This is a genomic window from Streptomyces sp. NPDC005141 (assembly GCF_053599975.1).
Genome location: NZ_JBSFYW010000030.1, coordinates 1 through 57,671 on the forward strand (window position 1 = coordinate 1; position 57,671 = coordinate 57,671).

Below are 57,671 nucleotides of genomic sequence, written 5' to 3' on the forward strand. Positions count from 1 at the left end.
GGCGGCCACCACTGCGGCGGTTCTCACTGAGCGACTGGCGGGTCGCGGGCTGGCCGTCGGGGCGCGCAAAGTGCTCGGGGAAACGTGCCGGACGCCCCTTTTCCGTCGCGCGGCCGCCTCAGTCGCGGCGCAGCAGCCTCTTGAACCCGAAGACCACGGCGAAGAGGGCGGCGACCGCGATGGCGCCGATCTTCAGCCCGCCGCTCATGGTGCCGCCGCTTCCGCCCGCCGCGCCCGAACCACCGTCCTTGGAGGGCGACTTGGAGTCCGAGCCGCCGGCCCCGGGCGCGCTCTCCGGCTCCACCGTGCTGTCCGCGCCCTCACTGCCGTACATGAGCTTCGACCCGTCGGTGGTGTAGGTGACGGACTCGCCCTGGCCCTGGAGGGGGACGTTCAGGCGGCCCTGCCGTTTGATCCGGCCGCCGTTCCAGTCGTAGGCGATGCCGCCGAAATATCCGCGTACGGCGAGCTGCCGGCCGTCGGGGGAGAAGGCGCCGTCGGTGACCCACAGGTCGATGGTGGCGACGGGCTTGAACGTGTTCGTGCCGCCGGCGGAGAGCTGGGCCGGGCCCTCGTACAGGTGGCCGCCGTCCTCGTCCTTGTCGGCGATGTAGACGCGCCCCGTCTTGGGATGCACCATCAGCGCCTCCGCGTTGCGGGGGCCGTCGGAGTACTTCACGACGTACTGGGTGGCACGGATCGTCTGGTCCTTGAGCACCTTGGGCTCGGGGAGCTTGTAGATCCACACGTGGTTCCACGTGCCGCCGAGGTTGTCGCCGATGTCGCCGACATAGAGATCACCGTCGGGTCCGAGGGAGATCGCCTCGACGTCCCGGGGCGCGCCGACCCCGCTCATGGTGATCGTCGCGACGGTCCGGCCGGTCCTGCTGTCGACGGCGTACAGATAGGCCCCGTCGTCGCTGTCGTTGTGGGTCCAGTAGATGCCGGGGTGGACGCGCGAGGCGGCGAGGCCGCTGGACTCGGTGATCCGGGGGTCCTTGATGGTGAATCCCCCGTCCCCGTCGTCGGCGAGGGCGGGCGCCGCCAGGGCGACGACAAGGGCGGCTCCGGCAACGGCTCCGGCGGCGGCTCCGGGGAGGAACGAGGGCGATCGGCGCATGGCCCAAGCCTGCCATCCCACCGGCCCGTTCACGTCGGGGGTACCTCTCGGCTCGCCGCTCCGGGGCGTGTCCAGCCTCACACGCCCGCGGGTCGGGAGGCCCCCGCTGATCATCCATGATGAGCGGATGCTCAGGTTCATGCCCGTCGGCGACTCCATGACGATCGGTAGCGCGGGCGAACACACATGGCGTTACCGAATGTGGCAGCACCTGCGCGCGACGTACAGGGACCCGTTCAAGATCGTCGGCCCTCGCGAGACGCTCTACGACAAGGCGACGGACTCCCCCGACTCCTACGCGTACGCGGACCCGGAGTTCCCCCGCGCCCACCTGGCCGGCTGGGGCGAGGGCTGGCTGCACATGGCGCCGCTGATCCGCGAGACGGTCCGCGCGCAACGCGCCGACATCCTGCTGGTCTCCCTCGGCCTCATCGACCTCGGCTTCTACACGAACGCCGTCCAGACCGCCGCGAACGCCCGCACCTTCGTCGGGGAGGCCCGCGCCGCGAACCCGCGCGTCCGCATGGTCCTGCTCCCGGTGATACCGAACGTCCGCGCCGACTCCGACGCCCCCTTCGCCGCCGAGGTCACCGCCTTCAACGAGCTGCTCGCCAAGACGGTCGCCGACCTCGACGAACCGCGCTCCCCGCTGCTGCTCGCCTCCCCGCCCCCCTCGTACGACATCACCTTCGACACGTACGACGGCACCCACCCGAACGCGAGCGGCGAGCACAAGATCGCGGAAGGTTTCGCGGAGGCGATGTACCAGGCCTGGGACCTGGGCGAGCCCTACACGGCCGCGACCGGCTGACCGGTTCCGGGCGCTGCCCGGTCACCGCGCGCGTCGTCGTCCGGGGTCAGGGGCCGAGCGGCCTGCGGGCGCTGAGCAGGGCGAAGGACAGGAAGGCGCCCGCGTCGGCGGTGAGCATGTCGATGACCGGCTGCTGGGCGGCGCGGCCGTCCGGCCGGTGCTCGGCGCAGGCGCGGGTCCAGAGCAGCCAGTCGCGCCAGGCGTCCTCCTGGAGGCGCGCCGACGTCACCGTCACGAGTTCGGTGATCTCCCACTGGAACCGCCACCAGTCGGGCGTGTGCCACGCCATGGCCTCCCAGCCGACCACGTCCTTGATGTGCGCCGGGATCGACCCGAGTTCCCGGACCTCCCGGGTCAACGCAGGCGTGGCCACGCCCAGTTGGCCGCCGGGTCGCAGGAATCTCACCAGGTACGGCAGATAGCTGTCCGCGGTGCCGAAGTACTCGAACGCGTCGACGCTCACGATCGCGTCGAAACTCCCCTCGTCGAAGGGCAGTTGATGGGCCTCGGCCCGGACGGCCGTCACCTTCCCGGCGACTCCCGCCGCCGCGAGGACCGGTTCGACCTCCTCCGGCGCCACCCACCAGTCGGCCGCGACGACCCGCACCCCGTACTCCCGCGCGAGGAACACCGAGGTCGCCCCCCTGCCCGACCCCAGGTCGAGCACGCGCATGCCCGGCCGGAGGTCCAGATCCCGCGCGAGATCCTCCAGCAGCCACAGCGGGTTCGGCCCCATGTCGAGGCCGAGCAGCCAGGCGGGGTCGTAGGCGGAGGAGCGGGGGTAGCGGTCCGGGCGGACGAGCGCGGCGAGCGCGGCGGGTCGGGTCACGGGCGACGAGCCAAGCGGATCGGCGGGAGCGGGGCAACTGGATTTCCCCGAAGGGAGGTTCAGCCGCCCCGCGCCCGGCGCCGGCCCCGGTGGGCGGGCCTCAGCCCAGGTGGACCGGGGCCGCTCCCTCGCCTTGGTGCTGCTTGCCCGCGGTGATCGCGAGGCCCGTGACGACAAGGCCTGCCAGGAACAGGACGGCGGCTGCGGCGAAGGCCGTCGTGTAGCCGTGGGTCAGGGCGTCACCGGCTTGGGCGACCAGGGCGGAGTCATGGGTGGCGAGACCCCGGTAAAGCGCCCCGGCGGCACCGGGCAGCCGGTCGTCGGCCGCCGACGCGGACACCGTCGACAGGACGGCGAGGCCGAGCGCGCCGCCGATCTGCTGGGCGGTGTTGAGCAGCGCGGAGGCGATCCCGGTGTCCTCGTGAGAGACGCCGCTCACCGCGCCGAGGGTCATCGGCACGAAGCTCATGCCGAGGCCGAGCGCGGTGACGAACATGGCGGGCATCAGATGCCCGGCGTACGAGGAGTCCGGGGCGAGCGTCGCGAACCAGCACATGCCCACGGCCGCGACCAGCAGACCCGGCCCGGCGATCAGTCGGGGAGCGACATGGGTGACCAGCTTCGAGCTGATCCCCGCCGCGACGGCCATGCCGAAACTGAACGGCAGAAACGCGAAGCCGGTCCTGATCGGGCTGTAGCCCAGGATCAGCTGGGTGTACAGGGTCAGGAAGTAGAAGGTGGCGAACATGCCCGCGCCGATGAACAGCATCGTGGCGTAACTGCCCGACCGGCTGCGGTCCTTGAGCAGGCGCAGCGGCATCATCGGGGAGGCGGTCCGCGCCTGGAGCAGGAGGAAGCCGGCCAGCAGCACGGCCGCCGCCACGAACGACGCCAGGGTGAGCCCGTCGGTCCATCCGTGCTCACCGCCCCGCGTGATCCCGTGGACGAGGGCGATCAGCCCGCCGGTACCGGTGACGGCACCGGGCACGTCCAGCCGTCCGGGGTGCCGCTCCGCCTCGACGAGGGTGCGGGTCCCGGCCAGCACGGCGAGCCCGATGGGAATGTTGACGAAGAACACCCACCGCCAGTCCAGTACGTCCGTCAGGGCACCGCCCAGCAGCAGCCCGACCGTCGCGCCGAGGCCGCCCATCGCCGCGTACACGCCCATGGCCGTGTTGCGCGGCCTGCCCCCGGGAAAGGTCGTGGTGATCAGCGCGAGTGCGTTGGGCGCGGCCAGCGCGGCCCCTGCGCCCTGGAGGATGCGGGCGGCGATGAGCAGCCCCTCGTTCGGAGCGAGCCCGCCGAGCAGCGAGGCGAGCGTGAAGACGCCGATGCCCGCCTGGAACATCAGGCGCCGTCCGAACAGGTCCCCGGCCTTGCCGCCGAGGAGCAGCAGACCGCCGAAGGCGAGGGCGTAGGCGTTCACGACCCACGCCAGATCGGCGTCCGAGACGCCCAGGTCGGTCTGGATGGCGGGCAGCGCGATGTTGGTGATCGTGGCGTCGAGGACGACCATCAGCTGGGCGGCGGCGATGACGACGAGGGCGAGACCGAGATGGCGTCCCCGGGGCGCCGGGACGGAGCCGGACCCGGTTCCGGAGGTGCCCGACCCGGCGGGGGCGACGGCAGACGTACTGCCGGCAGACGCAGACATGGAAATACTCCAAAAGGTGGGCTGGAAACATTTCCCCGGAGAGCGAGAACGACCCGAGAAGTCAATTCGCATTCCGAGCGGAAAGCCGGGGCGAACGGAATCCGGGAAATCATCCGAAACGGAACGCCCACGCACATGCAATCCGGAGCGAGGTGCCTGCACGGCACAACCCGGCCCCGGGACGAGCCTTCACCCTAACAGCCGCGACACCCGTCCGGCGGCCGGGAAATCCGCCGCACCCATGTGGTGATTCTCGCGCTTGACGAATGCCCGGAGGATGTGGACACAGCGCTTTCCGCACCACGAAAAAATACCCCCGGAAATGGGTCCACACTTTCCGAGTAAAGGCAAATCCGGAGGCGGGTGATCGTTCGTACGGGAGCCCGTCCTCGCACCCCGCCGAGCGACCCGCTCTTGCCTAGAGCGCACTCCACCCCGTTGGCTGGTGAGTCATGAAGTACACACAGCTCGGACGCACGGGGCTCAAGGTCAGCCGGCTCGTCCTCGGCACCATGAACTTCGGACCGCAGACCGACGAGGCCGACAGCCACGCCATCATGGACGCGGCGCTCGACTCGGGGATCAACTACTTCGACACCGCGAACGTGTACGGCTGGGGTGAGAACAAGGGCCGTACGGAATCGATCATCGGGAACTGGTTCGCCCAGGGCGGCGACCGCCGCGACCGGACGGTCCTCGCCACCAAGGTGTACGGGAACATGGGCGCCGAGGGCGACCCGTGGCCCAACCACGACAAGCTCTCCGCCCTGAACATCCGGCGGGCGGTCGAGGCGAGCCTCAAGCGGCTCCAGACCGACTACATCGACGTCTACCAGTTCCACCACGTCGACCGGTCCACTCCCTTCGAGGAGATCTGGCAGGCCGTCGACGTCCTGGTGCAGCAGGGAAAGATCCTCTACGTGGGGTCCAGCAACTTCCCCGGCTACAAGATCGCCCAGGCCAACGAGATCGCCGCCCGCCGCCAGGGCACCATCGGCCTGGTCAGTGAGCAGTGCCTCTACAACCTCGCCGAGCGGCGCGCCGAGATGGAGGTCATCCCGGCCGCGCGGGAGTACGGGCTCGGTGTCATCCCCTGGTCCCCGCTGCACGGCGGGCTGCTGGGCGGTGTGATCAAGAAGGAGGTCGAGGGCGGCCGCCGGGCGAGCGGCCGGTCCGCCGACGCCCTCGCGAACACGGCCGTACGCACACAGATCCAGGCGTACGAGGACCTGCTCGAGAAGCACGGTCTGGAGCCCGGCGAGACCGCGCTGGCCTGGCTGCTGACCCGTCCCGGTGTCACCGGCCCGATCGTCGGCCCGCGCACGGCGGAGCAGCTGGAGTCGGCGCTGCGCGCCGTGGAGCTGGAGCTGTCGGAGGACGTCCTGGAGGGTCTCGACGAGATCTTCCCGGGGCCGGGGCCGTCCCCCGAGGCGTTCGCCTGGTAGCCGGGCCGCGCGCCCGGCGTCCGGCGGTGGCGGTCGCTACCGGACCGCCGCCGCCAGCGCCACGACGACGAACATCAGCACGAGCACACCGGCCATGATCCGGTTACGGGTCTTCGGGTTCACGTCACCGAGGTTAACCGGCTGCCCGGCCGGTCCCGTCGCCCGCCCCCAGCGGCATGCTCACCAGGGTCTCGTAACGTGGCTGCTCACCGGGGACTCCCGAGGTCGGCAGGTTGCTGCGGACGAGACACAGCTCACCCACCGTCCAGGGCGTCCCGGCGAACGGGTCCAGAGCGGCGACGTACGGCTTGAAGTCCGTGGAGTCGCGGCTGCGGGCCACCGTCAGATGGGGCCGGTAGCGGCGGTGCTCCTCCATCTCGACGCCCGCCTTGCGGCCCGCCGCCTCCGCCCGGTCGGCCAGCAGCCGCATGGTGTCCGTGTCCCCCGCCGCCCCCGCCCACAGGGCGCGCCCGCCGAAGTGCCCGCCGCCGCGCAGGGACAGCGGGAACGGGCCGGTGCGACGGGCGGCCCGGGTCAGCCGCTCCGTGAGGTCCTCGGCGGTGTCCTCGGCCACCTCTCCGTAGAACGCGAGGGTGAAGTGCCAGCCGGGGCGGCCCGTCCAGCGCAGCGCGTCCGCGCCCGGCATCCGCCGCAACGCGTCCACCTCCGGGGCGAGTTCACGCACCGCATCGGCCGGGGGCAGTACCGCCGCGAAGAGTCTCATGCGGCCAGCCTTCCAGGGAACGGCGATCAGCACACGGGAGCGGGCGAGGCGGCCGGCGGCCCGGCGGGCCGGATACGCGTGAGGCGGCCGGCCGCGCGAGCGGACCGACCGCCTCCAGGGCGTCTCTCACACCGCGGTGGCCAGCCGCTCCTCGCTCCGCGCACGCGGGACGAAGCGGACCCGAGGGTGGCCGCGGTGCCAGCCCAGGGAGACCCGCAGGCCGCCGAGGCGGGCCAGCACCAGGCCGATCGTCGTCGCCGCGGTCATCGAGACCAGTCCGCCGAGCGCGAAGCCCACCCGGGGACCGTAGGCGTCGGTGACCCAGCCGACCAGCGGCGCGCCCAGGGGCGAGCCGCCCATGAAGACCATCATGAACAGCGCCATGACGCGGCCGCGCATGGCCGGGTCGGTGGCCATCTGGACCGAGGTGTTCGCGGTGACGTTCACCGTGAGGCCGAAGACACCGATCGGCACCATCAGGAGCGCGAACAGCCAGAGCGAGGGTGCCGTGGCCGCCACCACCTCGAGCGCGCCGAAGGCCACCGCCGCCGCGATCAGCACGCGCAGCCGTGCCGTGCCGCGCCGGGCGGCGAGCAGCGCGCCGGCCAGCGAACCGACCGCCATCAGGGTGTTGAAGAGGCTGTAGGCCCCCGCGCCCGCGTGGAAGGTGTCGTCCGCGTACGCCGACAGCCAGACGGGGAAGTTGAAGCCGAAGGTGCCGATGAAGCCGACGAGGACGATCGGCCAGATCAGTTCGGGGCGGCCGGCGACGTACTGGAGGCCTTCACGGAGCTGGCCCTTGGCGCGCGGCGCCCGCTCGACGACGTGCAGTTCGCGGGCACGCATCAGCAGCAGGCCCGCGATGGGGGCCACGAACGACAGGCCGTTCAGGAGGAAGGCCCAGCCGGTGCCGACGCCGGTGATCAGCAGGCCGGCGACGGCGGGGCCGACCAGGCGCGCGGACTGGAAGTTGGCGGAGTTCAGGCTGACCGCGTTCTGCAGCTGGCCGGGGCCGACCATCTCGGAGACGAAGGACTGGCGTGCCGGGTTGTCGACGACGGTGGCCAGACCGACGGCGAAGGCGGCGAGGTAGACGTGCCAGACCTGGACGTGGCCGGAGAGGGTGAGGAGGGCGAGCGCGAGGCCGGTGAGGGCCATCGCCGTCTGGGTCACCAGCAGCGTGGGGCGCTTGGGCAGGCGGTCGACGAGGACACCGCCGTAGAGCCCGAAGAGCAGCATCGGCAGGAACTGGAGCGCGGTGGTGATGCCGACGGCGGCGGAGGAGCCGGTCAGGCTCAGGACCAGCCAGTCCTGGGCGATGCGCTGCATCCAGGTGCCGGTGTTGGAGACGACCTGGCCGAGGAAGAACAGGCGGTAGTTCCGGATCTTCAGCGAGCTGAACATCGAGGACGAACGGGGGGAGTCGCGGGCGGCTGTGGAGTCGTGGGTGGCTGGTGCGGGGGTGGAGTGTGCTCCGGGTCCCGTACTCAAAAGGGCTCGCCTCCAGGGCAGTCGTGGACGTCGGCGTCATGGGGGCGTCGGCGCTTGCGGGGAAGGGGGGGCCTCGCGGATCGGGGGTCGACCGAGGGCCGCCGGTGGTCAGATGTGGGCGAGCTTCTCCAGAACGGGGGCGGCTTCGCGGAGCTTGGCCCATTCGTCCTCGTCGAGAACCTCGACCAGTCCGGCCAGGAACGCGTTCCGTTTGCGGCGGCTCTCTTCGAGCATGGCCTCCGCCTTGTCGGTCTGCGTCACGACCTTCTGGCGCCGGTCCTCGGGGTGCGGCTCCAGCCTGACGAGGCCCTTGGCCTCGAGCAGCGCGACGATGCGGGTCATCGACGGCGGCTGCACGTGTTCCTTGCGGGCGAGCTCGCCCGGCGTGGCCGTGCCGCATCGGGCGAGGGTGCCGAGCACCGACATCTCGGTGGGGCTCAGCGACTCGTCGACCCGCTGGTGCTTGAGTCGACGGGACAACCGCATCACTGCGGAGCGCAAGGCGTTCACGGCGGCCTCGTCGTCGCCATGGGTGAGGTCAGGCATGTTCTTTAGCGTAACTCATTACTCTCGCTAAAGACCAACGGGATGCCCGTGAAGCGGGCAACCGAACCCCCGGGATCACTCATATGAGTGAGATCGCTCCGGAAAGTGACCCGGATCCGGTCGGGAAGCGGCGACCCTCGACTCCATGGGGACCAGCGTGCTCAGCCTGCGGATGGACGGGGAGCTGCTCGACCGGCTCCGACAACATGCCGCCAAACGCGGAATGAGCGTCCAGGACTATGTGGTCCGGACGCTCATTCGCGACGACTTCGACGAGCGGTTCCAGACCGCGGTCGAGGAGACGGAGAAGTTCTACGGGGTCACGTGAGACCCCGTACGGCCGCCGCCCCTCAGGTCAGACCGAGGGCCGGCATCAGGTAGTAGAACGTGAACACCGCCGACACCACATACATGGCGACCGGGATGTCACGGCCGCGGCCCGCTGCCAGGCGCAGCACGACGAAGGTGATGAAGCCCATCCCGATGCCGTTCGTGATCGAGTAGGTGAACGGCATCATCATCATGGTCACGAAGGCCGGGATGGCGATCGTGTAGTCCGCCCAGTCGATCTCCTTGATCGAGTGGGACATGATCAGGAAGCCGACCGCGATCAGCGCGGGCGTGGCGGCCTGGGACGGGACCATCGTGGCGACGGGGGTCAGGAAGAGGGCCACGGCGAAGAGCGCGCCGGTGACCACGTTCGCGAAGCCCGTGCGGGCACCCTCACCGACCCCGGCCGTGGACTCCACGAAGCACGTGGTGGCCGAGGAGGAGGTGGCGCCGCCCGCGGCGACGGCGATGCCGTCGACGAAGAGGACCTTGTTGATGCCGGGCATGTTGCCCTGCGCGTCCGTCAGCTTGGCCTCGTCGCTGATGCCCATGATCGTGCCCATCGCGTCGAAGAAGCACGACAGCAGCACGGTGAAGACGAAGAGGATGCCGGTCAGCACGCCGACCTTGCCGAAGCCGCCGAAGAGGCTGACCTGGCCGACGAGCCCGAAGTCCGGGCTGGCGACCGGGTTGCCGGGCCACTTCGGGGTGGTCAGACCCCAGGACGGGATGGTGGCGACGGCATTGATGACCACCGCGGCGACCGTCATGGTGACGATCGAGATGAGGATCGCGCCGGGCACCTTGCGCACGATCAGCGCGAGGGTGAGCAGGGTGCCGAGGATGAAGACCAGGACGGGCCAGCCGGTGAGGTGACCGTCGGTGCCGAGCTGGAGGGGGACGGTCGTCTGGGCGACGTCCGGGATGCGCGTGACGAAGCCGGAGTCGACCAGGCCGATCAGCATGATGAACAGGCCGATGCCGATGGCGATGCCCTTGCGCAGGCCCAGCGGCACCGCGTTCATGACGCGCTCACGCAGACCGGTGGCGACCAGGAGCATCACGATGAAGCCCGCGAGGACCACCATGCCCATGGCGTCCGGCCAGGACATCCGGGGCGCGAGCTGGAGAGCGACGACCGTGTTCACGCCGAGGCCCGCCGCGAGCGCGATCGGCACATTGCCGATGACGCCCATGAGGAGCGTGGTGAAGGCCGCGGTCAGCGCGGTCGCGGTGACCAGCTGCCCGTTGTCCAGGTGGTGCCCGTACATGTCCTTCGCGCTGCCCAGGATGATCGGGTTCAGCACGATGATGTACGCCATCGCGAAGAAGGTGGCGAAACCGCCGCGGATCTCGCGCGGGAGGCTGGAGCCCCGCTCGGAGATCTTGAAGTAGCGGTCGAGAGCGCTCTGCGCGGGCCGGGACTCCGGCTCCTGCGGGGCGGGGGCCTTGGTGGCGGCCGAGGTGGACATGCGGGTCCTCAAACGTGCGGGGGGACGGTGAACATGATCGAGCCTGGTCAGCGGTCGATCACCAACAGGTTTCCCCCAGGTCGCTGTTGGTGATTCATACGAATACAACTGGCCAGACTCGGACGGTTTCAGTATGAACATATGAGTCGAAAATCGCTATCTCCGCGCGTAGACCCTTGCCGCACAAGGGGAGTGAGGGGGTGAGTGATGCCGACCGCCGACCCTCGTAAGCTGTGCACATGGCGAAGTGGACCCCCAAGCACGAGGCGCCGGAGCCCCTGGAGGGCCCCGTCGTCGCCACCATCACGGGCGGCACGATCCTCTGGTTCGTCCTCTTCCTGGTGCAGCTGCCGTTCTACGGCTGGTTCGACGACCACGGACACCTGTGGTGGCTCTGGACCTGCCTGGCCGGCGCCGGTCTCGGACTGATCGGCATCTGGTACGTCCGCAAGCGCGATGCCGCGATCAAGCGCGCCGAGGCCGCCGGTCCTTCCCCGGCCCCCGCGACGGAGTAACAGGGCTTCCCCCTACACCCACGGCAGCATTCCCCGCCGCTCCCGTCCTTCCCAGGTCGGATCTTTGGCGCACTCGGCGGGTGAAGCCGCATATCCGCACGTACCGTCGTTTGCATGACCCACATCGACGCGGGCGCCGAACTCGATCCCGTTCACCCCGTGCCCATACCCGCCGCCCGGCGGTCGGAGGGGCTGTCCGCCGCCGAGGTGGCCGAGCGGGTCGCGCGCGGCGAGGTGAATGACGTCCCGGTGCGCAGCAGCCGCTCCGTGGGCGAGATCGTCCGGGCGAACGTCTTCACCCGGTTCAACGCGATCATCGGTGTGCTCTGGCTGATCATGCTGTTCGTGGCGCCGTTCCAGGACAGCCTGTTCGGCTACGTGATCATCGCCAACACCGGGATCGGCATCATCCAGGAGTGGCGGGCCAAGAAGACCCTGGACTCGCTCGCGGTGATCGGCGAGGCGAAACCGACCGTACGCAGGGACGGCGTCGCCGCCGAGGTCAGTACGTCGGAGATCGTGCTCGGGGATCTCATCGAGATCGGGCCGGGCGACAAGGTCGTCGTCGACGGCACCTGCGCCGAGGCCGACGGGCTGGAGATCGACGAGTCGCTGCTCACCGGTGAGGCCGATCCCGTCGTCAAGCACCCCGGCGACCCGGTGATGTCGGGCAGCTTCGTGGTCGCGGGTTCCGGCGCCTTCACGACGACGAAGGTGGGCCGGGAGGCGTACGCGGCACAACTGGCGGAGGAGGCCTCACGGTTCACGCTGGTCCACTCCGAGCTGCGCAGCGGTATCTCCACGATCCTCAAGTACGTGACGTGGATGATGATCCCGACCGCGATCGGCCTGGTCATCAGCCAGCTCGTCGTCAAGCAGCACGGATTCAAGGACTCCATCGCGCGGACCGTCGGCGGGATCGTGCCGATGGTCCCCGAGGGGCTGGTCCTGCTCACCTCCGTCGCCTTCGCGATCGGCGTCATCCGACTTGGCCGAAAACAGTGCCTCGTGCAGGAGCTCCCCGCCATCGAGGGCCTCGCCCGGATCGACACCGTCTGCCTCGACAAGACCGGCACCCTCACCGAGGGAGGCCTGAACGTCACCGAGCTGCGGCCCCTGCAGGGCAGCGACGAGTCGTACCTGCGCAAGGTCCTCGGCGCGCTCGGCGAGGCTGATCCACGGCCGAACGCCTCCCTCCAGGCGATCATCGCCGCCTACCCGGACAGCGAGGAGTGGCGCTGCACCCAGTCGCTGCCCTTCTCCTCCGCCCGCAAGTACAGCGGGGCCGGCTTCAGCGAGGGCAACGGCGAGTCGAGCACCTGGCTGCTCGGCGCTCCCGACGTGCTGCTGCCCACCGGGGACGCGGCGCTCGCCGACACCGAGCGGCTGAACGAGGCGGGGCTGCGGGTGCTGCTGCTCGCGCAGACCACCAAGGATCTCGACGACCCCGGCGTCGCGGAGGCCGCGCGGCCCGCCGCGCTGGTCGTCCTGGAGCAGCGGCTGCGGCCCGACGCGGCCGACACGCTGCGCTACTTCGCCGACCAGGACGTCAAGGCCAAGGTCATCTCCGGCGACAACGCGGTGTCGGTGGGCGCGGTCGCCGGCAAGCTCGGGCTCACCGGCGAGGTCGTGGACGCGCGCCGGCTGCCGGACGAGCGCGAGGAGATGGCGAAGTCCCTGGAGAAGGGCACGGTCTTCGGGCGGGTCACCCCGCAGCAGAAGCGGGACATGGTCGCCGCCCTGCAGTCGCGCGGGCACACGGTGGCGATGACCGGCGACGGCGTGAACGACGTCCTCGCCCTGAAGGACGCCGACATCGGCGTGAGCATGGGCTCGGGATCCGAGGCGACCCGCGCGGTGGCCCAGATCGTGCTGCTCAACAACAGCTTCTCGACGCTGCCCTCGGTGGTCGGGGAGGGCCGCCGGGTCATCGGGAACATCACCCGGGTCGCGACACTCTTCCTGGTGAAGACGGTCTACTCGGTGCTGCTGGCCGTCCTGGTGGTGTGCTGGCAGGTCGAGTACCCCTTCCTGCCACGCCACCTGACCCTGCTGTCCACCCTGACGATCGGTGTCCCGGCGTTCTTCCTCGCCCTCGCCCCCAACAAGGAGCGCGCCCAGCCCCACTTCGTGCGGCGGGTGATGCGGTATTCGATCCCGGGCGGGGTCGTCGCGGGGGTGGCCACCTTCGTGACGTATCTGATCGCGCGCCACCACTACACGGGGGAGGGTTCGCTGGACGCGGAGACGAGCGCCGCGACGCTGACGCTCTTCCTGATCTCGATGTGGGTGCTGGCGATCATCGCCCGGCCGTACACCTGGTGGCGGATCTGCCTCGTCGCCACGATGGGCGGGGCGTTCCTGCTGGTGCTCGTCGTGCCGAAGCTGCAGCACTTCTTCGCGCTCAAGCTGGTAGGCGCGACGATGCCGTGGATCGCGGTGCTGATCTCGGTGGTGGCGGCGGCCGTCCTGGAACTCCTGTGGAGGTGGGTCGACCGCCGCGTTCCCGCGTAGGGGCTACTTCAAGGGTTACTGCACGTCGACGTAGTCACCCGTGGCCTTGACGGCCGGGGTGGTCGAGGTGCCCGCGAAGTTGTAGCGGAAGTAACCGTCGACGGTGGCCGTCGTGGTGGTCTTCAGGTTGCCCTTCGAGTCCGACTTGACCGTCTTGAGGGTGGTGTACGTGTCGCTGGTCTTCTTACGGAACTGGAGCTGCACCGACTGGACGGTGTAGCCCGCGTACTTGCCGGTGTCCCAGTTCGCGCGGGTCAGCGCGCCGGTGACCGTGACGGTCTTGCCCTTCTTGACGGGCTCCGGCGAGGCGTTGACCGTCAGCTTCGAGAGTCGCTGGACCTGGAAGCTCTTGGCGTTGTCCTTCTGTGTGTAGTCGGCGTCATTGCCTGCGGCGATCGCCCAGACCTTCCAGCCGCCGGCCACCGAGTTGATCAGGTTGGCGCCCGGCTCCAGGTCGAAGGTCGACTTGCAGGTCGACGTCGTGGCGCTGACCACGGTGCAGGTGGCACGGCCGTCGCTGCCGTTGGCCACGGCACCGCTGTCGGACGTCTCGATGTTCGTACCGTGGTACAGGATCGCCTGCGCCCAGTCGACGCCCGAGGCGTCCTTGACGGTGAAACTGACCGTGATGGTCTTCGTGGCGGTCGCGCCGACGACGACCGGCTTGCCGCCGTTCACCACGACGCTCGAGATCGTGGTGTCTCCCTGGACATCGTCGGCCTGCGCAGCAGGCACGGCGAGAGCGGAGAGGGCCAGGGCGCCGGTGACAACGCCGAGGGTGGCACGCATGCGCATGTATTCCCCAGGTCGAGAAGGGGCCCCGACGCTCCTCGTTACGGCTCGCGGTCACGTACGGGGCCAAATGATCGTGGAGTCTGTTGACTCCCGTGCTCAGATCCGTGACAGGAGCGAATGGTTGTACGACTGAGAAAACCTTTATGCAGGAATGACCAAGATCACAGCGCGGGCCCTCCCAAGGGGTCGCTCACCCTCAGCGTGCACGACCCCGGGGGGCTGGGCCCCCACCTCAGTCGAACCAGCGGTCCCGGGCCAACTCCTCGGTGCGGGACGGGTCTTCGAGTAGGGCGGCGACCTCGAAGCGGCGTGGCCACTGGCCCGCCGACCAGGCGAGTCCGGCGGCGACACCCTCCAGCGTGGCGGCGTGCAGCACCCCGTCCCGGGTGCGGCGCCAGTCGAGTTCGGTGCCGTCGACCACGAGCTCCTCGTGCTCGACGTACGTGGCGGGGGTCGCGGGGCCCAGCAGGACCCGTACGGACTCCGGTACGTCGTGCTCGGCGCCCTCGGAGGTCACCTCGCCGGTGACGGACTCACTCAGCCGCCGCACCTGGAACAGCTCGGCGAGCCCGGCGGCCCGCGACGGCGGCACCGGCAGCAGCGGCACCCCATCGGTGAAGGCCAGCAGATCCGGCGAGTCCACGACCACCGCGTCGGCGGCGTCCACGACCCGCACCTCGCCGTCCACGACGGCCCGCAGCTCGTCCGGCAGCGTCACCCGCTCCGGGTCGAGATCGGCCAACGCGCCGTAGAGAGCGTGCAGTTGCGTGCCGGACACCTCTCGGTCCGGGTCGGCGAGCCGGTCGAGCAGCTCGGCGGCACCGCCGGGCTCGTCGAGTAGGGCGGCCACGGACGTACGGACGCCGAGCGCCCGCAGGACCTGTTCGTCGTCGAAGCCGGTCGCGTCGGCCTCGTCGTACAGGCCGCGCAGCAGCGGATCACCGCCGGCGGCCCGCAGACCGGCCGGACGGCGCCCGTCGAGCACCGGATGCCCGCGCAGCCACCAGGCCGTGTACGGCCGGACGATCTCGTGCGTGCCGTCCGGCAGCAGAACGCGCACCTGCTGGGTGATCGCGTCCCTCAGCGGCGGCTGGGCGAGCAGGGCGAGGGCCTGCGGCCACCGGTCGTCGTCCACCAGGTCCAGATCCCGTACGGCGACGATCTCGGTCGCGACGGGCGGCACCGGCGAGTCGGGCAGCCGGTCCAGGACGTCCTCGCACCACACGTCCACCGCGTCCAGCAGGCCCGCGTCGTCGGGTTCGGCGAAGTCCGCGTCGCGCGGCTCCAGTTCGTCCGGATCGAGGACCACGTCGGTGGCCCGCACCAGGGCGAAGCCCGCGAGCACGCCACAGGCGGCGAGCGGCTGCTCGCCCCAGCGGTCGGCCAGCTCGGAGTCGACGAAGGCGAGTTCGTCCTCGCGCATGATCCGGGCGAACGGGCTGCCGGGCAGCACGAGTTCACCGGCGGGCACGAGCTCGCCCTCGTCGTCCGGCAGGGCGAGGGCGCCGAGCCAGGGCTCGTCGCCGGGTTCGAGGGCCGCGTCACGGACCAGCGCGAGGACGGTGTCCGCCAGCTCCTCCGCGTCCGGGGTGTCCTCGTCCCACGCTCCGCCCTCGTCATCGAGCGAGGCGGCCACGGCGGCCCGCACCTGCGGGGTGGTGAGCACCGCGCGGGGTGTGGCCGGGAGGGCCCCCAGCTTCTCCAGGAGCGGGTGGGCGGCGTCCGGGTGCGCGACCTTGAGGCCGAGGCGGGCGAGCGTGTCGGGGGCCGCCGGCGACGCCTCGGCGGTGGGCAGCAGGATCTGGCGGGGCCCGATCGTCGTACGGCCGTCGGCCAGCGGCACGGGCAGTCCGGAGAGCCGGTCCGGGTCGACCCCGGCGAGGCTGTCGTACAGGCGGTGCCACCAGTCCGGGTCCTTCTCCAGACCGGCCAGCCGGTCCACGGCCTCGGTGAGCGGGACCCGGGCCACGCCCAGCGTGCGCAGTTCCACGCGCCTTTCCAGCCCGGCGGGCAGCAGGCTGGGCAGCACCTCGGCGAGCACCTGGACGGTCTCGGCGCCCGCGCCCTCCACCACTTCGGCGTCACGCGGCCGCAGGACGGTGGGGTTCTCCGCGGGGCTGCTCTCGGGCCAGTCGGCAGGGGTGTCGGCGGCCGGGATCCGATCGGGCGGGGCGGCGGGCGGCAGGAACGCGGTGCGCGGCAGCCGGTCCAGGATCGCCTGGCGCAGGGCGCCGTCCAGCTCGCCCTTGCCGAGCGGGCCGGGCACCAGGTCGATGATCCCGGTGCCCACCGGCCGCCAGGCGGCGAGGAGTTCGGCGTAGGCGTCCGCCGCGCGCTCCACCAGGAAGTCGGTGAGCGGGCCGGGGGCCGCGTGCCGCCGGGTGGTGTCGAGCGGGAGGGAGGCGATGAGGAGCGCCGGCACCCCGAGGGCTTCGTCGCTCGGCGTCGGCGCGTGCACGACGGGGCTCGTCCGCGGGCGGGCCGGGGCTCCGTCGGCGTCGACCGGGACGGCCCAGGTGACCGACCAGTGCGGGCGCAGCCGCTCCTCGACCGGGCGGTCGGCGAGCAGGGCGGGGTCGAGGGGACCGTTGTGGGCGACGGTGCGGTAGCGGGTCGTGCCGTCGCGGGAGTCGTCGATGACGGCACCGTGCTCGGCGCTGCCGCGGCGCAGGGTGCGGACCTCCCCGTCTCCGATCTCGACGACGACTTCCTCCAGGCCGGGCAGGGCCAGCAGGAGGGCGTCGTCGATGTTCCGCAGGAGACGCTCGGTGAGGTCCTCGGCGGCGGCGTCGCGCAGCGGCAGGATCACAGCGGTGTCGTACGGGTCCGGGGCGGTGCCCTCGGCCGCGAACGGCAGCCGCAGCAGCGGGACATGGCCGTCCCGGCGGCGGATCTCGTCACCGAGGCCGGGGCTGTTCCCGGCGGTGCCGGCGGCGAGATCGCGTGCCTCGGCGAGCGCCCAGCGGACGCCGCCGTGCCGCCCGACGACGGCGGGCTCGTCCGTGACGGCGAGGACCGCGGCGAAACCGACACCGAAACGGCCCACGGCCGTGTCGTGCGCGTCCCGCTTCGCGGAGGCGCGGAGGGTGGCGAGCGACTCGACGCCGACCGCGTCGAGGGGGGCGCCGGTGTTGGCCGCCACCAGGACGCCGTCGCGGAGGGTGAGGCGCAGGCGGCCAGGGGTGCCCGCGCGGGCGGACGCGTCGGCGGCGTTCTGGGCCAGCTCCACGACGAGCCGGTCGCGGTACCCGCCCAGGACGAGGTCCTCCTCGGCGTTGGCGTCCTCGCGGAACCGGGCCGGGCTGGTCGCCCAGGCGTCCAGCACACCGCGGCGCAGACGCGCCGTGCCGAACGGGTCCGCGCCCTCGGCAGCCGGCCGCACGAACTTACTCACGGGTTCACTCTCCCTCTCGCCTGGCGCGACCGCGAATGCAGCGCCGGGTCGCGGCATGAAGGTACCGCGCGCTCTCTCTTGCTTCCGCCGGGCCGGGTGGCTTCGCGGGCGGGGGCCTCGGCGGTTCTCGGGTGCTGGTCCGGTGGGTGGGTCGGGGCCGTGCCGGTACATCCCGGTCCGTCACCGCTGGATCAGACGTGGGTCCAGGAGGGAACCGCTGCTCGATCCGGACGTAAGCGACGGACATTGGGATGTACCGGCACGGCCCCTCCCGTGCGCTGCCCCCTGCGGGTGCGCTGTGGTGAATTTCAGCCCCTGGCCCCGGGGAAGATTCCAGCCCCTCCGGCGTTTGAGGAGCGGGGGCTGGGGCGGAGTCCCAGGTACGGGACGGGTAGGGGCGGAGGGGGCGAGAAAGGCTGTGGCTCCGATGGGGAGCCGGGTGCGTGCCTTTCGGGCTCGCCGGAGTGAGGCCGTGCCCGACCCAGGGGTGTGAGGCCGTGCCCGCCCAGGGGCGTGAGGGCGTGCCCGCGCGGGGGTGTTGGCGGGCGCCCGGGGGTGGCTAGGCCGTTTCCTCGACGCGCTTCTTCAGGCCCGCCAGCGCGCGGTCGATGATGACCTTCTCGGCCTTGCGCTTGATCATGCCGAGCATCGGGATCTTGACGTCGACGGTCAGCCTGTAGGTGACCTCGGTGCCGCCGTCGCCCGCGGGCTTGAGGATGTAGGAGCCGTCCAGGGAGCGGAGCATCTGGGACTTGACCAGGGTCCAGGAGACCTCGTGGTCGCCGGTCCAGGTGTAACCGAGGGTCTGGTCGTCCTTGATGGCGCCGGCGTCCATGACGAGACGGACCTGTTCGGCGCGGCCCCGCTCGTCCGTCCCGAGCACCTCTGCCTCCTTCACCTCACCCGTCCAGTCCGGGTAGCGGGCGAAGTCGGCGATCACCGCCATGACGTCAGCCGGTACCGCCTCGATCGTGATGCTCGAACTGGTGTGTTCCGCCATCGCGGTGGCTCCTCCAGATGCGGTCCGGTGAGGGAGGTCGGTGCGCACGTGTGTGCAGCGTGAAGGCTACCCCGCACGGCCACGGGCTCTGTCACCCCACCTGGCGTTCAGCAGCACCGCCGGCTCACCACTCCAGCGCCCAGGGCCGACCCGACCCCGCGAAGTGCCCCACATTCACGCATTCCGTCGCCCCGACGCGCATCCTGCGGACAAGGGGCTGGTGGACGTGACCGAAGAGCGCGTACCGGGGGCGTGTACGCCGGATCGCGTCCAGCAGCGCCCGGGAACCGCGCTCGAAGCGGCGCGCCACGGTGTCGTAGACCAGCTCCGGCACCTCCGGAGGGATGTGCGTGCACAGCACGTCGACCTCGCCGACCGCCTCGATCTTGGCCGCGTACTCCTCGTCGCTGATCTCGTACGGCGTCCGCATCGGTGTCCGCAGACCCCCTCCGACGAAGCCGAAGACCCGGCCGCCGATCTCGACCCGCTCGCCGTCGAGGACGGTGGTGCCGGGTCCGGCGTACTCCGACCACAAAGCAGGCATGTCGACATTGCCGTAGGTCGCGTACGTCGGCGTCGGGAACGCGGCGAACATCTCGGCGTACTGCTTGCGTACCGCCTTCTCGATGGCGGCGGCCCGGTCGGTGCCGACCCCCGCCCACAGCCGGGCGCCGAACGCTCGCGCCTCCTCGAAGCGGCGCGCGGTGCGCAGCTCGACGATGCGATCGGCGTTCTCCACGCCGAACAGGTCCGGGAAGATGCCGCGCGCGTGGTCGGCGTAGTCGAGGAAGAGGACCAGGTCACCGAGGCAGATCAGGGCGTCGGCGCCGTCGCCGGCGCGGGCCAGGTCCCGGGCGTTGCCGTGCACGTCACTGACCACATGAACGCGCGTCCGAGGATTACCGACCGGTGTGGATGCCATGACGATCAAGCGTAGGCCTGTGCGGCAAACGTGAACAGAGGCGGCCGGACCTGCGATTACTGGCTAGGCAGGAAAGGCGTGGACTACTGTGCGCGAAGGAACGCCAACACGTGTGACGCATAGAACATCTCGTCGGGACCCCCTGTCGAAGAAGCCATACCGGCGGGTAACGTCCGGGCAGTCCAGTCGTACTCAGGAATTCAACAAGTGATCTCTTGAGTACCTGCCCGAGCCTTGGACCGCACCGTCGCATCACACAGAGTCGTGGCGTCGGCGCCCTATGAGGAGCAGCAGTCTTGCGCGAGTTCAGCCTTCCGGCTTTGTACGAGGTCCCTGCGGACGGAAATCTCACCGATATCGTCCGTAGAAACGCCGCGCAGCATCCTGACGTGGCCGTCATCGCCCGCAAGGTGGGCGGCACGTGGACGGACGTCAGCGCCACCACCTTCCTCGCCGAGGTACGTGCCGCGGCCAAGGGCCTGATCGCCTCGGGCGTGCAGCCCGGCGACCGGGTCGGCCTGATGTCCCGTACCCGCTACGAGTGGACGCTGCTCGACTTCGCCATCTGGAGCGCCGGCGCCGTCACCGTGCCGGTGTACGAGACCAGCTCCGCCGAGCAGGTGCAGTGGATCCTCGGCGACTCCGGTGCGACCGCCTGCATCGTGGAGCTGGGTACGCACACGGCCACCGTCGAGTCGGTGCGCGACCGGCTGCCCGCCCTCGAGCACGTCTGGCAGATCGAGGCCGGCGGCGTCGAGGAGCTGGGGCGCCTGGGCAAGGACGTCAGCGACGCCACCGTCGAGGAGCGCAGCTCGCTCGCCAAGGCGGACGACCCGGCGACCATCGTCTACACCTCCGGAACCACCGGCCGGCCCAAGGGCTGTGTCCTCACGCACCGCGCCTTCTTCGCGGAGTGCGGCAACATCGTGGAGCGGCTGCGCCCGCTGTTCCGCACGGGCGAGTGTTCCGTCCTGCTCTTCCTCCCGCTAGCGCACGTCTTCGGGCGGCTCGTGCAGGTCGCGCCGATGATGGCGCCGATCAAGCTGGGCTGTGTCCCGGACATCAAGAACCTCACCGACGAGCTGGCCTCCTTCCGGCCGACGCTGATCCTCGGTGTGCCGCGCGTCTTCGAGAAGGTCTACAACTCGGCGCGCGCCAAGGCCCAGGCGGACGGCAAGGGCAAGATCTTCGACAAGGCCGCGGACACGGCGATCGCGTACAGCCGCGCGCTGGACACCCCCTCGGGCCCGTCGCTCGCCCTGAAGATCAAGTACAAGACGTTCGACAAGCTCGTCTACAGCAAGCTGCGCGCGGTCCTCGGCGGGCGCGGCGAGTACGCGATCTCGGGCGGCGCGCCGCTGGGTGAGCGGCTCGGCCACTTCTTCCGCGGCATCGGCTTCACGGTCCTGGAGGGCTACGGCCTCACCGAGTCCTGCGCGGCCACGGCCTTCAACCCGTGGGACCGTACGAAGATCGGCACGGTCGGCCAGCCGCTGCCCGGCTCCGTGATCCGCATCGCCGACGACGGCGAGGTGCTGCTGCACGGCGAGCACCTGTTCCAGGGGTACTGGAACAACGAGGGCGCGACCGCCGAGGCGCTGGCCGACGGCTGGTTCCACACCGGTGACATCGGCACCCTCGACGAGGACGGCTACCTCCGCATCACCGGCCGCAAGAAGGAGATCATCGTCACCGCGGGCGGCAAGAACGTCGCCCCGGCCGTGATCGAGGACCGGATCCGCGCGCACGCGCTGGTCGCGGAGTGCATGGTCGTCGGCGACGGACGCCCGTTCGTCGGCGCGCTGGTCACGGTCGACGAGGAGTTCCTGGTCCGCTGGGCCGAGGAGCACGGGAAGCCGGCCGGCTCGACCGCGGTGTCGCTGAGCGAGGACGCGGACCTGATCGCCGCCATCCAGGACGCGATCGACGACGGCAACGCGGCGGTGTCCAAGGCGGAGTCGGTGCGCAAGTTCCGCATCCTCGCGCATCAGTTCACCGAGGAGTCGGGCCACCTCACGCCGTCCCTGAAGCTGAAGCGCAACGTGGTCGCGAAGGACTACGCCAACGAGATCGAGGCGATCTATCGGGGCTGACGCCCGAGCGACCGGGTTCCACCCCGGCCGGGAACAACGGCTCGGCCCCCTTCGCTGGAGGGGGCCGAGCCGTTTTCCGTCCCTGGGGGCCGTTTGCCGTGGTCGGCCGGGCGGAGTTTCCCGGCTCCCGCCGTGGGGCGGCTCCCGCCGTGGGGTGAGGGTTCGTACCGGGCGGGAGGTGCCTCGTGGTCGCTCGCGCAGTTCCCCGCGCCCCCGGAAAGCCGCCCTGGCGGGCGCGCCCCGTCAGGGGCGGGGGGAACCGCGCGGCCGGCCAAAGGCCGCCCGCAGGCGCCGGAAGTCGGCAAGCGGCACCCCCGTGGGCATACCGGGAGGCGCCGCGCCGCAGCGAGCGGGCACCCCCAGCGGCGCGCCCGCAAGCGCTAGAGCAGTTCCCGCAGGCGTTCCGCCAGTAGGTCCCAGCGCCATTTCTCCTCGACCCAGGCGCGGCCCCGTACGCCCATCCGGCGGCGCAGCTCGGAGTCGCCGAGCAGGGTGACGATGCGGTCGGCCGCTTCCTCCGCGGAGCCGCCGCGCACGACCCAGCCGGTCTCTCCGTCGAGCACGGCGTCGGGCGCGCCGCCCGAGTCACCGGCCACCACCGGCAGGCCCGTCGCCGACGCCTCCAGGTACACGATGCCGAGCCCCTCGACGTCGAGCCCGCCCCTGCGCGTCCTGCACGGCATCGCGAAGACGTCCCCGGCTCCGTAGTGCGCGGGCAGCTCCGACCAGGGCACCGCCCCGGTGAACCGGACCGAGCCGGCGACGCCGGTGTCGTGCGCGAGCTTGCGCAGCTCCTTCTCGTACGGCCCGCCGCCGACGATCAGCAGCACCGCTTCCGGCTCCTTGGCCAGGATCCGCGGCATCGCGAGCACCAGGGTGTCCTGGCCCTTGCGCGGGACCAGGCGGGAGACGCAGACGACGACCGGCCGGTCGGTGAGACCGAGCCGGGCCCGGACCTCGTCGCCGCCGGAGCCGGGGTGGAAGGTCCCCTCGTCGACGCCGGGCGGCAGCTGGACCATGCGCGCGGCCGCCTCGGGGGTCAGCGCGGAGGCGATCCGCGAGCGCGTGTACTCCCCGAGGTAGGTGATCGTGTCGGTGGACTCACCGATCCGGCGCAGCAGCGTGCGGGCCGCGGGCAACTGCGCCCAGCCGGCCTCGTGGCCGTGCGTGGTCGCCACGATGCGCCGCGCGCCCGCCCTGCGCAGTGCCGGCGCCATCAGGCCGAGCGGGGCCGCGGCCCCGAACCACACCGACGTACAGCCGTGTTCGCGCAGCAGGCCGACCGCCCGCCGGGTGGCGGCCGGCGTCGGCAGCAGCATCGTCGTACGGTCCCGTACGACGGTGAAGGGCTGCTCGGCGTCGAACGCGGCGGTCGCCTCGGCACCCTCGCGGCCGCGCTTCCACGTCGACGCGTAGACAACGATCTGCCCGGGGTCCAGTCGCAGCGCCATGTTGTGCAGAAAGGCCTGGATGCCGCCGGGGCGGGGCGGGAAGTCGTTCGTCACGATCAGGGTCTTGTGCATCGTGTTCGACACTATCGAACCTATACTCACAGCTCCGCACGGCCGCACTTGACGGCTCGCACACAGACCGGCGCGCCATCATGACTCCGCGAAAAACACGGCGGCGACGCACTCGATCCGGACGAAGAGGGCCAGGTGGGCAGGGCATGACGGGGGCACGGAGTGCGAGGTTCCCGTTCGGCCTGGTCGCACTGCTGGGAGTCTGGGGCCTGACCAGGCTGGCGCTGCTGCTCTTCGTGTCCAAGGTGTACGTCTTCCCCGGTCCGGACGTCACCAGCGACGTCTCGGTGATCTACCACGGCTGGTACGAGGTCCTGCGGCACGGCAGTTTCCCGCTGAACGACGTGACCTGGCAGTATCCGCCGGCCGCCTCGCTCGCGGTCCTCTCCCCCGGCCTGCTGCCGTTCCTCGACTACCCGCACGCCTTCTTCGTGCTGGCCTTCGTCGCCGACCTGGTGGTCTTCGGGCTCCTCCTCTACGCGGGCTCGCGCTCCGGCAAGACGCTGCGCGGCGCCTGGGTGTGGATGATCGGGGTTCCGCTGCTCGGGCCGACCGTGTACGCCCGCTACGACGTGATGGTGACGGCCGTCGCGGTGGCCGCGCTGCTCGCGGGGGCCCGGCATCCCCGGGTCATGGGGGCGCTCGTGGGCTTCGGCGCGATGGTGAAGGTGTGGCCGGTGCTGCTGCTGATCGCCGCGGTGCGCCGCCGGGCCTGGGTCTGGGCCGCGGCGACGGCGGGCGCGATCGCGGTGCTGTTCTGGATGGCGATGCCGGGCGCGTTCGGCTTCCTGACCGCCCAGCGCGACCGCGGCACCGAGGTGGAGTCGCTCGGCTCCCTCGTCTTCCACGTGGCCCGGCACCACGGCTGGAACGGGCGCGTGCTGCTCAACTACGGCTCGGTGGAGTTCCTCGGCCCCTACGTCGACCTGGTGAGTACGGCGGCCCTGGCGCTGACCGCGCTCGCCTTCGGCTGGCTGCTGCTGTGGCGGCTGTGCGTCAAACGGTTCCTGACCCACACGCTCGCCGACGCCGCGTTCGTCGCCGTCCTGATGTTCACGGCCACCAGCCGGGTCATCAGCCCGCAGTACCTGGTGTGGCTGGTCGGGCTCGCCGCGGTCTGCCTGTGCTTTCGCGCGAGCCGGATGGCGGTGCCCGCCTTCCTGGTGCTGATCGCGTGCTTCGTGACGGTGCTGGAGTTCCCCGTCTGGTTCGCGGACGTCGTGGGCAGCACCCCGCTCGGCATCACCCTCCTCGTCGTCCGCAACGGCCTGCTGGTGATCGCCGCAGTGCTGGCCGCCCGGGTGCTGTGGCGGGGCACGGTGTCCGAGCCCGCACGGGCCCTCCCCTCTCAGGCGGCCCGCACCAAGGAGACCCTGGCGTCCTCCTGACGCCCGGCCCGCCCGGTCCACAGCCACAGGGCGGCGCACTGCACCGTCATGGAGAGCACGAGGGCGAGGCAGATCCCGGGGAGCCCGAGTCCGGACAGGACGTGGGCGAGCGGGAGCTGGACCGCCGTGCCGGCCAGCGTCACCCGGAGGAGCACCGGCGCTCCCCCGCTGCCTTCGAACACCCCGCCGAGCGCGATGAAGCAGGCCATCAGCAGCAGATAGGGACCGACGCAGCGCAGGAAGAGCACACCGTCGTGGGCGACCGCGGGGCCGGCGCCGAAGGCCCGCATGATCCAGGGAGCCAGGGCGGCGAGCAGGCCCGCGGCGAGCAGGCCGAGGGCCCCCGAGACGAGGACGGCCTGCCGCCCGATGGCGCCCCGTTCGTCGCGGCCCGCGCCCCGGGTGTGCGCGGTGTGGATCGAGGCGGCCTGCCGGACCGCGTAGAACGCCATGGTGGCGATGTACATGACCTTGTACGCGATCGCGTACGCCGCCACGGTCGTCGTCCCCAGCCGGGCCACGATCGCGACCAGCACCAGCGCGCCGCCCTGCCGCACCGTGAAGTCGGCGGACATGGGCAGACCGGTCGTCAGGGTGCGGCGCAGGGCGGCGCTCGTGGTTTCGGAGGGCACGGCGGCGGCCGCCTCGGCCAGGAGCATGTTCCGGCGCAGGGCGCGCAGACCCACGACCAGGGCCACGCAACGGCACAGCACGGTCGAGACGGCGGCGCCCCGGACGCCGTACGCGTGGATGAGGAGCGGGTCGAGGCCGAGGATCAAACCGTTGGCCAGCAGGGCGAGGCGCATCGGGGTGCGGGTGTCGCCGGTGCCTTTGAGGATGCCGTCGACGAGGTTCTGCGCGAAGAAGACGGCGATGCCGGGCAGGGAGATCGCGAAGTACTGGACGGCGAGGGCCGCCGCGCGTCCGTCGCCGCCGAGCACCAGCCGGGCCGGCGGCTCGCGCAGCAGGTAGCCGCCGAGGGCGATCACCGGCGTGACCACGGCGTACAGCGCCCAGCCTCCGCGTACGGCCGCCCGGACCGCGCCCGGGTCGCGGGCACCCCGGGCGTGCGAGACCAGAACGGTGGTACCGGAGGCGAAGACCAGGGCGACGCCGAGCAGCACGTTCTCGGTATTGGTCGCGACGGCGACGGCGGCCACGGCGTCACCGCCCAGCCGGGAGACCCAGACGGTGTTGATGATTCCGGCGGCGACGGAGGCGAGCAGCGAGAGGTAGACGGGGTGGGCGAGCGTTATGAGCTGCTTGCGATGAGCGTTCACGTAGGCTCCCTCGATACGAGCTACATCGTTTAGAGGTAGCTCGATAAGAGGTACCATGGTGACGTGAGGCCCGCAAGCACGAAGACGCGGGGGTCCGCGAGCACGGCGGTGCCGGACGTTCGAGGGCACGACGGTGCCGGACGCCCGCCGGCACAAGGGCTCGGGACGCCCGCGAGCACGAGGGTGCGGGACGCCCGTGCGCGGGGAGCGGGACGCCCGTGCGCGGGGAGCGGGACGCCCGTGCGCGGGGAGCGGGAGAACGAGCCGGAGTGCGGCGGACACGCCGCACCCCGATGACCCACGAGCTAGGAGCCGACCGGATGCTGGAGCTGTCGATCCTGGGCTTTCTGTACGAGGAGCCCCTGCACGGCTACGAGTTGAAGGAGCGCATCAAGGCCCTGAGCGGCCATGTCCGTCCGGTCAGCGACGGAGCCCTCTACCCGGCGATCACCCGCCTGGTCGCCGCGGGCCTGCTCGACCAGCACACCGAGCCCGGCAGCGGCGCGGCCCCTCGGCGGATCCTGTCGCTCACCGAGAAGGGCCGTGAGGACCTCCTGGAGCGGCTGCGCCACCCCAAGCAGGCCGAGATCACCGACCACGTGCGCTTCAACACCCTGCTGGCGTTCCTGCGCCATCTTGCCGACCCCCGCGAGCAGGCCGCGGTACTGCGCCGCCGCCAGGAGTTCCTGGAGACCCCGGCGAGCTTCTTCTACCGGGACGGCCGGCCGCTGCGCGCGGAGGAGGCCGGCGATCTGTTCCGGCAGGGCATGCTGCGGGTCGCGCGGGCGACGGGCGAGGCGGAGCGGACATGGCTCGCGGAGGCCATCCACCGGCTCGAGGAAGGAACGGCCGGGCGGGTCAGCCGAGTTGGTCCCTGAGGTACTGCCGCCACAGCTCGGTGAACTTCTCCGGCGTCGTGTGCAGCACGTCCCGCAACGCCCCCTCGACCGCCCCGGCCCGCTTCCGGTGGTCGCCCACCGCCCGGTAGAAGTCGTTCAGGCGGACCTCGCCCCAGTGGTCGGCGATCAGCCGGCAGGCCATCCAGCCGCCCTCGTAGACCTGCGCCAGCCGGCCCGAGTCCGCGTCGAACCCGAAGTCCCCGTCGTCGGGCAGCGCGGCCGGAAGACGCCCCTCGGCCACGGAGCGCGCCAGCTCCGGCGCGACCTGCCCGGGTGCCCGCCCGCTGCCGCGGTAGCCGACCCAGTCCGCGTACCCCTCGGAGAGCCACAGCGGGGTGGCGGCCGTGGTGTGGGCGCGCGTGGCGACGTGCGTGGTCTCGTGGGTGAGCACGACCTGCTTGCCGAGGTCGCCGAGGACGCCGTACGCGTCCGGGTTGACGATGATCCGGTCCGCGGGGGCCTTCGCGGAACCTCCCCCGGCTTCCGGCCTGGGGGACCCCGATTTCGCCTCGCTCACCTCTCCGGTGGTCACCGCCGCGATCCCCCGGTATCCGGAGGCCGGAGCCCCGAGCAGCCCCGCCATCCCCTCCAGCGACTTCGGTACGAGGACGACGACGTGCCGCGCCCAGTCCGTGCCCCAGGCCTCCGACACGGCGGGCACGGCGTGGTCCGCGAGGTCCGCGAAGGAACGCAGCCGCTCGCCGGACTGCCCGACCCCGAGGACGAGGCCGCGCTCACCCCGTACGGCCGTCACGGCTCCCTGATCCCACAGCTGGTCACCGGTCTTGCCCGCGGGCTCGTCGGAGGCGACGCGCCAGGCTCCGCCGGCGCGGGTCAGACGCAGGGTGCGGTCGGCGGCGACCGGTGCGGCGTCGTAGCCCTCGACGCGGTAGCGCAGCTCGGCCCGGGCCGTGGCCCGGTCGCCGGAGCGGTGCAGACTCGTCAGGTGGTAGGACCAGGCCGCCAGCGGTACGTCCCGCAGGTTCGCGAAGGGGGTTCCGGCGCCGGTCGCCTCCCCGGTGGCCCGGAACGCCGCCTCGTCCCGGTCCATGACCGCGGTCGCCCGCCGGTCGAGGACCCGCTGCACATCGGTCGCCGCGGTGTCCGACGACGCCCGGCCGCCGCAGCCGACGAGCACGGCGAGCAGCAGCACCAGGGAGAGTCCCGCTCGCGACGCACGCCTTCGACCAGCCACCTTCCCGATCGTACGGTGCCCGCGTCCGCCCGCCGGTTCCGCGCCGGTGCCGCCACGGCGCCCCGTCAGGGCCGGGTGACGGACGAGACCGGCATCATCCCGACGGGGTCGTAGCGCACCGGGGCGCCCGGGTAGGGCGCGTGGATCACCTGGCCGTTGCCCACGTACATCCCTACATGGCTGGCGTCGGACCGGTAGGTGACCAGGTCACCGGGCTGCGCCTGGGAGAGCGGCACCTGGTGTCCGGCGTACCGCTGGGCCTGCGAGGTGCGCGGCAGACCGATCCCGGCCCGCGCGTACGACCACTGCATGAGACCCGAACAGTCGAAGCCGCCCGGCCCGTTGGCGCCCCACACGTAGGGACGGCCGAGCGCCGAACGGGCCGCGGCGACGGCGGCGGCCGCGCGCACCGAGGACGGGACGGCGTCCCCGAGGTCGAGCATGCCGGCGCGCGCCGAGCGTGAGGCCCGGTCGAAGGCGGCGCGGTCCGCGTACGGCAGCGAGTTGAGCAGCTGCCGCGCCTTGGCCAGTTTGCCCTCGACGACCCGCTTGTTCCGGGCGACCGCCTTGCTGCTGCGCTCCAGCTCGGCGAGTTTCCCGTCGGCCTCCTCGCGCTTCTGGGCGAGGTCGCGCAGGGCGAGCTGGAGGTCCTTGAGTTCACCGGCCTGGTGGGCGGTGATCCGGTCGAGGGCGGCGGCCTGGTCGAGGTAGTCGTCCGGGTCGTCGGAGAAGAGCAGCGCGAGCGAGGGGTCGAGGCCGCCGGAGCGGTACTGCGCCCCGGCGAGCGAACCGAGCGAGCCCCGCATGGTGTTGATGCGCTCCTGCTGCCGGGCGATCTCGTCCTGTGCCGTGCCGACCTGTTCGCGCAGCGTGTCGGCACGCTCGTCGGCCTTGTTGAACGCCTCGGTGGCCTTCTCGGCCTGGGTGTAGAGGCGGTCCACCTCGCTCCGGGTGTCGTCCTGCGGTGCCGCGGAGGCGGGCAGGGTGCCGAGTGCGGCGGCCGCCGCGGACATCACGCAGGCGGCGATGCCGAAGGCGCCGGCGCCCCGGTCGAAGCCGGTCGGTGCAAGGCGGCGATGGGACCCCACGGGTAGCCGCTCCCCCTTCCGCTGACGGTCCCCCGCTGTTGGGGGAAACGCGCCAGACAGTAGCCGTGCGACTACGCACCGGCCAAAGACTCCCGCGGGCACACACAGTGACGCCCCGCCGGAGACGCAGGTCACCGACGGGGCGTGGGGTCAGCTCGAGTTGTCGCAATTCGCCCGTTTGGGCGGAACGGCAAGGGGTCCTGGCGGGCGGCGGAGGTCGACTCCGGACCGCCCGCGGGATCAGACCCGGACGCCGAACTGGAAGGGCATGTTGCCGATCGCCTCGTAGCGGACGACCGTGCCGGTGCGCGGGGCGTGCAGCACCTGGCCGTTGCCCGCGTAGAGGCCGACGTGGTGCTGGTCGCCGTAGAAGATGACCAGGTCACCGACCTGCAGATCGCTCTGCGAGTAGATGCGGGTGCCCGCGTTGGCCTGGGCCTGCGAGGTGCGCGGTATGGAGACACCGGCCTGGGCGTAGGCCCAGGAGGTGAGGCCGGAGCAGTCGAAGGAGCTGGGGCCGGTGGCGCCGTAGACGTACGGCGATCCGATCCGGGTCTGCGCGGCGGAGAACGCGGCGCCGGCGCGGCCGGACGCGGCCTTGGCGCCGCCGAGGTCGACGCGCTCGCTGGCGCGGGTCGCCCGCTCCTTCTCCTTGGCCGCGAGTGCGGCCCTCTCCTGTGCCGTCAGCGAGTTCAGGAGCTTCTGCGCGGCGCCCAGCTTGCCCTGGACTTCCTTCTTCTTCTTGGCGAGCTCGGTCCGCGTGTCGGCGAGGTCCTTGAGCTTCTCGGAGGCCTCGGAACGCTGCTGGGCGAGCGAACGCTGCTTCTCCTGGACCTTCTTGAGCGACTCGACCTGCTGAGCGCTCAGCTGGTCCATGGCGGACGCCTTGTCCAGGTAGTCGTCCGGGTCGGAGGAGAGGAAGAGCGCCACGGAGGGGTCGATGCCGCCGGTGCGGTACTGGGCGCTGGCCATCGAACCGAGGCCGTCACGCAGCTCGTTGAGCTCTTCCTGGCCGCGGGCGACGTTGTCCTGCAGGGAGCTGATCTGCTTCTGCAGCTTCTCCTGCTTCTCCTTGGCGCCGTTGAGCTTCTCCGTGGCCTGCTCGGCCTCTTCGTAGAGCTTGTCGACCTTGGTCTTGACCTCGTCCTTGTTGGGCTTCTCGGACGGCGCGGCATTGGCGACGTTGGCACTGAGGGCAACGGCTGCAGCGGCGGCTGTGGTGAGCACGGTCACACGGGTGCGGCTCGGCTGCTTGGGTCGACGGTGGGACGCCACGAAGGCGAGCTCCTTCTTCCTCCAGCCGCCTGCCGAAGACGCCGACGGGCGGTGCCCCTCCACCGTCACTCCCCATGAGTGATCACCCTAGTTGGAGGTTCGAGGCATGACCCTAGTGACCTACTTGTGATCAGTTCAAATCCAAACCTGAAAATTCTTTGTCAGGAGCGGATTCTTTGCACTCAACTCACCTGCAGTGATGTGCGCTTGACACTACGTCGCGTGAAGGTCCTGTCAATTCGGGCATCAAGCCCAGAGGTTACGCATGGGACGTAGGTGGCTCATGCGACTTAGGCCGCGGATCGCCGTCCCCACGAAACCCGAGGCGGGGAGCGGGAGATGACGCTCCCGGAAGCGCACGGGAACAAGTACGGAAGGGGGCGAACAGGAGAAATCGCACGACACGAAACGAGCAAAAGGAGCCGCAAGGGAGAAAGAAGGCGAAAGGGGTCGCTCAGCCGCGTGAGAAGCGCTTGAGAAGCACCACGGACGCCACCGGCCGGGCGCCCGCCTTGGCGATGCCGTCGGCCACCTCACGGTCGGTCGAGACGACGATGACCGGACGCCCGGGCGGCTCGGCCCGCACCAGCTGACGGATCAGCTCGTCCGCCGTGACACCGGGCTTGGAGAACAGCACCCGGACCCCGCGCGGCGGCGCGAGCAGCACCGGCGCGGCCAGCTCGGCCCCGTCGAAGACACAGGTGACCTCCGCGCCGGTCTGCGCGGCCAGCTGCGAGAGCTGCCCGAGCAGCCTCAGCCGCTGCTTCTCCAGCGGCATCTGGGGATAGCCGGTCTTGGTGACGTTGTAGCCGTCGACGACCAGATGCGCCTGCGGCAGCGCGAGCAACTGGTCCAGGATCGCGGGGTCGTTCTCGGACAGCGCGCGGGCGGCGATGTCCTTCGGCGTCATGCGTCCCGGTTCGACCGCGTCCACGGTCTCGGCGGGCCGGACGGAGACGGGGGGCAGCGCCAGTTCCCGGCGCAGACCCTGGGCCGCGTCCAGCACGGTGTCCAGCAGCAGCCGCACGCGCATGTCCTCGACACTGCGCCCCTCGCGCGCCGCCTTGCGCGTGGCCTCCAGAGCGGCCTCGGCCTCCGAGAGGCGCGCCTTGAGCCGCCGGGTCTCGCTCTCGGCGGCGGACACCTGGGCCTGCCCCTCCGCCTTCGCCGCGTCCGTCTCGGCCTGGAGCTTGCGCAGGGCCGCCTCGCCGCGCTTGACGTCGCTGAGGGCCCCGCGCAGCTTGCGGTGAAGCGATTCCGCTTCTTTCCTGGCCGACTCCACTTCCGCGCGCAGCCGTTCGGTCTCGGCCCTTGTCTGCCCGCGGGCCTCCGCGAGCTCCTCGCGGAGCCGCTCCAGCTCGGCGCGGTTCTCCTCGTCGGCGCGCTCGGCGTCCGCCCGCAGGGCCTCCTCGCCCGCGGCGGTGACCAGCTTCACCCAGCCCGCGGGGCGCAGCACATAGGCCGCGGCCGCCACGTCCAGCGGATCCGCGGCCGGGGGCGGCGCGCCCGATTCGAGGGCCCCGACGATCTCGGGCTGGGCCTCTCTCAGCTTCTCGGAGATGCGCTGTCTGAACAGCGGGTCCGTCTCCAGCGCCGCGGCCATGGCGTTGCCGGCGAACTTGGCCCGCCGGTTCGGCGCGAACCGGGCGTACTGCCTCAGCTGGGCGGGCAGTTCGGCCACGGTCAGTCCGCCGAAGCCGTCCGAGACGATCTGTACGACGCGTCGGCGCACGCCGTCGGGCAGCGGACGGTCGAGCACCTCAGCGGTGCCGTCGTCCGGCTCCCCGCCTGTGGTCTCCACCATCCCGTCACCCCAATATCCGTGCGGGGCCCGCTCCCTCAGGAGCCGGCGCCCGGCCTGTCCACGAGTTCGACCTGATCCACCGCGTTGCACCAGCGGCACCGCACCGACTCGATGGTCTCACTGACCACCTCGCGCTCCTCGACCTTCGGCTCACCGGCGAGGTCGAGGTGCACATACTCGACGACCTTCGAGGAGCGGGTCACGTCGAAACGCGTGAGGTTGCCGCAGAGGGCGCAGCGCCAGCGCGTCTTGGCGTCGGGCAGGGGAACCGTCATAGGGCAGTCGCTCTTTCCTTCTAGTGTCCGTCCGGCGCCGGTATCCCGGTGCATGTGGCTCGTAACCCTACGGCCTGGCGGGTACTCGACGCTCTGGTGTCCACGGCGGCGAGGCGGTCTGCGTCGGATGGTCCCGTTGCGTCATGCTCTGTACCATGATCGGCAATTGGACTACGGCGGTCGGCAGGGCGGTGCGGGGCCAGTCCGCGCCGGTGACGTACGGGCTGATCGTCCTGTGCTGTCTGATCTTCGTGATCGGTCCCGCCTCGGGACTCGATCCCGCGTACGGCACCGGGGACGAACTGCTGGTCGCCCAGCGGGCGTACTTCCGCCGCTGGGGCGTGGTGCCGTCCGACCTCTTCGGCGGGGCCCCGCGCGAGGCGCTCACCCCGGCCACGGCCCTGTTCATCCACGGCAGCTGGCTCCACCTCCTGGGCAACATGCTCTTCTTCTATGTCTTCGGGGTGATGACCGAGGAACGCATGGGCCATGTGGAGTTCGCCCTCTTCTACCTGGGCTGCGGATATCTGGCCCTGCTCGGCTACGCCGCCGCCAACGCCGGCTCGCAGCAGTCCCTGGTCGGGGCCTCCGGGGCAATCTCCGCGGTGCTCGGCGCGTTTCTGTACCTGTTCCCCAAGGCCCGGGTGACCAGTCTCTTCCCGTTCCTGTTCTTCCTGCCGCTGCGGTTCCCGGCCTGGGTGGTGCTGCCGTTCTGGTTCGCCCTGCAGTGGCTGGCGGCGGGCCGCAGCGAGTCGGGTCCCGGGGTCGCCTATCTGGCCCACCTCGTGGGCTTCTCTCTGGGTTTCGTCTACGCGTGGGCGCGCTTCGGGCGCCGTACGACCGCAGCCCCCTCCGCGGAGGCGCTGCCGGGACCCCAGGCGCAGCAGCCGGGCCAGGTGGACCGCGAGTAGGGTGAGATCCCCAGCAGTGGCCCCCGAGGGAGAGAACCAGCCGTGATCACCGCGATCGTCCTCATCAAGACCAGCGTGGACCGGATCCCCGAGATCGCCGAGTCGATCGCGTCGCTGGAGAGCGTCAGCGAGGTCTTCTCCGTCACCGGCACCTACGACCTGATCGCGATGGTCCGGGTCAAGGCCCACGACGACCTGGCGGACGTCATCCCCGGCAAGATCAGCAAGATCCCGGGCGTCGAGGCGACGGACACCCACGTGGCGTTCCGTACGTACTCGGAGCACGACCTGGAGGCGGCGTTCGCGATCGGCCTCGACTCCTGACCGACGGGACACCGCCTCCGGGCGGGGGCACGGGCGTCAGACGGCCGGGACGCAGCGGCCGTCCTCGGTGCGGTACTGCCACCGCGCACCGTCCCGGACCAGCTCACGCACCGCGCGGACGAAACGCTCCACGTGCTCGTCGGGGGTACCGGCGCCGAAGCTGACGCGGATGGCGTTGAGGGACTTCTCGCCGGGGGCCGCCTCGGGGGCGCCGCACTCCCCCTGGGTCTCCGGGTCGCTGCCGAGCAGCGTGCGGACCAGCGGGTGGGCGCAGAAGAGGCCGTCGCGGACGCCGATGCCGTACTCGGCGGAGAGCGCGGCAGCGAAGTGCGAGCTGTTCCAGCCCTCGACGACGAAGGAGATGACGCCGACCCGCGGGGCGTCGTCGCCGAAGAGGGAGAGGACCCGGACCTCCGGGACCTCCGCGAGACCCGCGCGGACGGTGCGGATCAGGTGCTGCTCGCGGGCGACGAGGTTGTCGAAACCCTCCTCGGTGAGCGCCTTGCAGGCCGACGCGATCGAGTAGGCGCCGATGACGTTCGGCGAGCCCGCCTCGTGCCGCGCGGCGCTGTGGTGCCACTCCACGTCCACGCCGCCGTCCGCGCGCCGGGAGACCTTGCGGCTGGCGCCGCCGCCCGCGAGGTACGGCTCGGCCTCGCGCAGCCAGTCGGAACGGCCCGCGAGGACACCGGAGCCGAAGGGCGCGTACAGCTTGTGCCCGGAGAAGGCGACCCAGTCGACGTCGAGGTCCTGGACCGACACCGGGTGGTGCGGGGCGAGCTGCGCGGCGTCGAGGACGATCCGGGCGCCGTGGGCGTGCGCGACGGCGGCCAGCTCACGCACCGGCCACAGCTCCCCGGTGACGTTCGAGGCGCCGGTGACACAGACCAGGGCCGGTCCGTGGGGGTCACGGCCGGCGAGGGCGCGCTCCAGCGTGGCGACGGCCTCGCCGGGGGTGCGCGGGGCGTTCAGGTAGGTCACCCGGGCGTCGCGCCAGGGCAGCAGCGAGGCGTGGTGCTCGGTCTCGAAGACGAAGACCTGGCAGTCGGCCGGGAGCGCGGCGGCGAGCAGGTTGAGCGAGTCGGTGGTGGAGCGGGTGAAGACCACCTGGTCTCCGGCGCGGCAGTCGAGGAACTCCTCGACGGTCCTGCGGGCGTTCTCGAAGAGGTCGGTGGACAGCTGCGAGAGGTAGCCGGCGCCCCGGTGGACGCTGCCGTAGTACGGCGCGTACGCGGCCACGTCGTCCCACACCCGCTGGAGGGCGGGCGCGCTGGCGGCGTAGTCGAGGGCGGCGTAGGTGACCTCGCCGCCGGTGACGAGCGGGACGGTGACATCCCGGCCCAGAACGGGCAGGGCCCCCGAAGTGTCGTGGCAGACGGACTGATCGGCGGCAGCGGTGGAGACAGACATGGCGAGCTCCTGTGAGAGGCAGGCGGGATCGCTGCGCGAGCCGGCCGCCCGGAGGCAGGGCTCAGCGCAGGGAAAGGTGAAAAGGGTGTGCGGAGGCGGGGCTCGACGCCCTATCGCATTCGCTTGCTCACAGAAGGCTCCCTCGAACGACCAGGACCCCTGGTTGCATCCACTCGAAAGAGTGCGAGGGGTCCGCGCTTGCCGTAGACCTCGCTGCCTACGACCTGGTCTTCACCCGGGGCACCCCGCCACGGACGGAGGGTTGCCGGACAGCCGGCCGGGGCCACATGGCTGTCACTCATGACCTGATACAGCATCTTGCCAGAAGATCTTCGACGCGCAAGGCGCAGTCCGGATCGTGGACTGCGCCCCCCGCGTCGCCTCGCCCGGGAATCAGGCGTTGCTGGCGGCCACCCACCGGTCCAGGGTGCGCTTCGCGGCCCCGGAGTCGATCGCCTCTGCCGCCTTCTCCATTCCGGCGCGGAGCTGGTCGGCGAGCGGAGCGCCGGTCGGTGACAGGGCCACCAGGGCCGCCGCCGAGTTCAGCAGGACCGCGTCCCGTACGGGCCCGGTCTCGCCGTCCAGCAGGCGCCGGGCGACCTCGGCGTTGTACGAGGCGTCGGCGCCTCGCAGGGCCTCCACCGGGACGATGCCGAGACCGACGTCGCGCGGGTCGAAGCGCTCCTCGGTGACCTTGCCGTCGCGGACCACCCAGACGTGGGAGCCCGCGGTGGTGGTCAGTTCGTCGAGGCCGTCGTCGCCGCGGAAGACCAGCGAGGAGTTGCCGCGCTCGGCGAACACACCCGCCACGATCGGCGCCATGCGGGGGTCGGCGACTCCGACCGCCTGGGCCTTCACCCGCGCCGGGTTGGTCAGCGGGCCGAGCACGTTGAAGGTCGTCCGGATGCCCAACTGGCCGCGTGCCGCCGCCGCATGACGCAGCGCCGGGTGGAACTTCACCGCGAAGCAGAAGGTGATCCCGGCCTCTTCGGCCACCTCGGCGACCCGCTTCACCGGCAGTTGGAGATTGACGCCGAGCTTCTCCAGGACGTCCGACGAGCCGGACGCGGAGGACGCGGCCCGGTTGCCGTGCTTGACGACCTTGGCGCCGGTGCCGGCCACCACGATCGAGGACATCGTGGAGATGTTGACGGTCTTCGCGCCGTCGCCGCCCGTACCGACGATGTCGACGGTGCGCCCGGGGACCTCGATCACATTGGCGTGCTCGTACATCGCCCGGACGAGCCCGGAGATCTCCTGGACGGTCTCGCCCTTGGCCCGCAGGGCCACCACGAACCCGGCGATCTGCGCGTCGGTCGCCTCGCCGCGCATGATGCGGTCCATCGCCCAGGCCGTGTCGTCCGCGCTCTGGTCGCGGCCTTCGAGCAGGCCGTTCAGTACCTGGGGCCAGGAACGGACCGCCGCGGTGTCGCCTCCAGCGGGGTTCACAGCGCTCATGGTCGCTCCTGGGTTCGTAGGTGACGCGAGGGACTCACCCCTTGCGCGGGGTGAGTCCACCCTATCCAGCCCGGGAGACGGCAAAGAGCCCCGTCCATTGCATGGACGGGGCTCTTTCCGTGGCGAACTGTGGGGATCAGTGGTGGCCGTGGCCGCTCGTGATCTCCTTGTACTCCTCGACGGTGGGCTTGGGGATCTGGTTATCCTCCCCGTAGAAGCCCTCGCTCATCTTGGCGCGCAGCTTCTGCGTGCCCGAGACCTTGCGCTCGACACCGTTCTCGTCGACCGCCGGGCCGATCTCGGCCGGCTTGTACTGCTCGTGCGCGGTGAGCGTGTGCAGCGCGTCCTGGCTGAGCGGCTCGTGGACCTCGATGAACTCACCGTGCGGCAGGCGCTTGATGATGCCCGACTCGCGGCCGTGCAGCACCTTGTCCCGGTCCCGGCGCTGAAGGCCGAGGCAGATCCGCTTGGTGGCGATGAACGTGAGCACCGGCACGACGAAGAACGCGATCCGGACGAACCAGGTGATCGAGTTGATCGACAGGTGGAAGTGCGTGGCCCAGATGTCGTTGCCGCCGCCGACGAGCAGGACGAAGTACCAGCTGATCCAGGCGGCACCGAACGCGGTCCGGGTCGGGACGTTGCGCGGGCGGTCCAGGATGTGGTGCTCGCGCTTGTCGCCGGTGACCCAGGACTCGATGAACGGGTAGACCGCGATCGCGACCAGGACCAGCGGGAAGATCACCAGCGGGATGAACACACCCAGGACGAGCGTGTGACCCCAGAGGTTGATCTCCCAGCCCGGCATGACACGGATCAGGCCCTCGGAGAAGCCCATGTACCAGTCGGGCTGGGCGCCCGTGGACACCATGTCCGGACGGTACGGACCCATCGACCAGATCGGGTTGATGGACGCGATCGCCGCGATGGCCGCGATGACACCGAAGACCAGGAAGAAGAAGCCTCCGGCCTTGGCCATGTAGACCGGCAGCAGCGGCATGCCGACGACGTTGTTGTTCGTCTTGCCGGGGCCCGCGAACTGCGTGTGCTTGTGGTAGAAGACCAGGATCAGGTGGCCCACCACCAGGCCGAGCATGATGCCCGGCAGCAGCAGCACGTGCACCGAGTAGAAGCGGGCAACGAAGTCGCCGCCCGGGAACTCGCCGCCGAACAGGAAGAACGACAGATACGTGCCCACGATCGGCACGGACAGGACCGCGCCCTCCATGAAGCGGACGCCGGTGCCGGAGAGCAGGTCGTCCGGGAGCGAGTAACCGGTGAAGCCGGTGAACATGCCGAGGACGAACAGCAGGAATCCGAAGACCCAGTTGACCTCACGCGGCTTGCGGAACGCACCCGTGAAGAACACGCGCATCATGTGCACGAACATGCCGGCGAGGAAGATCAGCGCCGCCCAGTGGTGGATCTGCCGGATCAGCAGACCACCGCGCACATCGAAGGAGATGTGCATGGTCGAGTTGAACGCCTCGGACATCAGCTGGCCCTGCAGCGGGACGTAGCTGCCGTGGTACTCCACCTCGTTCATCGACGGGTGGAAGAACAGCGTCAGGTACACACCCGTGAGGATGATGATGATGAAGCTGTACAGGCAGATCTCACCCAGCATGAACGACCAGTGGTCGGGGAAGATCTTGCGCATGTTGGACTTGGCCAGGGAGTAGATCCCCAGACGGCCGTCGGCCCAGTCGGCCACCCGCTCACCGGCGGGCGCCTTCTCGCGCGAGGAGCGCGAGTCGGAGGTGGGGGTAGTGCTCATCCGCGCTCCCAGAATGCAGGACCGACGGGCTCTTCGAAGTCGCTGAGCGCCTCGAGGTAGCCCTCGTCGTTCACACCGATGCGCAGTTGCGGCAGGGCGTGACCGGCCGGGCCGAAGATGACTCGGGCACCGTCGGAGAGGTCGAAGGTGGACTGGTGGCACGGGCACAGGGCGTGGTGCGTCTGCTGCTCGTACAGGGAGATCGGGCAGCCGACGTGGGTGCAGATCTTCGAGTAGGCCACGATGCCGTCGTAGGACCACTCGAGTTCCTGCTTGTCCTTGATGTTCTCCGGCTGGAGCCGGATGATCATCAGGGCCGACTTGGCGATCTCCTTCTGGAAGTCCTCGTCGTGCTCCTCCAGGCCCTCGGGCTTGGCGAAGGTGAGCGAACCGACGGCCACGTCCGAGGGACGGAGCGGCTCGTTCGTGTTCATGTTGACGAGGAGCTTGCCCTTGGACCACAGCGTGTGGCGCAGCTTCGTGCCCGGCAGCGGACCGAGGTCGCGCAGCAGCATGACGCCGGAGAGCGGGAACAGGGCCAGCGCGCCGAACATCGTGTTGCGGATCAGCTTGCGGCGGCCGAGCGCGGACTCCTTGGCACCCTGCTTGAAGTCGGCCAGGACCTTGGCCTTGACCTCGGGCTCCGCCTCGATCGCGTGACGCTCGTCGGCGATCTCCACGTCGGACATCAGCGTGCGGGCCCAGTGGACCGCACCCGCGCCGATCGCGAACAGCGCCACACCGAGCGTCATGCCCAGCGCGAAGTTCAGCGCGTTGATGTGCCCGAGCGGGAAGACGAAGATCGACCTGTCGTTCGGGATCGCCACGTACGCGGCGATGAAGGCGACGGTGGCCAGCATCGACAGCGTGAACAGCATGGCGACCAAACGCTCGGACCGCCTGGCGGCCCGCTCGTCGATGTCCTGGATGCGGTGCTCATGGGGCGGAAGCCCCGGGTCCGCGAACGGGTTCTGCTCGTCCGCGACGGCTACCGGGCCATGACCGTGCTCGTCGGTGGCCCGCTCAGCGGGCACGTTCTCTTCTGGAATGTCTTGGCTACTCATGACTTCTTGGCCTTTGCGGTCCGAGCGGCGACCCAGACGGCGACGGCGACCAGGGTTCCGAGACCGAAGACCCAGCCGAACAGGCCCTCGCTGACCGGCCCGAGGCCGCCCAGCTCAAGACCGCCGGGGCTCTCGGTGTCGTCACCGTTGACCGCGTCGAGGTACGCGATGATGTCCTGCTTGTTCTTCTCCGACAGCGTGGTGTCGGGGAAGGACGGCATGTTCTGCGGGCCCGTCTGCATGGCCTCGTAGATGTGCTTCGGGTCGACACCCTCCAGGCTCGGCGCGTACTTGCCGTGCGTCAGCGCGCCGCCCTTGCCGGTGAAGTTGTGGCACTGGGCGCAGTTGGTGCGGAAGAGCTCGCCACCCTCGGCGATGTCCGCACCCTCGGGGCTGACCTGGCTCTTCGTCGGGATCGTGGGACCCGCGCCGAGCGAGGCGATGTAGGCCGCGAGCTGGTCGATCTCGGCCTGCGAGTAGATGACCTTCTTCTTCGGGATCTGCGCGCCCGGCTGCTGGGCCGGCATACGGCCGGTGCCGACCTGGAAGTCGACCGCCGCGGCGCCGACACCCACCAGGCTCGGCCCGTCGGTGGTGCCCTGACCGCCGGTTCCGTGGCAGCTTGCGCAGCCCACGGCGTACAGCTTCTTGCCCTCGGTGATGCCGAGGGACTGGGCGGTTTCATCGGCCTGCGCCTTGCCCGCGGGTGCGAACGCGGCGTACAGCCCCCCGGTGGCCGCCAGCGCGAGGAGTAGGACGACGACCGCCGCCAGCGGATGGCGTCGTCGTGCGGAGAGCTTTTTCACGGATTACCCCGGTGTCAGGATCTTCTGCGTCGGTGCTTCTGGATGTTCGGGCGTGGGCCCGATTACTTGATCAGGTAGATCGTGGCGAAAAGGCCGATCCAGACGACATCGACGAAGTGCCAGTAGTAGGACACGACGATGGCGGCGGTTGCCTGCTCGTGAGTGAACCTCCGAGCCGCGTAGGTGCGACCGAGGACCAGCAGGAAGGCGATGAGGCCGCCCGTCACATGCAGTCCGTGGAAGCCGGTGGTCAGGTAGAACACCGAGCCGTACGGGTCGGAGGAGAGCGAGAGCCCGTCCTTCTTGACCAGTTCGGTGTACTCGAAGACCTGACCGCCGATGAAGATCGCACCCATGATGAAGGTGACGATGAACCACATCCGGAGCTTCTTCACGTCCCCGCGCTCGGCCGCGAACACGCCGAGCTGACAGGTCAGGGAGGAGAGCACCAGGATCGTGGTGTTCGTCGCCGAGAACGGAAGGTTCAGGCTGGACGCCATTTCCTTCCAGTGATCCGGCCCGGTCACCGATCGCAGGGTGAAGTACATCGCGAAGAGGGCCGCGAAGAACATCAGCTCGGAACTCAGCCAGATGATGGTTCCGACGCTGGTGAGGTTCGGCCGATTGACCGACGGGTGCGCGTGCCCGGTTTCTACTGTCGTTGCTGTCGCCACGACCGACATTATGTCGGTCGCTTATCCCGCCCTCACCCCGGGGGGTGCCGTTCGGGGTGTTGGTGGGGTGTGTCCAGCCCGTATGGCCCATCGAAGCCGTGTCCGAACCGGTGCTGACGAGGTGTTCAAGGGAGTAGCATCCGCGCATCGGGCAGGGATGGATCAGCCCGAGCGCTTGATGTCCGTACGACGCTGACGTCTCGGAGGAAGAATGCAGCCGACCGCCACGGTGCTGGTCTACAGCGACGACTCCAACACCCGCGCACAGGTGCGGCTCGCCACCGGGCGCAGGCCCGCCCCGGACGTTCCCGTCGTCGAATTCATCGAGTGCGCGACGCCGGCGGCCGTCATCAAGGAGCTGGACAAGGGCGGCATCGACGTCTGCGTGCTGGACGGCGAGGCGGTGCCCCTGGGCGGCATGGGGGTGTGCCGGCAGATCAAGGACGAGATCTTCAACTGCCCGCCCGCGCTGGTGCTCATCGCCCGCCCGCAGGACGCCTGGCTGGCCACCTGGAGCCGCGCGGACGCCGCGGTGACCCTGCCCGTCGACCCGGTGGAGTTCGCCGCCTCGCTGGCCTCCCTGCTGCGTCGCAGGAACCTTCTGAGCGCCTGAGGACCCGCGCCCCGCGAGGGGCGCGGTCTCACACACTCTCGGGGCGCAGCCTCGCGCGCTGGGCCGGACTCGGAGCGTCCGGGGACCCGGCCACCAGTGCGCTGCCCGCACGCCAGTTCTTCCAGCCGAGGTTCCAGTCGCCGAAGCCGTTGCCGAACGGGTCCATCGTCTTGCCGCCGGAGTTGACGACCTTGACGATGTCGCCCTCGTTGAAGGTGTCGAAGAACCACTCGGCGTTGCCGGTGCTCATGCCGGTGCAGCCGTGGCTGACGTTGGCGTACCCCTGGGAACCGGTCGACCAGGGTGCGGCGTGCACGTACTCGCCGCTCCAGGTGACCCTCGTCGCGTAGTAGACGGGCAGGTCGTAGGAGTCCGAACTGCCCTCCGCGATACCGATGCTGGTCCCGCGCATCCGTACGAAGTACTCCTTGCCCAGCACGACCTTGACGCCGTTGCGGGTGTCGAAGCCGGGCTTGCCCGTGGTGACGGGAATCTCCTTGATCACCTCGTCGTTGCGGTACACCTTCATGGAGTGCGTGGCGGCGTCGGTCAGCGCGATCAGGCGGTCGCCCGTGGTGAGCTTCACAGTCTTGGCGTTGCCGCCCCACAGACGCTCGCCGATCCTGACACCGGCGAGGTTGCTGTGCGCCGTGATGGTGGCGTGAGTGGGCCAGTACTCCTTGGGGCGGTAGTGCAGCGTCTTGTCGTCCACCCAGTGCCACGTGCCGTCCACCGCGGGGGTGGAGTCGACCCTGAGGGCGCGCTCGACGACCGTGCGGGCCGCCTTGTCCTTGACCGGGACGCTGAGTTCGGCCGTGATGGGCTGACCGACGCCGTACTTGCCCGCCTTGGGGCCGAATTCGACGTTCAGCAGCTTCTTGGTCTTCGGCGTACTCGTGTCGAAGCCGAAGACCTTGCGACCGGGGGCGCCGTCCTCGTCCTCGGTGCTCACGCGCACCGTGTAGTGGGCGCCGGCGGCCAGGGGCGACGTGCTGTGCCAGCGGCTGCCGTCGGCGGCGAGTTCGCCCGCGACATAGCGTCCTGAGGCGTCCGTGGCGGTCACGTCGGTGATGCGCCCGTCGTCACTCTCGGAGGTGATTTCCAGGGGCTTGTCGGGGTCGACCTTGCCGGACTTATCGCTGTCTCCGGCGGGACCCTTGAACGAGATCTCATCCGCCGCATCGTACGGCTTCGCCGAGAGCGGGTGGCCGTCGGAGCCGCAGGCGGTGGTGCCCGCGCCGAGGGCGACCACCAGCGCGGTGCAGCTGACGATCGTGCGGATTCGCGGTGAGTGGTTCATGAGCTCACGCTATGAACGCTCGTCAAGCACGGCGCGCCGAGTGAGCCGAGTGAGGGACAAAAGTCGTGGCAAACGAGGGAGCCCGGACTCTCCTGACGGAGTGTCCGGGCTCCCGGGCGTTCAGCGCGTGCTACTGGGTGCGGTTCTCGCCGTGGTAGTACTCGAAGACCCAGCCCCACAGGCCGAGCATGATGAGCGGGGCCGAGAAGTAGAGCAGCCACCAGCCGAAGACGACGCCCAGGAAGGCGAGGGCGCCACCGACGCCGAGCGAGAGCGGCTGCCAGCTGTGCGGGCTGAAGAAGCCCACTTCGCCGGCCTCGTCCGCGACGTCGGCCTCCTTGTTGTCCTGCGCCAGCTGGTCGACACGCCGGGCCGTGAAGGCCAGGTAGTAGCCGATCATGATGCTGAGGCCGAAGCCCATGAAGAGGGCCGTGGTACCGGCCGGCTCCTTGGACCACACGCCGTAGACGATCCCCATGATGAGGATGAACACGGCCAGCCAGATGAACATCTTGCCTTGGACCTTCACTTGCCGGCCTCCTTGCCACCAGCGAGGGACGCCGAACCGTGACCGGCGTTCTCGAGCTGGTCGAGAGCGGCGATCTCCGGGTGGTGCAGGTCGAACGCCGGGGATTCACTGCGGATCCGCGGCAAGGTGAGGAAGTTGTGCCGCGGCGGCGGGCACGAGGTCGCCCACTCCAGCGAACGGCCGTAACCCCACGGGTCGTCGACCTCGACCTTCTTGCCGTACTTGGCCGTCTTCCACACGTTGTAGAGGAACGGCAGGATCGACAGGCCGAGCAGGAACGAACTGATCGTCGAGATCGTGTTCAGCGCGGTGAAGCCGTCGGCCGCGAGGTAGTCCGCGTAACGACGCGGCATGCCCTCGGCACCCAGCCAGTGCTGCACCAGGAACGTGCCGTGGAAGCCCACGAACAGCGTCCAGAAGGTGATCTTGCCCAGACGCTCGTCGAGCATCTTGCCCGTCATCTTCGGCCACCAGAAGTGGAAGCCGGAGAACATCGCGAACACCACGGTGCCGAAGACCACGTAGTGGAAGTGCGCCACCACGAAGTAGGAGTCGGACACGTGGAAGTCCATCGGCGGCGAGGCCAGGATGACGCCGGTCAGACCACCGAAGGTGAAGGTGATGAGGAAGCCGACGGCCCAGAGCATCGGTGTCTCGAAGGACAACGAGCCCTTCCACATCGTTCCGATCCAGTTGAAGAACTTCACGCCGGTCGGTACGGCGATGAGGAACGTCATGAAGGAGAAGAACGGGAGCAGTACGCCACCGGTGACGTACATGTGGTGCGCCCACACGGTCACGGACAGACCGGCGATCGCGATGGTCGCGCCGATCAGGCCCATGTAGCCGAACATCGGCTTGCGCGAGAACACCGGGATGACCTCGGAAATGATTCCGAAGAACGGCAGCGCGATGATGTACACCTCTGGATGGCCGAAGAACCAGAAGAGGTGTTGCCAGAGCAAGGCCCCGCCGTTGGCTGGGTCGAACACATGCGCACCGAATTTACGGTCCGCCTCCAGCGCGAACAGCGCCGCCGCGAGGACGGGGAAGGCCAGCAGCACCAGGACCGCGGTGAGCAGCACGTTCCAGACGAAGATCGGCATGCGGAACATCGTCATGCCCGGAGCGCGCATGCAGATGATCGTGGTGATGAAGTTGACCGCGCCGAGGATGGTTCCGAAGCCGGAGAAGGCCAGACCCATGATCCACATGTCGGCGCCGATGCCCGGCGAGCGGACCGCGTCCGACAGCGGGCTGTAGGCGAACCAGCCGAAGTCGGCCGCACCCTGCGGGGTGAGGAAGCCGCCCACGGCGATCGTGGAACCGAAGAGGTACAGCCAGTAGGCGAACATGTTCAGCCGCGGGAACGCCACGTCGGGCGCGCCGATCTGCAGCGGCATGATCCAGTTCGTGAAACCGGCGAACAGCGGCGTCGCGAACATCAGCAGCATGATCGTGCCGTGCATCGTGAACGCCTGGTTGAACTGCTCGCTCGACATGATCTGCAGTCCGGGACGCGCCAGCTCGGCGCGCATGAGCAGCGCCATGACGCCACCGATGCAGAAGAACGCGAACGACGTCACCAGATACAGCGTGCCGATCGTCTTGTGGTCCGTGGTGGTGAGCCACTTGATCACTACGCTGCCGGGCTGCTTGCGCCGTACCGGCAGCTCGTTCTCGTACGAGTCTTCGGCGGCGGCACCCTGGGGTTCATTGAGGATGCTCACAGGTTGTTCGTCTCCCGGTTCTTCTCGTGGCCCGTCTGCTCAATGCCGGCCGGGACGTAACCGGTCTGTCCCTTCGCCGCGAGCTCCTTGAGGTGGGCCTCGTAGCGCTCGGGGGAGACGACCTTCACGTTGAAGAGCATCCGGGAGTGGTCCACGCCGCACAGCTCGGCGCACTTGCCCAGGAAGGTGCCCTCACGGTTGGGGGTCACCTGGAAGGAGTTGGTGTGGCCCGGGATGACGTCCTGCTTCATCAGGAACGGCACCACCCAGAAGGAGTGGATGACGTCACGCGAAGTGAGGACGAAGCGGACCGTCTTGCCCTTGGGAAGCCAGAGGGTCGGACCGGGGTTGCCCGTCTGCGGGTTCTTCGTGCCGGGGGTACCGACGTCGTAGACACCGCCGGCGTTCGCCGGGAAGTCCTCCTTGAACCGGTCCGGAATGGCGGCCAGGTTCGGGTCCGTCTTGGCGTTCCCGGAGGAACCGGGGACGTCCTCGACGTAGTTGAAGCCCCAGCTCCACTGGAAGCCGACCACGTTGACCGTGACGTCGGGCTTCGGCTTGAGGCTGAGGAGCTTCGTCTCGTCACGGGCGGTGAAGTAGAACAGCACCGAGACGATGATGAGCGGGACCACCGTGTACAGCGCCTCGATGGGCATGTTGTACCGGGTCTGCGGAGGAACTTCGACCTTGGTCCGGCTGCGCCGGTGGAAGACGACGCTCCACAGGATCAGGCCCCAGACCAGCACGCCCGTGGCGAGCGCGGCCGCCCACGAGCCCTGCCAGAGGGAGAGGATCCGCGGAGCCTCCTCCGTGACCGGGGTGGGCATACCAAGGCGGGGGAAGTCTTCCCAGTTGTACGAGCAACCAGTGGCTGTCGCAAGGACCAGGCCCGCAGTCATTGCCTGCAGCAGCTTCCGCCGCATCGGGTGCCGCGTCGTGGGGGTACCGCCCGCGCCCCCCAGGGCGTGGGGGAGGTCGGAGCCGTTGGGACTCACGTAGCGCCTTCCCGAGAGTCTCGCCCGCGCTGTTGGCTGCGGCCTTCTCGCTGGTCGGTCGCCGCCCTGCGTCGGGCAGGGGTTTGGATGTTTATGCGGACCAAACCCTACTGGACGCTATCTGGGGTCGCGCGGGGAGGGTGCCCAACGCGCCGCCCGACTCCCCGAAGGAGTGCTGTTTCGCCTGGAAGGCACTCCCGAGACTCCTGGAATGCCCCAGTCCGGATGGCTTCTGACGCCCCCTTGGGAGCACGGACTAGCGTGGTGGCGTGTCCTACTTCGACGCCGCGTCCGCGGCTCCGCTGCACCCCGTCGCCCGACAGGCCCTGCAGGCCTCGCTCGATGAGGGGTGGGCCGATCCCGCCCGCCTGTACCGGGAGGGCCGCCGGGCCCGCCTGCTCCTCGACGCGGCCCGCGAGGCGGCGGCCGACGCGGTGGGCTGCCGCCCCGACGAACTGGCCTTCACCGCCTCCGGCACCCGCGCGGTGCACTCCGGGATCGAGGGCGCCCTTGCGGGCCGGCGGCGGGTCGGACGCCACCTGGTCGTGTCAGCCGTCGAACATTCGTCGGTACTCCATTCGGCAGACGTCCACGAGGCGTCGGGCGGTGCGGTGACCCAGGTTCAGGTGGACCGCGCGGGCAGGGTGTCCCCTTCGTCGTACGCCGCGGCCCTGCGCCCCGACACCGCGCTGGCCTGTCTTCAGTCCGCCAACCACGAGGTGGGCACGGAGCAACCGGTGGCCGAAGTAGCACAGATGTGCCGGGAGGCGGGGGTGCCGCTACTGGTGGACGCGGCGCAGTCGCTGGGCTGGGGGCGGGTGGAGGGCGACTGGTCCCTGCTGACCGCAAGTGCCCACAAATGGGGTGGCCCTTCGGGCGTCGGACTGCTCGTCGTACGCAAGGGGGTCCGGTTCGCGCCACAAGGGCCCGCGGACGAGCGGGAGTCGGGGCGGGCGGCCGGGTTCGAGAACATCCCGGCGATCGTGGCGGCGGCTGCCTCGCTGCGAGCCGTCCGCGCGGAGGCGGCCGGGGAGGCGGCACGGCTGCGCGAACTGACGGAGCGGATCCGCGCACGGGTGCCCGCGCTGGTGCCGGATGTCGAGGTGGTCGGCGACGCGGTCCGCCGGCTCCCGGGGATCGTCACCTTCTCCTGTCTCTATGTCGACGGGGAGACCCTGCTCCACGAACTGGACAGGAGCGGCTTCTCGGTCTCCTCGGGCTCCTCCTGCACGAGCAGCACCCTCACCCCCAGTCATGTCCTGAAGGCCATGGGCGTGCTGAGCGAGGGCAACGTGCGGGTGTCGCTGCCGCCCGGCACCCCGGAGGAGGACGTCGACCGCTTCCTGTCGGTCCTCCCGGGAGCGGTCTCGGGGGTCCGCGAGAAGCTGGGCGCGCCGGCGACGGCGACGAAGACCCCCGCCTCCGTCGACTCGCTGGTGGTCAACGCGCTGGGCAAGAGGTGCCCGATCCCCGTCATCGAGCTGGCCAAGGTCATCGGGGACGTGCCGGTCGGCGGCACGGTCCGGGTCCTCTCCGACGACGAGGCGGCCCGCCTCGACATCCCCGCGTGGTGCGAGATGCGGGGCCAGGAGTACGTCGGCGAGGAGCCGGCGGACCACGGCTCGGCCTATGTGGTCCGCCGGCTCTCCTAGTACGTGCCCCGGTCCCGGAGGCCGGGCCAGGACCTCGACCCGGGCGAGGCGGACTCCCGCCTCCGCCCGGGCGTGTCGGGCCGGGACCTTCGCCTAGGAGAGGTGGGCCCGGACCTCGGCGGCGGCGTCATGGCCGTACGCCTTGGTGAAGCGGTCCATGAAGTGGGCGCGGCGCAGCTGGTACTCCTGGGTGCCGACCGTCTCGATGACCAGGGTGGCGAGCATGCAGCCGACCTGGGCGGCGCGCTGCAGGGAGACACCCCAGGCGAGACCGGAGAGGAAGCCGGCGCGGAACGCGTCACCGACGCCCGTCGGGTCCGCCTTGAGCTCCTCCTCGGGGCAGCCGACCTCGATCGGGTCCTCGCCGGAGCGCTCGATACGGACACCGCGCGAGCCGAGGGTGGTCACCCGGTGGCCGACCTTGGAGAGGATCTCCTCGTCGCTCCAGCCGGTCTTGGACTCGATGAGTCCTTTCTCGTACTCGTTCGAGAAGAGGTAGGTCGCCCCGTCCAGCAGTATCCGGATCTCGTCGCCGTTCATGCGCGCGATCTGCTGCGAGAAGTCGGCGGCGAACGGGATCGCGCGCGAGCGGCACTCCTCGGTGTGGCGGAGCATCCCCTCGGGGTCGTCCGCGCCGATCAGGACGAGGTCGAGACCGCCGACCCGGTCCGCGACGGCCTTGAGTTCGATGAGGCGGGCCTCGCTCATCGCGCCCGTGTAGAAGGAGCCGATCTGGTTGTGGTCGGCGTCCGTGGTGCACACGAAGCGCGCGGTGTGCAGCACCTCGGAGATCCGGACGGAGTCGGTGTCGACGCCGTGCCGGTCCAGCCAGGCGCGGTAGTCGTCGAAGTCGGAGCCTGCCGCCCCGACCAGGACCGGACGGGTACCGAGCTGGCCCATGCCGAACGCGATGTTCGCGCCTACCCCTCCCCGGCGGACGTCGAGGTTGTCGACCAGGAAGGAGAGGGAGACCGTGTGCAGCTGATCCGCGACCAGCTGGTCGGCGAAACGGCCGGGAAAGGTCATGAGGTGGTCGGTGGCGATGGAGCCGGTGACTGCGATACGCACGGCTAGGACACGCTCCTGCGAAGGGAGGGGGATTGACAGTTAACGCTACCGGGTCCGCGGACGCCCGCTGAAGCGGCCAAAACTACCCGATAGTAGATCTTTCTTCGTGACGGCAACGGTGCATACGGTGCCGGTATGACGAACCTCAAGGTCCATGACACCGCTCCGCTCGGCCCGGTCAGTGACCTGGAAGGCGATATGGCGTCGCTGCGCGGCGACTGCGCCCGGATGGCCGGCCACTGGTCGGCTCCCGCACCGGTCTCTTCCCTCCCCGTCTCCCCCTCACTCATCCACGGGGTGACCGTTCCGCCCACCTCCGCACGACTGCTGGACGCGATGTCCGACTACGGCGACTGATCGGCCGCGGCCCGAGCGGTGCCGCCGAACGGGTGAGAGTCCGGCGGCGCCGAACGGGTGAGTACGGAGAGCGCCCGCAGGGAACCGTGCGCTCCCCCGCTGCGTCCCATCGCTGTCCCCCGTAAAGGGGATGCGGTATACGACCCTGGAGAGCCCGTCATTGGCAGGGCCGGGTCATGGGACAGCAGTGGAGCCGAAGGAGCGATGCGGTGAGCACCGAGCGACCCGACAACGACGCGACCGATCCCGTCGAGGGTCACGCCCAGGGTCCCGTCGAGGGCGCCACCGGGCGCGCCCTCGACGGCCCCGCCGAGGACACCGACGCGGGTCCCACCGAGGACGTCGTGGAGAATCCCGTCGGGGACCCCGCCGAGGGGCCCGCCAAAGATTCCGCCGAGGACCCCGGCGAGGCCAGCGCCGAGGACACGGCCGAGGGCACCAACGAGGACACCGCCGAGCGTCCCGTGGAAACGCGGACCGAGGGCGCGGCGGGGAGTCGTGACGAGGACCTCGTCGACGGTCCCGCCCAGGAGCCCGTAGGAGGCGCGGCCGAGGAGCGATCCGAGGGGCCCGCCCACGGCACTTCCGAAGATCATGCCGAGGGCACCGTCGAGAGTTCCTCCGGAGCCGCGGTCGCACATCCCGTCCCGGACGGCGTCGATGACACCGGCGAAGGTCCCCTCCCGGGGATCGTCGGAGGGCCCGTCGCGGGTGCCGGCGCGGGTGGGGCGCGGCGGCGGAACACGCCGGCGGTCGTCGCCTCGGTCGTCGCCGCGGTGCTGCTCGTCGGAGGCGGCGGGGCGTACTTCGCCGCGACCACGTCCGGCGGTGGCCGTTCCGGTACGCCCGGCGGAGACGCCACTCCCCCGCCGCTCGCCCTCGACGGCTACTCCGAGAGCACCACGAGCACGGGGTCCACGAGCGGCACCAACGGCATCGCGCCCGGCGAGCCCAACCCCTACGGCGCGACCTACCGCGCCGACGGCGAACTCCCCGCGGGACCGGGCTCGGCTCGTATCCACTGGGCCGAGGGCAGGGTGACCCGGGCCGAGGTGACCCGGCTGGCGAAGGCCCTGGACCTGCCGGGCGCCCCGCGGCTGACCGGGGACACCTGGACGGTCGGGTCCGTCAAGGACGGCGCCGAGCCGAACCTGCGGGTGAACGCGGACGCTCCGGGGACCTGGACCTTCAGTTCCTCCGTTCCGGGGACCGACAACTGCCCCAAGGGCAAGCTGTGCCGGCCCGTCGGCTCCGGCTCCCTGACCCAGTTCGCGCCGGACCCGGTGAGCGAGGCGGCGGCCAGGAAGGCGGCGGCGCCCGTACTGAAGGCCGTCGGCCAGGACGACGCGAAACTGGACGCTAGCCAGCTCATGGACCGGGTGCGGGTGGTGAACGCCGACCCGGTGGTGGGCGGACTGCCCACGTACGGATGGACGACCGGCCTCAGGATCGATGTGGAGGGCCATGTCATCGGCGGCAGCGGCCGGTTGAAGGCCCCGGTGAAGGGGGACACGTACCCGGTCGTCGGCGCGCGGAAGACGCTGGACCTGATGAACGAGCCGGCGTCGGCATCGGGCGACCGGCGCATGGGCATCGGCGGCTGCGCCAGCCCCGTGCCGCTGAAGGACCGGGACGAGATGCCGTGCGAGCACCCGACCCCGGCACCGGAGCCGGAGGCGGTGACCGTCGAGAAGGCCACCTTCGGACTGGCGGCGCACCGCGCGAACGGGCGGCAGGCACTCGTGCCGTCCTGGCTGTTCGAGGTGCGGTCGCCGGGTTCCGGGGACACCTACACCGTGACGCATCCGGCGGTCGATCCGAAGTTCCTGACCTCGACGGCAGCTTCGGCGCAGCCGAGCCCGGTTCCCACCGCGCCCCAGGACGAGCCGTCCTCGCCTGCGGCCACCCGTGACGTGGACGTCCAGGGCTACACCGCGGAGGGCAAGGACCTGACGGTCAGCTTCACCGGCGGGGTGTGCGCCGACTACACGGCGTCGGCGAGCGAGAGCTCCGGACAGGTGACCGTGACCGTGACGGAGAAGCCCTGGAAGAACAAGGTCTGCATCATGATCGCCAAGTTCTACGAGAAGACGGTGCACCTGAAGGAGCCGCTCGGCGGCCGGAAAGTCGTGGGGACGGACGGCCGGGCGGTCCACGAGGGCACGATCACGATGCCCGAGGCCTCCGGAGCGACGTCCGCGGGGCCCCGGTAACGGCCGCCCCGGTCCCGGATACGCGAAGGCGGCGTCCCTGTCGGAGGGGGACGCCGCCTTCGTCCGTACTCGGCGCGCGCGAGCGTGCCCGGCCGGAGCCGTGAGCCGCGGGCTCGGCTCAGTGGCAATCGGGCCGGCCGAACCGGGCCCGGTACATCTCGGGCCCCGCCGGTCCCGGACCTAGCTGAAGGAGTCGCCGCAGGCGCAGGAGCCCGTCGCGTTCGGGTTGTCGATCGTGAAGCCCTGCTTCTCGATGGTGTCCACGAAGTCGATCGAGGCGCCGCCCAGGTACGGGGCGCTCATGCGGTCGGTGACGACCTTGACACCGTCGAAGTCCTTGACGACATCGCCGTCGAGGGTGCGCTCGTCGAAGAAGAGCTGGTACCGCAGGCCGGAGCAGCCGCCGGGCTGAACGGCGACGCGCAGTGCCAGGTCCTCGCGGCCTTCCTGGTCGAGCAGGGCCTTGACCTTGGCCGCGGCGGCGTCGGACAGCATGATGCCGTCGCTCACGGTGGTGGTCTCGTCCGATACGGACATCTGCTTCTCTCCCGGGTTGTACGGAGACTGCTTGCCGACGGTTGCAACCGGCGGGGCCGCGGATTCATTCCGGGCCGAGCTCATGTCTTTGCCTTCTCTCTTCATGCTCGCACACGCGCCTGCGCGTGAACACCGGCCTGTGGACAACCCCACGGACAGCCGGGGGTCACCCGCCGGACAGGCGACCGGGATTCACGTCACATCGACGCTATGGACATCGTCAACGTGACGTGAAGCGGTTATGATAGATAGCGTCAATTCGACGAAAAGGCATCGTTCCGCCGGGCCCGCTCCTTTACGAGCCCGGCGAGCCGCGGAACAGAAAGGGTGCGTGTCGTGACCACCGCCCAGACCCAGGAGCTCGACGTACAGCCGACGCCCCTCGCCCTGCTGCTGCTCGGCCGCGAGGCCGACCCGAGGAGCGAGCGAGGCGTCGAGTGCCCCGGCGACCTGCCCTCGCCGTCCGACCCGGACCTGGTCGAGCGCGCTCGTGCGGCCAAGGAGAAGCTCGGCGACAAGGTCTTCGTGCTCGGCCACCACTACCAGCGCGACGAGGTCATCCAGTTCGCGGACGTCACGGGCGACTCCTTCAAGCTGGCCCGGGACGCGGCGGCCCGTCCGGAGGCCGAGTACATCGTCTTCTGCGGCGTGCACTTCATGGCGGAGTCGGCCGACATCCTCACGGGCGACGCCCAGAAGGTCGTCCTGCCGGACCTCGCCGCGGGTTGCTCGATGGCCGACATGGCCACGGCCGAGCAGGTCGCCGAGTGCTGGGACGTGCTGACCGAGGCCGGCATAGCCGACCGGGTCGTACCCGTCTCGTACATGAACTCGTCCGCGGACATCAAGGCCTTCACCGGCAAGCACGGCGGCACGATCTGCACGTCGTCGAACGCCCAGCGGGCCCTCGAGTGGGCCTTCGAACAGGGTTCGCAGGTGCTGTTCCTGCCCGACCAGCACCTCGGCCGCAACACCGCCGTCCGCGACCTGGGCATGTCCCTGGACGACTGCGTGGTCTACAACCCGCACAAGCCGAACGGCGGGCTGACCGCGGAGCAGCTGCGCGACGCGAAGATGATCCTGTGGCGCGGCCACTGCTCGGTGCACGGCCGCTTCAGCGTGGACTCGGTGAACGACGTGCGCGAGCGGATCCCCGGCGTCAACGTCCTCGTGCACCCCGAGTGCAAGCACGAGGTCGTCGCGGCGGCGGACTACGTCGGCTCCACGGAGTACATCATCAAGGCCCTGGAGGCCGCCCCGGCCGGTTCCAAGTGGGCGATCGGCACGGAGCTGAACCTCGTACGCCGCCTCGCGAACCGTTTCGCGCCCGAGGGCAAGGAGATCGCCTTCCTCGACAAGACGGTCTGCTTCTGCTCGACGATGAACCGCATCGACCTGCCGCACCTGGTGTGGACCCTGGAATCCCTCGCCGAGGGCAACCTCGTCAACCGCATCGAGGTCGACAAGGAGACCGAGACGTTCGCGAAGCTGGCGCTGGAGCGGATGCTGGCGCTGCCGTAGACCGCGCGTCACGCGGCGCCGCCTCCGGCCCGGAGGCGGACATCGCCGCCGCGGACCTGGAGTCACGGACAAGGGGCGCCCCTCGGCCATGAGGGGCGCCCCTTGTCGATGGGCGTCAGCAGTAGAGGTTGGCTCCCGGTGTGACGCCGAGGATCGAGGTGAAGCGCTGGTAGGCGTCCACGCGGCTCTGCACCTGTGCGGGGTTCCTGCCGTCGCATTCCAGCGAGCCGTTGATGCTGCGGATGGTCTGGCCGAAGCCGGCGCTGTTGACCATCGCGTTGTGGGGGGTCATGGTGCCGGGTCCGGACTGGGTGTTCCAGTACCAGAGGCCGGTCTTCCAGGCCACGGCCGAGTCGTTCTGGACGAGCCAGGGGTTGCCCAGCAGGTCGATGCCGAGGGCGTCGCCCGCGGCCTTGTAGTTGAAGTTCCAGCTGAGCTGGATCGGGCCGCGCCCGTAGTACGCCGCCTGGCCCGCCGGGCAGCCGTAGGACTGGCTCCAGTCGCAGTAGTGCGGGTAGTTGGCGGTGTTCTGCTCCACGACGTGGACCAGACCGCCGGTCTCGTGGTTGACGTTGGCCAGGAACGCGGCGGCCTCCTGCTTCCTGACCGTGTCACTGCCGGTCCCGGTGAAGGCGGGGTAGGCACCGAGGGCCGCGGTCAGGCCGCTGTAGGTGTAGAAGGGGTTCCGGTTCGGGAACATCTGGTTGAACTGCGCCTCGGAGACGACGAATCCGCTCGGGGTGCCGCCCCCGGTGGCCGGCGCCGTCCACTTCTGGTTCGCACCGCCGGTGCAGGTCCAGATCTGCAGCCGGGTGCCGTTGGCCGCGTTGTTGCCGGTGACGTCGGCGCACTTGTCGGCCTGGGGGTTCACGATGTCCCGGGCCGCTGTGACGACCCACCGCTGATTGGGACCGCCGGTGCAGTCCCACAGCTGGAGCCGGGCCCCGTCGGCGGTCGAGTTGCCGGTGACGTCCAGACACTTGCCGAGCGCCCGGATCGTGCCGTCCGCACCGACGTTCCACTGCTGTGCCCCGGTGCCGTTGCAGTCGTAGAGCTGTACGGCCGTGCCGTTGGCGGTGCCCGCTCCCGCCACGTCGACGCACTTGCCCGCGAGACCGCTGATCTGTCCCGTGGCGGCCGCGGCGGGCGAGGCCGGGAGCACGCTCAGCAGTCCGAGGACAAGGGTGCCGACCGCGGCGTACGCCGCACGTCTCCATCGAATGTGCATGCCCATGCCATACCTTTCGCCGAGGTGCGCTCCGGGCGCTCCGGTGGGGGGTCGAAAGAGAGGTCTTCACCAGTTGTTTTAAGGCGTGAGCAAAACCGCGTCAAGACTTTGGTATGGACCAATTTCCGACGGCTCGGGCCTGGCCGAAAAAGAAGGGGCCCCTGCCCCGGCGCGTGAACGCCGGGGCAGGGGCCCCTTCCTGGAACCGGGTCAGACTCCGGCAGGCTCCGGGGACTTGTCCTCCTGGCCGACGGCACTCTCGCCGGACTTCGCCTCCCGCTTCGCCGCCTTCTTCTTCGCCCGGCGCTCCTTGCGGAGCTCGATCATCGCGTAGAGCGTCGGAACGAGCAGCAGCGTCAGCAGCGTCGACGTGATGAGGCCACCGATCACGACCACCGCGAGCGGCTGCGCGATGAAGCCGCCCTCGCCGGTCACACCCAGCGCCATCGGCAGCAGGGCGAAGATCGTCGCCAGTGCCGTCATCAGGATCGGGCGGAGCCGGTGCCGGCCGCCCTCGATCACGGCCTCGACCACGCCGTGACCCTGCGCGCGGTACTGGTTGATGAGGTCGATCAGCACGATCGCGTTCGTCACCACGATGCCGATGAGCATCAGCATGCCGATCATCGCGGGGACACCCATCGGGGTGCCCGTGACGATGAGCAGGCCGATCGCGCCGGTCGCCGCGAACGGGATCGACACGAGCAGGATCAGCGGCTGCACGAGCGAGCGGAAGGTCGCCACCAGCAGCATGAAGACGATCGCGATCGCCGCCAGCATCGCGAGGCCGAGCGACGCGAACGCGTCGTCCTGGTCCTGCGAGACACCACCGATCGATGCCGTGGCGCCGGCCGGCAGCTTCAGCTTCTTCAGCTTCGCGGTGAGGTCCGCGCTGACCGCGCCGGTGTTGTCACCGGTCGGCCTGGCCGTGATGGTGGCAGCCCGCTGGCCGTCGATCCGGGTCATCGAGACCGGCCCGTCGACGACCTCCACCTTCGCGATGTCACCGAGCTTCACCGCGCCGAGCCGCAGCCCGCGCAGCTCGGCCAGCGTGCCGGCCGGCTCGGCGGACGTGATGACGATGTCCCGCTCGGTGTCGTCCAGGATCGCCTTGCCGCTGGTCGTGCCGCGTACCGCCTGGGCGACGGCCGCGCCGAGCGTGGCGTCGTTGTAACCGGCCGCCGCCGCCTTGGAGTTGGCCTCGACCGAGATGCGCGGCACGCTCTGGGACAGGTCGCTCGTGACGTCCGTGACGTCGTCGAGCTTCGCGACCTCGTCGCGGACCTGGTCGGCCGCCTTGCGCAGCACGTCCCCGTCGGCCGCCTTCACGACGACACTGAGGTCCTGGCTGCCGAAACCGTCACCGGCCGCGACCGTGGTGGTGCCGAGCCCGGAGAGCTTGCCGAGCCCCTCCTCGATGCGGTCCTGGACGTCCTGGTAGGACGCCGAGTCCTCCAGCATGACCTGGTACGACGCCTGGTTGGTGTCCGTACCGCCGCCGAAGGCCGCCATGAAGCCGGAGGATCCGATGGTGACCTGGTAGTCCTTGACGCCCTTGACGCCGCCGAGGAGCTTCTCGACCTTCCGTGCCTGCTCGTCGGTCGCCGCCAGGCTGGCGCCCGGCTTCAACTCCTGCTTGACGGTGAGGACTTCCTGGTCGCCCTGGTCGAAGAAGTTCGTCTTCAGCAGGGGCGCCATGCCGAACGTGCCGAAGAGCACCGCTACCGCGATCAGCACACTGGTCAGCCGGCGACGGGTCGCGAAGCGCAGGACGGGGACGTAGAAACGCTGCAGACGGCTGCGCTCCTCCTTCTCCTCGGCCTTGCGCCGGGCCTCCGCGGCGTCCGCCGGGGTGCCCTTGGGAGCGCGCAGGAACCAGTACGAGAGCACCGGGACGACCGTCAGCGAGACGAGCAGGGAGGCGAGGAGCGCCGCCGTGACCGTCAGGCTGAAGGAGCCGAACAGTTCGCCGACCATGCCGCCGGTCAGACCGATCGGCAGGAAGACGGCGACCGTGGTGAGGGTCGAGGAGGTGACCGCGCCGGCCACCTCGCGGACCGCCGTGAGGATCGCCTCCTCACGCTCCTCGCCGTATCCGAGGTGCCGCTTGATGTTCTCCAGGACGACGATCGAGTCGTCGACGACCCGGCCGATCGCGATGGTGAGCGCGCCCAGCGTCAGCATGTTGAGCGACAGGTCCCGGGTCCACAGCACGACCAGGGCCAGCACCACGGACAGCGGGATGGACACGGCGGTGACCAGCGTCGAGCGGACCGACGCCAGGAAGACCAGGATGACCAGGACCGCGAAGAGCAGGCCGAGGGCGCCCTCGGTGGTCAGTCCGTGGATGGACTTCGAGACCGCCGGACCCTGGTCGCTGACGACGGTGATCTTCGCCCCCGCGCCCAGGTCCGCCCGGAGGCCGGGCAGCTTGTCCCTGACCGCGTCGGAGATGGCGACGGCGCTGCCGTCGTGGTCCATGGTCACCATCACGGCGAGGCTCGGGCGGCCGTCGGTGCGCGTGATGGAGTCGGCCTTGGCCTGCTCCTGCTTCACGGTGGCGACGCTGCCGAGGCGCACCGGCTTCCTGCCCGGCTGACCCGCGACCATCAGGTCCTGGATCTGCCCCAGCGAGGTGAAGCCGCCGCCGACCCGCACGGTCTGGTTGCTGCCGTCCTCGTCGAAGGAACCGGCCGGGACAGTCGCCCCGCCCGCCTGGAGGGCCTGGCCGAGGGCGGCCGTGGTGAGGCCGGCCTTCGCGAGCTTCTTCTCGTCGGGCGTGACGGTGACCTGGAGGTCCCGCACACCGGTGACCGCGACCCGGCCGACGCCGTCGATGCCGTCGATGGCGGGGACGACCGTGCGGTCGAGCCGGTCGGCCAGGGCCTGCTGGTCCTGGCCGGAGGTGACGGCGAGGACCACGGTCGGCATGTCGTCCGTCGAACCGGCGATGACCTGCGGGTCGACGTCGTCCGGGAGCTGGGCACGAGCCCGGTTGACGGCCTGCTGAACGTCGGCGACGAGCTGCTTGGTGTCGTTGCCGTAGTCGAAGGACGCCATGATCACGGCGTTGCCCTCGCTCGCGGTGGAGGTGACACCGGTGATGCCGTCGACGGCTTCGA

Annotated in this window: 46 protein-coding genes, 1 pseudogene and 1 riboswitch (1 of these 48 running past the window's edge); of the genes and pseudogenes, 15 read left to right on the top strand and 32 right to left on the bottom strand. The window is 70.3% G+C overall.

Annotation, left to right across the window (positions count from 1 at the left end):
* Positions 1-118: 118 nt before the first annotated feature.
* Positions 119-1,120 carry a YncE family protein gene (locus ACWD68_RS23060; protein ID WP_451808322.1) on the bottom strand — a complete coding sequence of 334 codons (1,002 nt, stop codon included), beginning with the start codon at positions 1,118-1,120 and terminating at the stop codon, positions 119-121.
* A gap of 127 nt (positions 1,121-1,247) precedes the next feature.
* Here ACWD68_RS23060 and ACWD68_RS23065 point away from each other — a divergent pair, with 127 nt between their 5' ends.
* Complete coding sequence (locus ACWD68_RS23065; protein ID WP_451808323.1) at positions 1,248-1,931, top strand: SGNH/GDSL hydrolase family protein; 684 nt, start codon at positions 1,248-1,250, stop codon at positions 1,929-1,931.
* Between the two features lie 46 nt (positions 1,932-1,977).
* Here the strand turns inward: ACWD68_RS23065 and ACWD68_RS23070 are convergent, their stop codons facing one another.
* Positions 1,978-2,760 carry an SAM-dependent methyltransferase gene (locus tag ACWD68_RS23070; protein ID WP_451808324.1) on the bottom strand — a complete coding sequence of 261 codons (783 nt, stop codon included), beginning with the start codon at positions 2,758-2,760 and terminating at the stop codon, positions 1,978-1,980.
* Between the two features lie 100 nt (positions 2,761-2,860).
* Positions 2,861-4,414: an MFS transporter gene (locus tag ACWD68_RS23075; RefSeq protein ID WP_451808325.1), complete on the bottom strand. Its 1,554-nt coding sequence runs from the start codon at positions 4,412-4,414 to the stop codon at positions 2,861-2,863.
* 452 nt (positions 4,415-4,866) lie between these two features.
* On the opposite strand from ACWD68_RS23075, the gene ACWD68_RS23080 reads away from it, so the two are divergent.
* Positions 4,867-5,859, top strand: coding sequence for an aldo/keto reductase (locus ACWD68_RS23080; RefSeq protein ID WP_451808326.1), 993 nt, complete (start codon positions 4,867-4,869; stop codon positions 5,857-5,859).
* 133 nt (positions 5,860-5,992) lie between these two features.
* Here the strand turns inward: ACWD68_RS23080 and thpR are convergent, their stop codons facing one another.
* The 3 genes from thpR to ACWD68_RS23095 form a co-directional block, all read right to left on the bottom strand.
* Complete coding sequence (gene thpR, locus ACWD68_RS23085) at positions 5,993-6,583, bottom strand: RNA 2',3'-cyclic phosphodiesterase (RefSeq protein ID WP_451808327.1); 591 nt, start codon at positions 6,581-6,583, stop codon at positions 5,993-5,995.
* A 126-nt stretch (positions 6,584-6,709) separates the two neighbouring features.
* Positions 6,710-8,074 (bottom strand): MFS transporter, encoded by a 1,365-nt coding sequence (locus ACWD68_RS23090; RefSeq protein ID WP_451808328.1) that lies wholly within the window; start codon positions 8,072-8,074, stop codon positions 6,710-6,712.
* Positions 8,075-8,182: 108 nt separating this feature from the next.
* Positions 8,183-8,620 carry a MarR family winged helix-turn-helix transcriptional regulator gene (locus ACWD68_RS23095; protein WP_451808329.1) on the bottom strand — a complete coding sequence of 146 codons (438 nt, stop codon included), beginning with the start codon at positions 8,618-8,620 and terminating at the stop codon, positions 8,183-8,185.
* 145 nt (positions 8,621-8,765) lie between these two features.
* On the opposite strand from ACWD68_RS23095, the gene ACWD68_RS23100 reads away from it, so the two are divergent.
* On the top strand, positions 8,766-8,948 hold the full coding sequence (locus ACWD68_RS23100; RefSeq protein ID WP_261701844.1) for a BrnA antitoxin family protein: 183 nt from the start codon (positions 8,766-8,768) through the stop codon (positions 8,946-8,948).
* A 22-nt stretch (positions 8,949-8,970) separates the two neighbouring features.
* Here the strand turns inward: ACWD68_RS23100 and ACWD68_RS23105 are convergent, their stop codons facing one another.
* On the bottom strand, positions 8,971-10,422 hold the full coding sequence (locus tag ACWD68_RS23105; RefSeq protein WP_451808330.1) for an NCS2 family permease: 1,452 nt from the start codon (positions 10,420-10,422) through the stop codon (positions 8,971-8,973).
* Positions 10,423-10,661: 239 nt separating this feature from the next.
* Here ACWD68_RS23105 and ACWD68_RS23110 point away from each other — a divergent pair, with 239 nt between their 5' ends.
* Positions 10,662-10,937, top strand: coding sequence for a DUF2530 domain-containing protein (locus tag ACWD68_RS23110; protein WP_451808331.1), 276 nt, complete (start codon positions 10,662-10,664; stop codon positions 10,935-10,937).
* 114 nt (positions 10,938-11,051) lie between these two features.
* Positions 11,052-13,451: a cation-translocating P-type ATPase gene (locus ACWD68_RS23115; protein WP_451808332.1), complete on the top strand. Its 2,400-nt coding sequence runs from the start codon at positions 11,052-11,054 to the stop codon at positions 13,449-13,451.
* 15 nt (positions 13,452-13,466) lie between these two features.
* Here the strand turns inward: ACWD68_RS23115 and ACWD68_RS23120 are convergent, their stop codons facing one another.
* The 4 genes from ACWD68_RS23120 to ACWD68_RS23135 form a co-directional block, all read right to left on the bottom strand.
* Positions 13,467-14,246 (bottom strand): calcium-binding protein, encoded by a 780-nt coding sequence (locus tag ACWD68_RS23120; protein ID WP_451808333.1) that lies wholly within the window; start codon positions 14,244-14,246, stop codon positions 13,467-13,469.
* Between the two features lie 232 nt (positions 14,247-14,478).
* Positions 14,479-17,640, bottom strand: coding sequence for a sacsin N-terminal ATP-binding-like domain-containing protein (locus tag ACWD68_RS23125; protein WP_451808334.1), 3,162 nt, complete (start codon positions 17,638-17,640; stop codon positions 14,479-14,481).
* A 559-nt stretch (positions 17,641-18,199) separates the two neighbouring features.
* Entirely contained in the window at positions 18,200-18,640 is a 441-nt protein-coding gene (locus tag ACWD68_RS23130) for an SRPBCC family protein (protein WP_451808335.1), read from the bottom strand.
* Positions 18,641-18,764: 124 nt separating this feature from the next.
* Entirely contained in the window at positions 18,765-19,562 is a 798-nt protein-coding gene (locus tag ACWD68_RS23135) for a metallophosphoesterase family protein (protein WP_451808336.1), read from the bottom strand.
* 296 nt (positions 19,563-19,858) lie between these two features.
* Here ACWD68_RS23135 and ACWD68_RS23140 point away from each other — a divergent pair, with 296 nt between their 5' ends.
* Positions 19,859-21,655, top strand: coding sequence for an AMP-dependent synthetase/ligase (locus ACWD68_RS23140; RefSeq protein ID WP_451808337.1), 1,797 nt, complete (start codon positions 19,859-19,861; stop codon positions 21,653-21,655).
* 380 nt (positions 21,656-22,035) lie between these two features.
* On the opposite strand, the gene ACWD68_RS23145 is transcribed toward ACWD68_RS23140, so the two are convergent.
* A complete protein-coding gene (locus ACWD68_RS23145; RefSeq protein ID WP_451808338.1) occupies positions 22,036-23,178 on the bottom strand; it encodes a glycosyltransferase family 4 protein in 1,143 nt (380 codons plus the stop codon).
* 146 nt (positions 23,179-23,324) lie between these two features.
* Between ACWD68_RS23145 and ACWD68_RS23150 the strand changes: the two genes are divergently transcribed.
* Positions 23,325-24,566: a glycosyltransferase 87 family protein gene (locus ACWD68_RS23150; RefSeq protein ID WP_451808339.1), complete on the top strand. Its 1,242-nt coding sequence runs from the start codon at positions 23,325-23,327 to the stop codon at positions 24,564-24,566.
* Here the strand turns inward: ACWD68_RS23150 and ACWD68_RS23155 are convergent.
* Positions 24,527-25,846: an MATE family efflux transporter gene (locus ACWD68_RS23155; protein ID WP_451808340.1), complete on the bottom strand. Its 1,320-nt coding sequence runs from the start codon at positions 25,844-25,846 to the stop codon at positions 24,527-24,529. The two genes, ACWD68_RS23150 and ACWD68_RS23155, sit on opposite strands and share 40 nt — an antisense overlap.
* A gap of 320 nt (positions 25,847-26,166) precedes the next feature.
* On the opposite strand from ACWD68_RS23155, the gene ACWD68_RS23160 reads away from it, so the two are divergent.
* Positions 26,167-26,724, top strand: a complete 558-nt coding sequence (locus ACWD68_RS23160; protein ID WP_451808395.1) for a PadR family transcriptional regulator — start codon at positions 26,167-26,169, stop codon at positions 26,722-26,724.
* Here the strand turns inward: ACWD68_RS23160 and ACWD68_RS23165 are convergent.
* From ACWD68_RS23165 to ACWD68_RS23185, 5 genes are all read right to left on the bottom strand, one after another.
* Complete coding sequence (locus ACWD68_RS23165) at positions 26,705-27,940, bottom strand: hypothetical protein (RefSeq protein ID WP_451808341.1); 1,236 nt, start codon at positions 27,938-27,940, stop codon at positions 26,705-26,707. The two genes, ACWD68_RS23160 and ACWD68_RS23165, sit on opposite strands and share 20 nt — an antisense overlap.
* Before the next feature lie 65 nt (positions 27,941-28,005).
* The gene (locus ACWD68_RS23170) at positions 28,006-29,028 is read right to left on the bottom strand and encodes an NlpC/P60 family protein (protein WP_451808342.1); all 1,023 of its coding nucleotides are present in this window, start codon (positions 29,026-29,028) and stop codon (positions 28,006-28,008) included.
* A 240-nt stretch (positions 29,029-29,268) separates the two neighbouring features.
* Positions 29,269-30,303, bottom strand: a complete 1,035-nt coding sequence (locus tag ACWD68_RS23175) for an NlpC/P60 family protein (protein ID WP_451808343.1) — start codon at positions 30,301-30,303, stop codon at positions 29,269-29,271.
* A gap of 454 nt (positions 30,304-30,757) precedes the next feature.
* On the bottom strand, positions 30,758-32,107 hold the full coding sequence (locus ACWD68_RS23180) for an NYN domain-containing protein (protein WP_451808344.1): 1,350 nt from the start codon (positions 32,105-32,107) through the stop codon (positions 30,758-30,760).
* Between the two features lie 35 nt (positions 32,108-32,142).
* On the bottom strand, positions 32,143-32,382 hold the full coding sequence (locus ACWD68_RS23185) for a hypothetical protein (protein WP_261706939.1): 240 nt from the start codon (positions 32,380-32,382) through the stop codon (positions 32,143-32,145).
* A gap of 155 nt (positions 32,383-32,537) precedes the next feature.
* Between ACWD68_RS23185 and ACWD68_RS23190 the strand changes: the two are divergent.
* Both ACWD68_RS23190 and ACWD68_RS23195 read left to right on the top strand, forming a co-directional pair.
* Positions 32,538-33,339: pseudogene (locus ACWD68_RS23190) on the top strand (rhomboid family intramembrane serine protease).
* Complete coding sequence (locus ACWD68_RS23195) at positions 33,336-33,617, top strand: Lrp/AsnC family transcriptional regulator (RefSeq protein ID WP_266757857.1); 282 nt, start codon at positions 33,336-33,338, stop codon at positions 33,615-33,617. The pseudogene ACWD68_RS23190 and the gene ACWD68_RS23195 overlap by 4 nt, the downstream one beginning before the upstream one ends.
* 36 nt (positions 33,618-33,653) lie before the next feature.
* On the opposite strand, the gene ACWD68_RS23200 is transcribed toward ACWD68_RS23195, so the two are convergent.
* The 6 genes from ACWD68_RS23200 to ctaE all read right to left on the bottom strand — a co-directional run bounded on the left by ACWD68_RS23200 (position 33,654) and on the right by ctaE (position 40,815).
* Complete coding sequence (locus ACWD68_RS23200) at positions 33,654-35,027, bottom strand: aminotransferase class V-fold PLP-dependent enzyme (RefSeq protein WP_451808345.1); 1,374 nt, start codon at positions 35,025-35,027, stop codon at positions 33,654-33,656.
* Positions 35,028-35,216: 189 nt separating this feature from the next.
* Positions 35,217-35,333, bottom strand: a riboswitch (SAM riboswitch).
* Positions 35,334-35,420: 87 nt separating this feature from the next.
* Positions 35,421-36,485 (bottom strand): anthranilate phosphoribosyltransferase, encoded by a 1,065-nt coding sequence (trpD, locus tag ACWD68_RS23205; protein WP_451808346.1) that lies wholly within the window; start codon positions 36,483-36,485, stop codon positions 35,421-35,423.
* A 136-nt stretch (positions 36,486-36,621) separates the two neighbouring features.
* Complete coding sequence (qcrB, locus tag ACWD68_RS23210) at positions 36,622-38,262, bottom strand: cytochrome bc1 complex cytochrome b subunit (protein ID WP_451808347.1); 1,641 nt, start codon at positions 38,260-38,262, stop codon at positions 36,622-36,624.
* A complete protein-coding gene (gene qcrA / locus ACWD68_RS23215; protein WP_451808348.1) occupies positions 38,259-39,326 on the bottom strand; it encodes a cytochrome bc1 complex Rieske iron-sulfur subunit in 1,068 nt (355 codons plus the stop codon). Before qcrA ends, qcrB begins: the two co-directional genes overlap by 4 nt.
* Positions 39,323-40,132: a cytochrome bc1 complex diheme cytochrome c subunit gene (gene qcrC, locus ACWD68_RS23220; protein WP_451808349.1), complete on the bottom strand. Its 810-nt coding sequence runs from the start codon at positions 40,130-40,132 to the stop codon at positions 39,323-39,325. Before qcrC ends, qcrA begins: the two co-directional genes overlap by 4 nt.
* A gap of 62 nt (positions 40,133-40,194) precedes the next feature.
* On the bottom strand, positions 40,195-40,815 hold the full coding sequence (ctaE, locus tag ACWD68_RS23225; protein WP_328453310.1) for an aa3-type cytochrome oxidase subunit III: 621 nt from the start codon (positions 40,813-40,815) through the stop codon (positions 40,195-40,197).
* A 202-nt stretch (positions 40,816-41,017) separates the two neighbouring features.
* Between ctaE and ACWD68_RS23230 the strand changes: the two genes are divergently transcribed.
* Positions 41,018-41,419, top strand: coding sequence for a hypothetical protein (locus ACWD68_RS23230; RefSeq protein ID WP_451808350.1), 402 nt, complete (start codon positions 41,018-41,020; stop codon positions 41,417-41,419).
* A gap of 28 nt (positions 41,420-41,447) precedes the next feature.
* On the opposite strand, the gene ACWD68_RS23235 is transcribed toward ACWD68_RS23230, so the two are convergent.
* The 4 genes from ACWD68_RS23235 to ctaC all read right to left on the bottom strand — a co-directional run bounded on the left by ACWD68_RS23235 (position 41,448) and on the right by ctaC (position 45,973).
* The gene (locus ACWD68_RS23235) at positions 41,448-42,719 is read right to left on the bottom strand and encodes an Ig-like domain-containing protein (RefSeq protein WP_451808351.1); all 1,272 of its coding nucleotides are present in this window, start codon (positions 42,717-42,719) and stop codon (positions 41,448-41,450) included.
* Positions 42,720-42,849: 130 nt separating this feature from the next.
* Entirely contained in the window at positions 42,850-43,248 is a 399-nt protein-coding gene (locus ACWD68_RS23240) for a cytochrome c oxidase subunit 4 (protein WP_451808352.1), read from the bottom strand.
* On the bottom strand, positions 43,245-44,978 hold the full coding sequence (ctaD, locus tag ACWD68_RS23245; protein WP_451808353.1) for an aa3-type cytochrome oxidase subunit I: 1,734 nt from the start codon (positions 44,976-44,978) through the stop codon (positions 43,245-43,247). Before ctaD ends, ACWD68_RS23240 begins: the two co-directional genes overlap by 4 nt.
* Complete coding sequence (gene ctaC / locus ACWD68_RS23250; RefSeq protein WP_451808354.1) at positions 44,975-45,973, bottom strand: aa3-type cytochrome oxidase subunit II; 999 nt, start codon at positions 45,971-45,973, stop codon at positions 44,975-44,977. The genes ctaD and ctaC overlap by 4 nt, the downstream gene beginning before the upstream one ends.
* A gap of 269 nt (positions 45,974-46,242) precedes the next feature.
* Between ctaC and ACWD68_RS23255 the strand changes: the two genes are divergently transcribed.
* Entirely contained in the window at positions 46,243-47,625 is a 1,383-nt protein-coding gene (locus tag ACWD68_RS23255; RefSeq protein WP_451808355.1) for an aminotransferase class V-fold PLP-dependent enzyme, read from the top strand.
* Positions 47,626-47,718: 93 nt separating this feature from the next.
* On the opposite strand, the gene ACWD68_RS23260 is transcribed toward ACWD68_RS23255, so the two are convergent.
* Positions 47,719-48,693: a carbohydrate kinase family protein gene (locus ACWD68_RS23260; RefSeq protein WP_451808356.1), complete on the bottom strand. Its 975-nt coding sequence runs from the start codon at positions 48,691-48,693 to the stop codon at positions 47,719-47,721.
* Between the two features lie 135 nt (positions 48,694-48,828).
* Between ACWD68_RS23260 and ACWD68_RS23265 the strand changes: the two genes are divergently transcribed.
* Together ACWD68_RS23265 and ACWD68_RS23270 are read left to right on the top strand one after the other, a co-directional pair.
* Complete coding sequence (locus tag ACWD68_RS23265) at positions 48,829-49,050, top strand: hypothetical protein (protein ID WP_266757870.1); 222 nt, start codon at positions 48,829-48,831, stop codon at positions 49,048-49,050.
* A gap of 209 nt (positions 49,051-49,259) precedes the next feature.
* Positions 49,260-51,263: a hypothetical protein gene (locus ACWD68_RS23270; RefSeq protein ID WP_451808357.1), complete on the top strand. Its 2,004-nt coding sequence runs from the start codon at positions 49,260-49,262 to the stop codon at positions 51,261-51,263.
* A gap of 180 nt (positions 51,264-51,443) precedes the next feature.
* On the opposite strand, the gene erpA is transcribed toward ACWD68_RS23270, so the two are convergent.
* Positions 51,444-51,800, bottom strand: a complete 357-nt coding sequence (gene erpA, locus ACWD68_RS23275; protein WP_451808358.1) for an iron-sulfur cluster insertion protein ErpA — start codon at positions 51,798-51,800, stop codon at positions 51,444-51,446.
* Between the two features lie 336 nt (positions 51,801-52,136).
* On the opposite strand from erpA, the gene nadA reads away from it, so the two are divergent.
* Complete coding sequence (gene nadA / locus ACWD68_RS23280; RefSeq protein WP_451808359.1) at positions 52,137-53,321, top strand: quinolinate synthase NadA; 1,185 nt, start codon at positions 52,137-52,139, stop codon at positions 53,319-53,321.
* Positions 53,322-53,436: 115 nt separating this feature from the next.
* On the opposite strand, the gene ACWD68_RS23285 is transcribed toward nadA, so the two are convergent.
* Positions 53,437-54,549 (bottom strand): glycoside hydrolase family 19 protein, encoded by a 1,113-nt coding sequence (locus tag ACWD68_RS23285; protein ID WP_451808360.1) that lies wholly within the window; start codon positions 54,547-54,549, stop codon positions 53,437-53,439.
* A 210-nt stretch (positions 54,550-54,759) separates the two neighbouring features.
* Positions 54,760-57,671: the 3' portion of an efflux RND transporter permease subunit gene (locus ACWD68_RS23290; RefSeq protein WP_451808361.1), read on the bottom strand. 214 nt of this gene lie beyond the right edge of the window; only the last 2,912 of its 3,126 coding nucleotides appear in the window; its start codon lies beyond the right edge, outside the window; it ends in the stop codon at positions 54,760-54,762.

Coding starts and splice junctions, on each gene's coding strand:
- ACWD68_RS23105 (WP_451808330.1), bottom strand. CDS start 10,422: ATGTCCACCTCGGCCGCCACCAAGGCCCCCGCCCCGCAGGAGCCGGAG.
- ACWD68_RS23200 (WP_451808345.1), bottom strand. CDS start 35,027: ATGTCTGTCTCCACCGCTGCCGCCGATCAGTCCGTCTGCCACGACACT.
- ACWD68_RS23230 (WP_451808350.1), top strand. CDS start 41,018: ATGCAGCCGACCGCCACGGTGCTGGTCTACAGCGACGACTCCAACACC.
- ACWD68_RS23150 (WP_451808339.1), top strand. CDS start 23,325: ATGACGGGGGCACGGAGTGCGAGGTTCCCGTTCGGCCTGGTCGCACTG.
- trpD (WP_451808346.1), bottom strand. CDS start 36,485: ATGAGCGCTGTGAACCCCGCTGGAGGCGACACCGCGGCGGTCCGTTCC.
- ACWD68_RS23265 (WP_266757870.1), top strand. CDS start 48,829: ATGACGAACCTCAAGGTCCATGACACCGCTCCGCTCGGCCCGGTCAGT.
- ACWD68_RS23060 (WP_451808322.1), bottom strand. CDS start 1,120: ATGCGCCGATCGCCCTCGTTCCTCCCCGGAGCCGCCGCCGGAGCCGTT.
- ACWD68_RS23115 (WP_451808332.1), top strand. CDS start 11,052: ATGACCCACATCGACGCGGGCGCCGAACTCGATCCCGTTCACCCCGTG.
- ctaE (WP_328453310.1), bottom strand. CDS start 40,815: ATGTCGGTCGTGGCGACAGCAACGACAGTAGAAACCGGGCACGCGCAC.
- ACWD68_RS23065 (WP_451808323.1), top strand. CDS start 1,248: ATGCTCAGGTTCATGCCCGTCGGCGACTCCATGACGATCGGTAGCGCG.
- erpA (WP_451808358.1), bottom strand. CDS start 51,800: ATGTCCGTATCGGACGAGACCACCACCGTGAGCGACGGCATCATGCTG.
- ACWD68_RS23235 (WP_451808351.1), bottom strand. CDS start 42,719: ATGAACCACTCACCGCGAATCCGCACGATCGTCAGCTGCACCGCGCTG.
- ACWD68_RS23185 (WP_261706939.1), bottom strand. CDS start 32,382: ATGACGGTTCCCCTGCCCGACGCCAAGACGCGCTGGCGCTGCGCCCTC.
- ACWD68_RS23135 (WP_451808336.1), bottom strand. CDS start 19,562: ATGGCATCCACACCGGTCGGTAATCCTCGGACGCGCGTTCATGTGGTC.
- thpR (WP_451808327.1), bottom strand. CDS start 6,583: ATGAGACTCTTCGCGGCGGTACTGCCCCCGGCCGATGCGGTGCGTGAA.
- ACWD68_RS23110 (WP_451808331.1), top strand. CDS start 10,662: ATGGCGAAGTGGACCCCCAAGCACGAGGCGCCGGAGCCCCTGGAGGGC.
- qcrB (WP_451808347.1), bottom strand. CDS start 38,262: ATGAGCACTACCCCCACCTCCGACTCGCGCTCCTCGCGCGAGAAGGCG.
- ACWD68_RS23145 (WP_451808338.1), bottom strand. CDS start 23,178: ATGCACAAGACCCTGATCGTGACGAACGACTTCCCGCCCCGCCCCGGC.
- ACWD68_RS23100 (WP_261701844.1), top strand. CDS start 8,766: ATGGGGACCAGCGTGCTCAGCCTGCGGATGGACGGGGAGCTGCTCGAC.
- ACWD68_RS23160 (WP_451808395.1), top strand. CDS start 26,167: ATGCTGGAGCTGTCGATCCTGGGCTTTCTGTACGAGGAGCCCCTGCAC.
- ACWD68_RS23075 (WP_451808325.1), bottom strand. CDS start 4,414: ATGTCTGCGTCTGCCGGCAGTACGTCTGCCGTCGCCCCCGCCGGGTCG.
- ACWD68_RS23285 (WP_451808360.1), bottom strand. CDS start 54,549: ATGCACATTCGATGGAGACGTGCGGCGTACGCCGCGGTCGGCACCCTT.
- ACWD68_RS23130 (WP_451808335.1), bottom strand. CDS start 18,640: ATGGCGGAACACACCAGTTCGAGCATCACGATCGAGGCGGTACCGGCT.
- ACWD68_RS23180 (WP_451808344.1), bottom strand. CDS start 32,107: ATGGTGGAGACCACAGGCGGGGAGCCGGACGACGGCACCGCTGAGGTG.
- ACWD68_RS23120 (WP_451808333.1), bottom strand. CDS start 14,246: ATGCGCATGCGTGCCACCCTCGGCGTTGTCACCGGCGCCCTGGCCCTC.
- qcrA (WP_451808348.1), bottom strand. CDS start 39,326: ATGAGTAGCCAAGACATTCCAGAAGAGAACGTGCCCGCTGAGCGGGCC.
- ACWD68_RS23095 (WP_451808329.1), bottom strand. CDS start 8,620: ATGCCTGACCTCACCCATGGCGACGACGAGGCCGCCGTGAACGCCTTG.
- ACWD68_RS23080 (WP_451808326.1), top strand. CDS start 4,867: ATGAAGTACACACAGCTCGGACGCACGGGGCTCAAGGTCAGCCGGCTC.